The sequence below is a fragment of the Neobacillus vireti genome, assembly GCF_036962345.1.
In the GTDB taxonomy this organism is placed as follows: domain Bacteria; phylum Bacillota; class Bacilli; order Bacillales; family Cytobacillaceae; genus Neobacillus; species Neobacillus vireti_A.
Genome location: NZ_JBALNB010000029.1, coordinates 1 through 57,671 on the forward strand (window position 1 = coordinate 1; position 57,671 = coordinate 57,671).

Here is a 57,671-nt window from a genome sequence, read left to right on the forward strand (position 1 = left end):
CACTACTTCGGTTAACCCAACGGCAGTCTCAGAAGCAGCTATTTCAATTTCAGTATATGACTCTGGCTCTATTGCTTGGGTCCTTGAATCCAATTGGTATTCTATTTCATCATCAAAGAAATGGCTCAACTCATGTTCTACAACAGTCTCTGTTGCTTTAGCAGGTCTGTTAAACCCAAAAATAGGTGAAGGGATTTCTGTCAGCTGGAACGGTTTTTTCTGAACAGGAGGCAGAATTTTTTTAATTTCCGGCAAGTTCTTTTTCTCTGAACTTTTACTTTCAGGAGCTTGCTCTTGCCTAATTCGGCGGTCTGCCTTTTCAGATTTAACTATAGGTACCTCAGATTTCAGCTGGAATTTAAGGCTTCCTTTAGGATATTGATAAGAAATTTTAGTTTCTAGATAATGACGGCCCTCCAATATTTTATGAGACGAAATTCTATCCTGCTGCTTGTTATGTATGTCATATTCAGCATATTCATCATCCTTGTCCTTTATAAACTTTTGAAAAAAGTTTTGTATCCAGCTCAAAACAATCACTCTTTCTACTCTTTCTATCACTCTATTTTAACAGGTATTATTAATTTTTCGACAAAAAATCTAAGAATAAGCAAAAAAGACCACTTATCGTGATCCTTTTCCGTCCGTATTTCTTGTCTTCCCTAAGATAAATATTGGTTCTAGTTCTCCATCCTCATACAAGAAAGATAATGCCGTTATTGGCACACGGCCATTCGCAAAAAAGCTCATGGCCATTTGTGCTAATACATCATACCCTGTGTTATTTTGAATATCGGCGATAATTAAGACGTCCTGATGGGGAACAGCAAGTACCATGGTCCCAGTGATTTTTTTATTCATCTCATTTAAAAAGCCTTTATTTAATATCCGGCTTGCATCGTATCCATCATTTGAATTTAGAAAGTAAAATGTATTTCCAGCTACTTTGTCCTCTTTCAAAGCTGTCTTCAGGGATCTGACATTAAATAAGGCAATTTCTTTAATCCGGCTTGCCTGCCATCCCTCTTTTTCCATGATTCGTGAATCTATTAGACGGTATGTATTTCCCATATCATAAGCATAATATATTTTGGTTTCCGCTGTATGATCATCCGTTAAAAATGCAACACCTTCTTCGGCTTCAAGCGGAAAGGAGGTAGAGCGAATAACTGGAAAAATTTTTTTCTCATGGTCTGTTAACTGGACTGTATCCGTCATGGCCTTCAGACCTTCTTCTACATAATAAACCACTTCATCAATTGCCTTTTCTTTTTCTGTATACCACTTAGCAACAATACCTGCTAACGTTATCGTTATTCCTTTTCCAATACTTTTATTTTCAATCCGCAGCTGATCCTTTTCTCGATCATATGTGATTAACCGATCATCACCAGCTAAGCGTGATTCTAATTCTCTTTTCATTTTAATACTATCCATTTTCATTTTCATCCCTCCATAGCCCCTTCATTGTACATGAAAAAACCTCTATCGCAAAAGAAAGACGATGGAGGTTTTGGAATGGTTTATTTTAAACCATTAATAAATTCTTCTATTTCTTCTTGGGTTTTCCGATCTTTGCTTACAAATCGACCTAGTTCTTTCCCGTTTTCAAATGCGATAAAGCTTGGAATACCGTAGACCTCTAACTGTTGGCATAACTCAATATGCTGATCTCGATCAACATGAATAAAAGTGAATTCACTATACTTCGCCTCTACTTCTGGGAGTATCGGCTCAATAACCCGACAATCAGGACACCAGTTTGCTGAAAACATGAATATTGTTTTTTCTCCATCACGAAGCTGTTCAAATTGCTCTATAGAAGCTAAATTTTCCAAACCAAATCTCTCCTTTTAAAAAAATTCTCGTTATTTTCCATTTTCCACAGATTTAACGATTTGTGTCATCGCTGCCGCCTCATTTTTTAAGCTGCTTGTTTTAATCAGGGTAGTAATTTTTGTTCCACCTATCCCAATGGTCATTTCATTCATATCTTCTTCTAATTGGTTGATAATTAAGTAACCAAACTGATCGTTTTCCTTAAATTTCTCATTTATCTCAATGTCTTTATTTTGTGCAACTGTTGATTTATACACGACATCGCTTGCTTTATTTTCTTGAGGATTATTAAAAAGAATATATTTTTTTGATCCATTTTTTAAAAGTATATTATTCGGAGATTCATCTTCGATCTCATAACCAAATGGTAAGTAAAAATCAATATCTCCACTATTTTTATTTGTCTTTTTGTCCTTTTCATTAAGTGCTTCTTTTACTACTTTAATTGTTTCTTTACTTTCTGCTTTAAAGTTCGATTTTCCACAGGCACTTAGTAAAAAAATGGATACGAGTACAATCAAAATGGCATTAAAGAATCTCAGCTTCCTTCGCCTCCTATAACGACAATTATCCTATCTACATCATACATTCCATAAAGTAGAAATGACAAGTTTTTTGTCGATATTTAGCGACAAAACAGGATAGATATCACTATTATTTATTTTTCATGGCTGTTTGATAGTGATATTGTCCTACTAAAAGATTCGTAATATGTGAAAACATCTCTGAACGGTTTATCAAACCATTGGTAAAGATGCCAATCGCTCCTTCATTCTTACGGACATTTTCTTTTTTAGCATAATCGACCATTACTGGTCCTAGTTCTTCTCCAGCTCTTAATCTCCCTGCAATTTCTTCTGGGAGGAGTAACCTTGCACCGCCAGCAATAATCGGTTCCCTATTCTTTGAAGCTAAAGCACCCCAATTACACAGTAACAAACCATGAGCAGATTCCTGTACCCCTCCTTCAAGACCGATTCCAATATCGCCATTCCCCATTTGCATTGCACCAACTGCTCGATTAATAGCTCCTTTAATGGTCTCTTCATCTGAAAATGGCTGTTCACTTACTCCTGAGGGGATGTCTAACGAAAGAAACTCCGTTTGTTGATTATGAAAAGATCTTTTTACTGCAGCAACTTTTGCAGGATTATTTGACCCAATAATTACTTTCATATTTCAGTCTCCTTTTTTCCACATAAAAAGAAGGCATCATCCATGCCTCCTTCATCTCAATTAACTGTTTGCATTGATGGTATCTACCGTTGTTTGATCACAAGCCTTTACAAGCTTAACAAGTAATTCCTTCGCTGCAGCATAATCATCCGTATGAATCATAGAAGCATGTGTATGAATGTAGCGTGAACAAATACCGATTACACCGCTTGGGACACCTTCATTTGATTGATGTACGCGTCCTGCATCGGTTCCACCTTGCGAAACGAAATATTGGTACGGGATTTTGTTTGTTTCTGCCGTATCAAGAATAAATTCTCTTAATCCACGGTGTGTTACCATTGATCTATCTAGAATTCGGAGTAACGCTCCCTTCCCTAATTGACCAAATTCTGATTTACTTCCAGACATATCGTTTGCAGGGCTCGCATCTAATGCAAAAAAGATATCTGGTTTAATCATATTGGCTGCAGTTTGTGCACCACGGAGTCCTACTTCCTCTTGAACCGTTGCCCCAGAATAGAGGATATTCGGCAAGGTTTCGTCTTTTACCTCCTGAAGAAGTTCAATAGCAAGACCACAGCCGTAACGGTTGTCCCACGCTTTTGCGAGAATTTTCTTTTCATTTGCCATTGGTGTAAAAGGACAAATTGGCAAGATCGGCTGACCTGGTCTAATTCCGATGCGTTCTGCGTCTTCACGATCATCCGCACCAATATCAATGAGCATATTTTTAATATCCATTGGTTTGTTTTTCTTAGATTCATCTAATAAATGTGGAGGTATAGAGCCTATGACTCCAATTACTGGTCCGTTATTTGTCATAACCTGAACACGCTGCGCTAATAATACTTGACTCCACCAGCCTCCTAGTGGTTGAAACCTCAGCATCCCATTGTCCGTAATCTGCGTAACCATGAATCCTACTTCATCCATGTGACCAGCAACCATGATGGTTGGTCCCGTTTGAGTACCTTTTTTAACCCCAAATATACTTCCTAGTTTATCTTGGACAATTTCATCTGAATATTGGGCTAACTGTTCTCTCATGAAATTTCTGACTAAATGTTCATTGCCAGGTGCCCCTTGTAGTTCCGTTAATGTTTTAAAAAGATTCAATGTCTGTTGATTCAAAGATATTTCCCCCTCAATTGAGTATGTACAACAATATGTATATTTTTATATTACTGAAATTTTGCATCGCTTACCAATAATTAATTTGTCTAAAGGAATTATTATGTTCCTCTTACTAAATGAGATATACTGGAAATAAGCGCAATTTTATTTTGGAGGTGCTTTATGAACTGGAAATCATTTATCCTTGGGGCCGCAGTCGGAGTCATCAGCGGCTATGCTGTTAAGGAAATCATTTCACAAAAGACATATGTTTCCCCTGAAAAAGTATTGGAGAACGTCAAAAAACAATTTAATCAAAATGGACCGATTAGCGGCTCTTGGATACATATGGTCACAGAGCCTTTTGAAAAGCACCAAATCAAGTATCAGGTTTATAAGGGCGGTATCTCAAAAAGCCATAATGGAGTTAATGAGCAATTTGAATTTATAGCAGACGCTTCAACAGGTACCCTTTTAGACGTAAAAGCAGCCACAGAGCCAGCCCTATAAAAGACAGAAGCCGTATCCATAATGGGTACGGCAGTTTCGTTGTTATTTTGACCTTATTTTACTCTCATTATGCTTTCGAGAATTTGCCCATCTGGGCCCCATTTAACTGCTCGGTAAAAAGCATCATGATAAAAAGTGAACCAAGCATTTTTATCCTTCACATAGTTCCCCCATTTTTCCTTTGCCGCTATTGAATCCATCGGGTAATCGTCATAGGCCATAACCCATAAAGGATTTTTATGGGCATGTGTCGGCATTAAGTCTGCCATATGGATAGCCATTTCTCCTTCATCCTCAATCATAAGGATAGAATGTCCATTGCTGTGACCTCCCGTATGAAACATACTAATGGCTCCCAAACTCCATTTTTCATCAAATGGAATCACTTGTGATTGGATTGCTTCCCAATTTTCCTTCCAATATGCACTTTTTGAGCGTATATTTGGATTCCGCATTTCATCCCATTCAATGGTTGAGGTAATAATCTTGGCTCTAGGGAATGTTGATTGATACTCCCCATCTTCCAACTTGGTCAATCCACCCACATGATCATTATGCATATGTGTCATTAAAACATAATCAATATCTTCTGGATGTAACCCTAACTTTTGTAATGATCCCTCCACGTCAGATTTCGCAGTAACACCAAAATTCCGAAGTTGTTTTTCCGATAATTTTCCGCTTCCGATTCCTGCTTCCACTAAAATATTTTTGCCATCCATTTGGATTAAGATTGGATCTGTAGGAAGTTCAATTAGGTTTTTGTCATTAGGCGGATACTTTTTCGACCACAATACTTTGGGAACTACACCAAACATTGCACCGCCATCTAAATTTGTGACTCCTCCTGATAACCATGTAAGCTGAACCCTGCCGATTGTTAACGTTTCCATTTCCTTCCCCCTTTGTCCTGTTATTTCCATATTAACACATATAAAAAGGACAGTCCCTTTGAAAGACTGTCCTGCGATTAGTTTTGATATTTTACTTCACAACGATAGATACGATTTCCCATTTCAGAAAACTTTTGCTCATACTCTGTCATGATGTTTCCTTCAAATTCACTTTTATGAAGATCAAGGCTGAGGAAGGTTAATAATAACCCATATTCAGAAAAACTCTTTAAAGAATATTCAAATAATCCTTGATTATCCGTTTTAAAGTGGATTTCTCCTTTATCCACCAATATGGATTCATAAAGCTTTAAGAAATCCTTATAGGTTAATCTTCTTTTTTCATGACGAGTTTTTGGCCAAGGATCTGAGAAATTCAAATAGACCCTATCAACATCATTTTTTTCAAAATATTTATTTAAGTCACCCGCATTCACATTAAGCAGCCTTAGGTTTGGTAAATCTGCTTCAATTAGCCGATCTAACGCCTTCACAATAACCGAATCATAAATTTCAATTCCCATATAATTAATGTCGGGGTGGGCCTTAGCCATTTCTGTAATAAAACGTCCCTTGCCTGTCCCTACCTCGATATGAAGCGGCTGTTGATTGTTAAAAACCTCATGCCACTTTCCTTTATAAGTTTCTGGGTCGGCCACAATATACTGTGGATGTGCCTCAATATATTCCCTTGCCCATGGTTTATTCCTAAGTCTCATTTTGCCACTCCTAAAAATCATATTCATTTTATTATTGGTAATAATGGGGTGTACCATTAATGTATAAACAAAAAAAGAATTCACAACCTAACTGTGAATTCTTTTTATTTTCACTTGAAAGGGTGTTCGAACATGCCATTAAGTCATCAGGACCAAGTTTCATTACTAAAAGATATTTTAAATAATCATCAAACCGACTGCTGTGGATCTGTTTCCGAATGTGAACAATTGGAACGATTAGTAAAATCTTTAATGGTAAACACACAAATTGATCAAAATGTTAAAAGTGTTTTACAGGAGGTATATAATTACAGTCAGCATGGTGCCCAAACAGCTGATTTGGATGAACATATACTTTCTAACCAAGGTAATTTGTCTCAATGGGTATCAAATATTGACTCGTTTTCTTAATTATAAAAGACCATCTAAAAAAGTGATCCATTTTTCCATTTCCTGATTCCTATCTTTGTTCTTGTACCATTGAATGGAAGATAGGGTTTGCAGTGCCACATACCATTTCATTCGGAGCTTTAAATTTTCTGTTAACGGTTTACCATACATGGCTAACCAGCTATTCCAACTATCCTCAGGAATATACCAGTAAAGCAGCATGCCAAGGTCAATTGCCGGGTCAGCAATCATCGCACCATCCCAGTCAATTAAATACAACTGGTTGTCTTCTGTTAACAGCCAGTTGTTATGGTTGACATCGCCATGACACACTACCTGTTCATTAGAAAGAATATTTTTTTCCTCGTTTAGTAGAAAACTCAGTGTTTCTTTTACAACGGGTAATGATAGTACCTCTTCATCCAATTGGTCAATGATTGATTGAAAAATTGTGTCTGGCTGTAATGGCTCCATTTCAAGCCTGCTTAACATCGCAACCATTGGTTCTGAGCGGTGAATTTTCCTAAGCATCCTTGCAACAGCTTCATGATTCATATCGGCAGACTTTAATTCCCGCCCAGGCAGCCATTGCTGTGCTGTAATCACATCTCCGTTTTCCAATCGTCTTGTCCAAACAAGCTTTGGGACGATTCCTTCTGCAGATAATACGGCTAGAAATGGAGAGGAATTGCGTTTTAGAAAAAGCCTTTGGTCTTCAAAGCAAGCAAAAAAAGCCTCTCCCGTTTTACCCCCCGCAGGGACAATCTCCCATTCTTGTCCTAATATATGTTCCAATATTGTTCACCTTCAATGTATGCCGTTCTAAAAATAGGTCAAAAAACACCCATTTAGTAGTTTTAGTAGAAAATATTATTTAGAAAAATAAAAAAAGCTATTGGACAATAGCACACAATAGCCATCTTAATAAATTTTATCTCCAATTGGCTTTAGTAGTCAAGTATATATGAACAAACTATTTTTTTGCCAGTATAGTTACACAAACAGGCTCTAGAACGATTTCTTTACCTTCTACTCTTTGTTTGGAATAAATTTCCGCCTTTTTATCATTGGCAATTACGTTCCAAGCTCCGGTAGAAATTTCAATCGTTTGTTTTCTCCTCAAAGGGTTAATCAAAAGCAGCACTTCCCGAAAATCTTCGCTTTGATTTTGAAAGGAAAACCCAATAAGCGGCGTTGGCAGCGGTAAAATATGAGTATTTGTTCGTATTTCCTCCGCATTGTTCATTCGAAAGCACGGTAAGGCTTTACGGATTTGAATTAGACCTTTGATATATTCAACATTATCTTGATGGAGGTCCTTACGATCCCAATCAAGCTGGTTAATATGATTAGGGGATTTATAACTATTCCCATCGCCTCGTTTTGTTCGGAAGAACTCCTGTCCACTGTGAAGAAAAGGTATTCCTTGTGATAATAATACAATAGCAGTTGCAAGCCGGTGATATTTAATATGGAATAAAGGGTCTAAATCTGAAAGACAAGAACCAAGTTTATCCCACATAGTGTGATTATCATGACATTCTACATAATTCACCGATTGTGTGGGCTGATTGAAAAGACCACTGGCTGGTTCATCTAAACCAATGCTGCCAGTTATGGTTTCTAGTGCGCCTTTATGGTAATGCTCATTTCCAAGTACATACCCTTTGTCATACAAATTAAAGGTACTCCCCTTGATCGAATCACGAAATTTATCATTAAATTGACCAATTGCTGGAAGCTTAGATTGATTCCGAAGGATTGCCTTTTTCTCAATTGGAAGTGGAGTATTCAAGTTCCAGCCTTCTCCAATAATTAACGTTCCCTTTTGAATGCTATCACAGGTCTTTCTAACCTCCTGCATGGTATCAATATCTAAAATCCCCATTAAATCAAATCGAAACCCATCTATATGATATTCCTCCATCCAAAAACGAACAGAATCTACGATAAACTTTTTCATCATTTTTCTCTCAGAGGCAATATCATTTCCAACACCCGTTCCGTTTGCTGGGAACCCAAGCTCATTATGGCGGAAGTAATAACCCGGAACGATTTTTTCAAAAGAGGATGTTTCCCGAATATATACATGATTATAGACAACATCCATAATCACTCTTATTCCTTGACTGTGAATAGAATCAATTAATTTCTTAAGTTCAATGATTCTTGAATAGGGGTCTGAGGGATTTGTTGAATACGAGCCTTCAGGCACATTAAAGTGAATAGGGTTATACCCCCAATTATATTCTTTAGCAGGATCTAACTCATCTACTCCTGCAAAATCATTGAAAGGCAGGAATTCAATATGTGTGATGCCTAGATCCTTAACATAGGAGAGTCCAGTGAGTTCGCCATTTTTACTTTTTGTATTTAACTCTGCAGCACCAAGATAGAGTCCCTTTTGTTTAACGCCGCTATTGGGATGGATGGTGAAATCTCTGATATGCGTTTCATAAATGATCGCATCTACTGGATTTTCAAAAGGAGGCAGCGGTGGTTTTTCTCTCCGTGTTTTCTCTAACTTTACAATAACCCCTAACTCTCCATTCGCAGTGACTGCAACGGCGTATGGATCAACTGATTCCCGCCATTCCTGATTTACAAGGACTAGAAACGTATATTGATAAAGTTCTAAATCAGAGTGAACAACCGTTGACCATACCCCTTTTTCTTCCCGTCTCATCTTGATAATTTCTGAAAAAGTACTATTAGCTTTTCGTAATTTTACTTTTACTTGTGCAGCTGTTGGTGCCCAAATTTTAAACTGTGTTTGATTGGCCTCACATTTAACCCCTAGGTCATTTCCATCATAGAAAAAACGTTCATCAAATGCTCCTGTTCGAATGACAGCCCCAATTTGAAGATCGGTTTTTCCTCCATGCTCATCTAAAATCCAGTAGGGATGACCAAAAGAAATTTCCTCAGAAAGCCTGCATATATATTTATTATGGTTCTCAATTTGCTGTTTTTTGATCAATTGTATCGGTTTAACCTGCTGTGAATCATCGGTAATCGAGAAAGTGGAAGACAAACCATGATGATAGGAAAGTGGAAGAAGAATCGTAATGATATCCATCTCATCTAAATAGGCTTGGAAATTTCGTTCATTGGGATTCATTCACGTCCCTCTCTTTCAGATCAATATCTCGCAAACTTCGCACCCTCGTTAAGACTTTTAGCGTTTTGGTTTGAACATGAATGTTTAAGGGGGTAAATCCAATATCTTCACCATCTGCATGGACATATAAAGGTGATGAGGATTGAATTGTAACCATTTGTCCCTTAAATGTTTTTACTTCTTTAAAGTGGATATGCTTCCCCCAAAAAACACTGATAAAAACCAATAATAGCTTCAACCTAGATAAATGATGAACGACTGTAATGTCTAAGAGTCCGTCATTTGGGACTGCCCCAGGGGCAATTTTCATGCCTCCTCCGTAATAGGGTTGATTGGAAACAGTTACAAACCACGTTTGTTCAAGTATATGCCTGCTCCCGTCAATTGATAAATCAATTGTTGAGCATTTATAAGAAAAAAGCTTTTTTAGTAAAAAATACACATAAACCAGTCGGCCTAAAGATAGTTTATTTAGCCAAGCTTTCATTTTAGATCGGTTCACTTCATATGAAATTAGTGCATCGAACCCTGTACCCATATTATTAATAAAATAATGCTCACAATTATCTTTCATAGAAACCTTACCAATATCGATTAATGGTGCTTCTTTTTCCATCAGGCCAAGAATAAACTCTACTGCTTCTTTTGGATTTGCGGGTATATGATATCCTCTTGAAAAATCATTTCCTGAACCACCGGGTATGAAACCTAGAGTAATATTCTTATATTTTACAACTCCATTCATTACCTCGCTTATGGTTCCGTCGCCCCCAAGGGCAATAATGACTTTATGGTCATTATTTTCCTCCGCAATGTGTGCCGCTAGTTTAATCGCATGACCGTGATATTCTGAAAAAAAGGCCAAATAAGGAATATAATCATCCTTTAATTTGGATTCAACTTTTTTCCAGACGTTTAAACTGTATCCATTTCTAGCCTTCGGATTGATAATAAAATAGAGTTGTTTCATACAACCAACCTTCAACATTAATTTTCAGAAGAGATTCGTCCTTTACCGCCTCTTTGAGGACAAATCTATTTTATTCCTTTTGATGATTTGTCCTTAATGCCCCTACTTGAGGACAAATCTAATTGGTTCCTCATGAAGATTTGACCTTAATACCCGTTTATTCCAATAGGTATTTTTCTTTTACTTCGTATTTTGGTGTTTGATCAAGATGTGTTTGGTATAAAACTACTTCATTTGCTTGAAATAGGAGCGGATTGGGCTGTAACTCATCAAGGAGTCTTTTATGAAAGTGCTGATCCCCTGTCCACTTTCGTGCAAGGGTGATATGAGGTTTAAATGGTCTTGTTTCAAGTTGAAAACCAGCTTCTAAGCAGGATTTGAACACCTTTTCTCTAACTTCTCGCAGCTCATTGCTTTCTCTCGTATTCGCCCAGAAAATACGCGGTGAATCCACCTTTCCAAACGTACCAAGATTGTTTATTTCTAAAGGAAATCCCTTACATTCACGTAAAGCTTCGCGAACATTTTCTATAGCAATAGAAAGTTTCTCTGCAGGTGCATTGCCTAAAAAGGCTAATGTAATGTGTAAATCTTCATGGTGAACCCAGGTGCTGAATGGGAGAATTTCTTTAAACCTATCTCTATGCTTTTTCATGATCAGCTTTGTCTCTTGTGGAATTTTAATAGCGAAGAAATAATGTGTTTGCTTGTTCATATTTATCATTCCTTTTCTTATTTTAGACTATTTTTTCCTATGTTGAGTGTATTTAACAGCATTATTAGGGCTCTTATCTTATACTTTGTCAGTTTCCGCAGAAAAACAGCCTAACATAAAGAGAAACGTGCACCAGATGTTTTAATCCGCTGCACGCACATTCGCTACATATCTTTATCAACAAGTACACCACATTGTTTTTCAATTTCTTTTTCAAATAGTTTCTGCAATTTTTTGGTGATTGGCCCAGGAACTCCCGTTTTAACTTTCTGCCCGCTTATTTCAATCACCGGCGTTACTTCTGCTGTTGTACTTGATAAAAATACTTCGTCAGCTTCATCAAGTTCTGCTAACGAGACTGTCCGCTCTTTTACTGGGATATTGTTTTTTATACAAAGGTCCAAAATAACATCTTTCGTAATTCCTTTTAGGATTAAGTTGTTCGATTCATGGGTGATGACCGTCCCATCTTTAACGATAAAAATATTAGATGAACTGCCCTCTGTGACATCTTGGCCGCGGTGCTGAATGGCTTCAAAACACCCCTCTTCGCTGGCCTTTTGTTTAGCTAGTATATTCGCAAGTAAATTTAAGCTTTTAATATCACAGCGAAGCCAGCGAATGTCTTCCGTCAAGATGGTCTTTACACCTGTTTTCAGGTTGTCGAACGGTCTAACTCCCCGAATTGTATAGGCCACTAGTGTTGGAGGAACAGAGCCTGCTGGAAATACATGATTACGAGGTGCAATCCCTCGAGTAACCTGCATATAAATATTGCCTGTCACAAGATTATTTTTTATAACTAATTTTTCTAACAGGCCAGTTAATTGAGTACTCGTATATGCTAATGAAATCCCTATACTTTCAGCACTTTTTGCAAATCTGTTTAAATGTTCAGCTGCCGTAAACATCTTTCCATTATAAACACGTATTACCTCGTAAACACCATCACCAAACTGATAGCCTCGGTCTTCTACATCTATCATGGCTTCGGACCTCTCAATAATTTCCCCGTTCAATAATGCAAATTCCATTCTTACACTCCCCCTAATGTTCATTACTTAGCTAACTCATAAATGGCCTGTGCATAAATAGCAGTCGCTTTCAATAAGTCATCGATTTCGATATATTCATCTTTTTGATGGGCTATATCTGGTCTTCCTGGAAATAAGGGACCAAATGCTACACCTGCTTTTAAGGACCGTGCATATGTTCCTCCGCCAATCGAAATCAATTCAGCCTCTTCACCCGTTTGTTCTTCATAAACCTTTTTTAAGGTTTGAATTAAGAATTCATTTTCGTCGACATGGTGGGGTTTGGTGTCCTTAAATTTTGTAATCGCAAAACCTTCATTTAACAAAAGTTCATCTAGCTTTCCTTTGGCAGCCTCCATATTGTTCGTAACCGGATATCTGCAAGTTATCCCAATGCTGCCGCCAGACTCAGGGAAGTAAGAAAGCTTCCCAGGGTTGATGGTTAATTCACCAGAGATTTCATCTGAGAATGCTACTCCTAGGTTCACAGCACGGGAATCATTAAAGAAATAGTGAGAGACAAATTTAAAATAGTGTGCAGCCAAATCGTCTAATTCCAATTTCGAAAGGAATTCTGCTAGAAATAAACCAGCATTTATTCCCTTTTTCGGCTCCATTCCATGAGCAGATACACCCTTTACTTCAAGTATGAGGTCTCCTTTTTCAACATAAGAACTGTGTTCTAATTTATTTTGCTTCATAAACTCTGTATATCTTTGGATAACTTCCGTTTGACTCCCTTTAATGCATAAGGTTGCCGTTGCAAAATCCGGAACCATATTGTATCTTTGACCGGATGTAAAAGTAAGAACTTCAACATTCGCTGTTCCAGTATCTGTGATAGACTTTTGCTGCGTCATATCCAAATCTGCGATTCCTTTTTCGGCATTAATAATCGGGAAATCTGCGTCAGGTGCGAAGCCTAAGGTTGGCATTTCTTCTTCTTTAAAATAATGCTCCACACAACGCCAATCGCTTTCTTCATCCGTACCAATAATCATCCTGATTCGTTTATTTAGCGGCAGACCAAGTTCCTTTACTATTTTCATTGCATAATAAGAACCCATTGTAGGACCCTTATCATCAATCGCTCCTCGGGCATATATTTTCCCATCGCGAATTTCAGCGGCAAAGGGATCACTGCTCCAACCGTCACCTTCTGGAACAACATCAACATGGCAGAGGATACCGAGTAACTCATCTCCCTCGCCAAATTCCAAATGTCCAGCTACATTTCCAACATTCTTTGGAGTGAACCCGTCTTTTTCACCAAGAGTAAGCATGAAATCTAATGCTTCTTTCACACCTTTGCCAAGCGGGGCATCGGGAAAAGTATTTTCCTCGTCTAAAAGACTTTTAATATGTAATAATCTCTGGGTATCTCTCAAGAGATCATCTTTTCTCTTCTCTACTTCAGCCATCCAATTAATTATTGTCAATAGTGTTCCTCCTATTTCCTTAATTGGTTATTTACACCTACGCCAATATCTTACCAATTTTCCTTACAAAAACGAAATGATTTTCCCCTTCTTGTCCTATCATTAATTTACAAATAATTCAATCGATTTGTCATAATCTTAACATTTACACCCATAGACTATAGTAAGAATCAGGAAAGGGAGGGAAAAAAACGAACAATTATTGTTAATAAGATATGTTTTTTATGTAAATTATTCGCAATTGGTGGAAATTTTCAGAAATTGTGGGTACAATATATTTAAGTCATCAGGGTATCCACTGCAACTATCTATTAAAAAAAGGAGTTGTCTGCGGGGAAAAAATTACATACTAATCTTAGAGGCTGTCGGTAGAGGGATAGACAATAGGTTTTAAAAATGGATAGGGAGTGGTTCTTTGAAACCTTCGACTAACCGGATGTTAAACCGCATCAAATGTATCTACATGTTTATTCGTAATAAAGGCACAGTCACGACGCAAGAACTTGTAGAGGAATTTGGTATCACTCCTCGCACCATACAACGGGATTTAAATGTTTTAGCCTATAATGACTTGGTAATAAGCCCAAGCCGCGGAAAATGGACGACAACACAAAAGAAAGTTAAAATGTCATCTTAAAATATGAATAAACAGCTTTTGCAAACAAGCACGCGATAACCTCGCGTGCTTGTTTGCTTTTATTTTTAAAATAGTGTTGAATATCTAGTATAATATGATATATTAGTATAATATTTTAACGCGTAAAAGCGTTTAAGCGAAAAAGTGACAACTCCATAAATAAAGGTAGGATCATCATGGAAAATAATCAACATGATTTAAAAAAAGGATTACTGCCAAGGCACGTTCAATTTATTGCCTTAGCTGGAATGATTGGTACAGGAATTTTTAAAGGAAGCTCTGATACGTTAAGTATAGCAGGTCCTAGTGTTATCTTTACGTATTTAATAGGCGGGCTGCTATTATTCATCGTAATGGCTGCTTTGGGTGAGATGGCCATTGCTTTTCCCAACCATAATGTCCAGCTGCTTCTGTATCGAGCTTTTGGTTTTAAACTTTCATTTATAACCGGCTGGCTATACTGGATTAATTGGACCATTGTAATAACAGTTGAATTATTAGCAGCAGGAAGCTTTCTGCAATTTTGGTATCCTTCAATCCCACTATGGCTGCTTAGTCTGCTTTGTGCAGCTTTCATTATTGGCTTTAATTTATTCCCGGTAAAATATTACGGAGAACTAGAGTTTTGGTTTGCAGGAATAAAAATAGCTGCATTAGTTGCTTTCATCGTATTGGGTGCACTTATAATATTTGGTATATTCCCAAGTAATATTGAGGACCCTCTTTCAAACTATACGGCCCATGGCGGCTTTTTCCCTCATGGATGGAGTGGAATGCTGAGTGCCTTTCTTGTCGTTATGTTTTCATATGGCGGTGCTGAATTAATTGGGGTGGCAGTAACTGAAACAAAGGATGCCGAACGCGTCATGCCTAGTATTATTAAGGGTGCTGTTTGGCGGGTTATTATTTTTTATATCTTCCCTATTATCATTATTTGCGGTATTATTCCTTGGAATCAAGTAACCGGTCAAGATAGTCCATTTGTTCAAGTGTTCAATATTACAGGGTTGCCTGGTGCGGCACATGTAATGAATTTTATTCTTTTAACAGCGGTACTTTCAGCCGCAAATTCTGGGATTTACGCAACATCAAGAACACTTTTTTCAATGGCAAAAAGCGATGTTGCTCCGAAAGCATTGATGAAAACATCAAGAAACGGAATTCCCATTATAGGGCTTATGATTACAACAATCTGTTTATTAGTGGGCGTTTTCCTAGCTTATATCAGTCCTAGTAATATCATTAGTTATCTTATGACCATCCCTGGGTTCACGATTATGCTCGTTTGGATTGGTATTTGTGCAGCACATTTAAAACTCCGGCCGCAATATAAGATGAAACCTTCATTTCAAGTAAAATGGTTCCCATTTACTACGATTATTGCCATCTTAGCGTTGAGTTTGATTTTTATTGGATTTATTTTAAGCCCAAACAACCTTATTGGTTCGAGCGTGTCTCTACTCATTTTGGGACTTCTCATTTTCCTATCCTTTATAGCAAAAAAGAAGTGAGGCACTTTAGTGTGTCTCACTTTTTTTTTCCTTTATTCCTCTTTAAACAATTCATAAAGAAACCTTTTTCTATTTTCTAAAAAGTATTTTGTAATTGTGTAATGGTCTGTACTTTCATAGTCTATTTTCGAAATTTGACCGTGGTCGAAGCTATAAATTTCTGCATCTGGATATCCTAATAGGATAGGAGAATGTGTGGCGATGATGAATTGAGCATCTCCTTGTGTTTCAAGGTCATGGATAACTTTCAGAAGGGCTAATTGACGTGCAGGGGATAATGCAGCCTCAGGTTCATCTAATAGGTAAATGGCTTCTCCATTAAATCGATTTAGAAATAAAGACATAAAGGATTCTCCGTGGGATTGCTTTAATAAAGATTTCCCGCCATAATCCTTAAATCCATTCTCATCCACATCATCGATATGCGTCGCAAAATGATAAAACGATTCTGCCCGCAAAAAGAATCCATTCGTAATTTTAGGCATCCAAGAAAGTTTTATATAATTACCAAGCCCTGAATCTTTCTCATATACCTCATAAGTATTATTTCTCCCACCGCCAGCGGTATTAAAACCACATTAATCAGCAATTGCCTCTAATAAAGTTGATTTCCCGGATCCATTTTCACCTACAAAGAAGGTGACATTACTCTCAAACTTAATCTCGTCCAGGTTCGCTATTGAGGGGATGGAAAAAGGGTAATCGTTAAAAATGGGAATCTTTTCTTTTAATAAAGTAACTTTTTTTAAAAACATAACGCTCTCCCTATATAACATTTCTATATCATTCATTTTACACGATAGATGCAAAAAGCAGCTTTACTTTTTAATAAAGCTGCGCACTTTCCTTTTGGCTATGATTTTTCTCCATAAATATGTTAAGAAAAGAATTGTCATGTATTACACCATATTTTTCCCATGAAAAATTTCATCCATTTCCAGCTTAATTCTCTCGGTAATTTCAATTAACTCTTCTGGATGTAGGGTTTCTTTTTTATAGCCAAATAAATAGTTGTTTAAATCGAATTCCCGAAGTTTACATTTTGTATGGAAGATATTTTCTTGATACACATTTACATCAATCATATCAAACAGTTCGCCAACGTCCTCGGGAATATAATTTTGAATGGAGCTAATCTCATGGTCAATAAATAATTTATAACCATCCTTATCCCTAGTAAAACCACGAACCCGATAATCAATTGTCATGACGTCTGTTTCAAACGAACGTATGAGGTAATGCAGTGCTTTAAGCGGCGAGATTTCTCCACACGTTGATACATCTATGTCTGCCCTAAATGTGCTAATCCCCTCATCTGGGTGATATTCAGGGTATGTATGCACTGTGATATGACTTTTATCTAGCTGCAAGACTACTGAACCCGGTAACGGTCCTGGTGACTCCTCAAAGTGCTCTAAAGGTGCGTCTTCAACTGGTCCCTCTGAAACGAGAAGTGTGACACTTGCCCCCGCTGGTTCAAAGTCCTGACTTGCGACATTTAATACATGCGCGCCAATAATGTCTGATACGTGGGTTAATATTTTCTGCAATCTTTCGGCACTGTACTGTTCATCAATATACTTTACATATGCCTCGCGCTCTTCCCTCGATCGTGTATAACAAATATCATACATATTGAAACTTAGTGATTTCGTTAAGTTATTAAAGCCATGCAATTCAATGGTTTCTTTCGGTGTGAGTTTCATACAGCTTCCCCCTTTCGATTTTCAGGAAACGCGGGACAGTGTCGTAAATATTTTTAGATTACCCATTTTTAAGATTTGTTACTTATAAAAATTACATTTCTCCATCCTTATTTATAATAATTCTAATTTAATATTTACTTTTAATTAATATATGTTATAATTAGTATAGATAATAATTAGGAGGTATGAAATATGACACAAACATTAACCCTTGAACAAGTAATGAATCAACAACTCGCAAATTGGAATGTATTATACACAAAACTCCATCGTTTCCACTGGTATGTAAAAGGACCTCACTTTTTTACCTTACATGAAAAATTTGAAGAGCTATTTGAAGAGGCAGCTGGAACCATGGATGAATTAGCTGAACGATTATTAATTACGGGTGGAAAACCAGTTTCCACATTAAAAGAATACCTTCACTTTGCAACCATTGAAGAAACTTCCGAAGTTTTAACAGCTGAAGAAATGGTACAAAACGTTGTCAATGATTTCTCGCAGCTTATCTCTCAATTAAAGGAAGGTAAAAAGGCTGCAGAACAGGTAAACGATGAAGTAACCAGTGATATGTTTACTGAACTTATTGAAAAATTAAGCAAGCATAATTGGATGTTAACTTCATTTCTACAAGGATAAAAAATAGGACAAGGCATGCTGCCTTGTCCTATTTTTATATTACTTGGTATTCCTTTAGCAACTGCACTTCTTCATCCGTTAACTCCCGGTATTCCCCTAACTCAAGGGTTTCATCTAATGGCAGGGGTCCCATGGAAATACGCTTAAGGTACACCACTTTTCTTCCAACTGCCTCGAACATTCTTTTGACCTGATGGAATTTGCCTTCAGTTATCGTCAGTTCAATGTCCGAGCGAATGCCGGATTTTAATATTTTCAACTCACCTGGTTTAGTTTCATAGCCGTCATCAAGTGTTACACCTTCCGCAAAGGCTCTGATGTCTTCATCAGTGACTTCTCTATCAATTACAGCAAAATAGGTCTTAGGTACATGTTTTTTTGGAGATAACAGCCGGTGCGCTAATTGACCATCATTCGTAATCAGCAATAACCCCTCTGTATCCTTGTCCAGTCTTCCGACAGGAAAGGGCTCATAGACCTGATCTTCAAGTTCCAATAGGTCTATCACCGTTTCGCCAACACTGTCCTCGGTCGCAGATAAGACTCCTTGAGGTTTGTTCATCATTAAATAGATAAATTCTCGATATTCAATGACTTCCCCATTGAGCGTTACAATTTGTTTATTCGTGTCTACATGCTGTTTCGCGTCCTTCACAATCACATCATCAATCTTGACAGCACCGCTTTTCAACAGCTGTTTAACCTCTTTCCGGCTGCCATAGCCTAAATTAGCCAGCATTTTATCAATTCTCAATCGGTTTTCCTCCTTCCTCTTTCAGCTTTTAATTCATTCTTAATTTCCTTTTTATTCGGTCAACCCTATCACCAAATAGTCTGGAGACAAGACCAGATTTTAATCCAAGGTAAAAATAGATAACCACACCTACGGCTGCAGAAATCACGATCATCACGAGGGATTGGAACTTAGATTCTGGAGTCAGAAATAATAAAAGCAGCTGGTAAACGATTTCTGTCCCTGCCCACATAACCCCGGCAAAGATAACAATTAACAAGCTCCTTCTCCAAACAAATAAGAAAGGATAGCTTGCATATTTTTTTATAACAAGTATTTGAATCAATATGGCCCCGATATATCCTAGTGCCGTAGCGAACACCGCGCCTCTTGTTTCAAACATAGTAATAAGATAAATATTTAGCGATAACTTAATAAGCAATCCTACCAACAAACTTAATACTGTCCATCGTTGTTCATTGATTCCCTGCAGAATGGAACTCGTTACTAAAAATAAAGAAAAAAGAATTCCAACTGGGGCATAGGCTCGTAGTACTTCGAATCCAAGCTCCTTATGCTCATAAAATACAGTGTAGATAGGCTCAGCTAATAAAGAAAGTCCAATGGCTGCAGGCAATGTCAAAAATAACAACACTTGAAAGGATTGATTTAACTGCTGTTTTAGTTCTTTCCTGTCATTTTCGACAAATGCCTTTGTGATGCTTGGAACCAGAGCGAGCGAGAACCCTGTCGCAAGCGAAACTGGAATTATTACGATTTTATGGGATTCAAAATTCAGAATTGAGAATGCTGCTTCAGCTGCCTTATAACTGTGGCCGATACCCTCCATTGCCCGTGTAAAGGTAACTTGGTCAATTGCTTGAAATAATGGGTTGGCGATTCCAACAAACACAAAAGGAGCAGCATAAATAAGAATCTCTTTATAAATTTCTTTTAATGATACCTGTACGGTTGCTTTATCATGTTCTAGCAGCTGGTCTAAATGCGGTTTGCGTTTATACCAGTACCAAAATAAAACCACCAGGCTCCCAATTGCCCCTACAAAGGCTGCAAAGGTTGCTACACTAACCGCCGTTACAATACTTCCATTTAAAAAGTTTATGACTATATATGCACCTGCAAGTGTGAAAGTTATCCGAACAATCTGTTCAACTACTTGAGAAACAGCTGACGGACCCATTGATTGATGTCCTTGAAAAAATCCTCTAATTAAGCTCATAAACGGGATAACAATCAATGCAAAACTTACCGCTCGAATAACTGTTATAATATCCTCTACCCTTGATCCGACATTGTCTTTATCGGTAATAATCATGTCAGCTATAAGCGGTGCTGAAAAATACAAAATGAAAAATGAAGCAATTCCGGTCAACAGCATGAACACTAGCCCGGATTTAAACAATTTACGGCCAACCGCATATTCCTCGAGTGCATTATATTTTGAAATAAATTTTGAAACAGCCAGCGGCACCCCTGCTGTGGCAATACTAATAAAGATGGTGTAAGGTATGTAGGAATATTGGTATAATGCTGTTCCTTCTGAACCCACGATTTGATAAAAGGGGATAACATATAATAAGCCAAGAATCTTGGATATAATGGTACCCAATGTTAAAATAAACGTTCCTCTTATAAGCTTTGACGACATAAGATAAGAATCCCTTCCTAGTGAAGAAAAAGTTTGTGTGCATATGAGCAAACGTTCAGTACGCTTTTTTTGCACACTATTAGTAGTTTACATCTCTTTTAACAACGATGCTACTAACAACCTAAGGAATTTTCTTAAAATGTGTTGACTTATCGTTTCCTTTTCAAAAAGAGTGTTTATAATGAGATAATGCGAGGATACAATGAAATGAATATACATAAAGTTGGTGGAAGTATGCAATACGATGTTGTTGTTATTGGCGGCGGCCCTTCCGGTTTAATGGCTGCCATTGCCGCAGGGGAGAAAGGATTAAAGGTCCTATTAATCGATAAAGGAGATAAGCTGGGAAGAAAGCTGGCGATTTCTGGCGGCGGGCGGTGTAATGTCACGAATCGGCTGCCTGTTGAAGAAATCATTAAGCACCTGCCTGGTAACGGAAAATTTCTATACAGTGCTTTTTCTATCTTTAGCAATGAAGATATTATTAAATTCTTTGAAAAGTTAGGGATTGAACTAAAAGAAGAGGACCACGGGCGGATGTTCCCTGTTTCCAATAAAGCGCAATCCGTTGTAGAAGCACTGTTGAGTCAGTTGGAAAAGCTTAAGGTGAAGGTATACACCAACAGCCCTGTTGCTGACATCCATTACAGGGACGGTCATGTCTCAACACTGATACTAAAAAATGGGACAGAAATTGAAGCGAAATCTATCGTCATCGCTGTCGGCGGTAAATCCGTTCCCCACACTGGCTCAACAGGGGACGGATATGCTTGGGCACAAAAAGCCGGTCACACCATTACAGAGCTGTTTCCAACTGAGGTGCCTGTCACCTCAAATGAACCATTTATCAAAAATAAGTCTCTTCAAGGTTTGTCTTTAAGGGAGATTGAATTAAGTGTTTTAAATCCAAAGGGAAAACCACTCATAACTCACCGGATGGATATGATTTTCACCCATTTTGGGTTAAGCGGTCCTGCAGTGCTTCGCTGCAGTCAATTTGTTGTCAAGGCAATGAAAAAATGGAAGCTAAACGAGGTTGTGATGGGGTTAGATGCTCTGCCAGATAAAAAGGAAGAAGAAATTTTTCAAGAAATAATCAAGTTAGTAAAAAGCGAGCCGAAGAAAAGCATAAAAAATACGTTAAAAGGGTTTTTACCTGAACGTTATTTGTTGTTCCTCTTAGAAACGAGTGAGATTGACCCAACAGAACAAGGTGCCATGATTTCAAACGAGAAAATCCGTGCCTTTGCAAAAAGCTGTAAACAATTTTTGATAAAAGTGAATGGAACTCTGCCGCTTGAAAAAGCATTTGTTACCGGAGGCGGTGTTTCCGTAAAGGAAATTGAACCACAGACAATGGCTTCAAAATTAATGGGTGGTCTCTATTTTTGCGGGGAGATTCTTGATGTTCATGGGTACACCGGCGGTTATAACATCACTTCTGCTTTAGTAACAGGCAGACTCGCTGGAACCAATGCAGCCCTATCCGCTAAGAAACAATATCAGGCCTGATTCTACATCAGGCCTTGTAGATGATCATTGCTGAGAAACAGTAGATTTGCTCTTCCTCTTCTTCCTCAGGCAAGGCGGCAACATTATATTTAATATCTACTAATTTCTTTTCGTCGATGCCTTTTAAAAACCGATTCATTTCTTTTTCTAAATCCTTTTCATGCTCACGATCGAACAATTTTACTTGTATCATTCAACTCTCCCTTTCTACTTTTATTTTCATTATTTCCACTTTTTCTGAAAATTAAAAATAAAAGAGTATAAAAAAAAACGATTCCTCATTGGAATCGTTTATTTCGTTTCACCCGTCCACTCAAGCATGCCGCCAATCATATTACGAACCTTGTATCCTTGGTCCTTTAAATAATAGCAGACATTTTCGCTTCTACGGCTAGAGCGGCAAATGAAGATATATTCTTTTTCTTTATCAAAGTAATCAAGGTTAGCTGGAATTTCCCCCATGCGGATATGTTTAGCACCTGGTATCATTCCTTGTGCTACCTCTTCATGTTCCCTAACATCGACAAGCTCGAGTTTCACCCCTTCTTCGAGCTTTTTCTTTAATTCTTCTGGTGTAATAATTTGAATTTCTTCCATCTTTCCCACCCCTATTTTAGATTTCCCCCTGTTTGGCAGGGGGAAATCCAATTAATTAGCTACAATATTAACAAGTTTACCAGGAACGGTGATGACTTTGCGAATGGTTTTACCTTCGATTTGTTCTTTCACTCGATCATCATCCATCGCAATTCCTTCTAATGCTTCCTTGCTGGCAGCTGTTGGAACCTTTAGCTTCATCTTTACCTTCCCGTTCACTTGAATTACAATCTCAACTTCATCATCCACTAGTTTCGCTTCATCATATGCCGGCCAAGTTTCATAGGAAATTGTCGTTCCGCTATGGCCCAATTTCTCCCAAAGTTCTTCGGCAAGATGCGGTGCAACAGGAGCAAGCATTTTAACAAACCCTTCCATATACTGTTTTGGAAGAACCGTTGCTTTATAGGCTTCATTGATAAATACCATCATTTGTGATATTGCAGTATTAAATCTCAAGCCTTCGTAATCCTCTGTTACCTTTTTCACTGTTTGGTGATAAACTTTTTCTAAATTTGAGGCTTCTTCATTTTCTTGGATTTTTGGATTTAACTCTCCATTTTCCTCGACCATCAAACGCCAAATACGATCTAAGAAACGACGAGAACCGTCAAGGCCGTTTGTTGACCAAGCAATGGAAGCGTCTAATGGGCCCATAAACATTTCATATAAACGAAGTGTGTCGGCACCATGGCTGTCAACAATATCATCAGGATTGACTACATTTCCTTTTGATTTACTCATTTTTTCATTATTTTCTCCTAAAATCATTCCTTGGTTGAAAAGCTTTTGGAATGGTTCCTTCGTGTGGACCACACCAATATCATACAAGACTTTATGCCAGAAACGTGCGTATAACAAGTGAAGAACGGCATGCTCTGCACCGCCAATGTATACATCTACTGGAAGCCAGTGCTTTAATTTTTCCGGTGAAGCAAGTGCTTGATCATTATTAGGATCAATATACCGTAAATAATACCAGCAGCTTCCCGCCCATTGCGGCATGGTATTCGTTTCACGACGCCCCTTCTTGCCTGTTTCTGGATCAACGACATTTACCCAGTCCTCAATTACTGCAAGAGGTGATTCTCCTGTTCCGGAAGGTTTGATGTTCTTTGTTTTCGGTAAAGTTAATGGCAGCTGGTCCTCAGGAACTGCTGTCATTGTACCATCTTCCCAATGGATAATTGGAATTGGCTCACCCCAATAACGCTGACGGCTGAACAGCCAATCACGCAGACGGAACGTTACCTTTTTCGTTCCAATCCCCTTTTCTTCTAACCAAGAAATCATCCTTGTGATGGCTTCCTCTTTATTCAAACCATTTAAGAATTCAGAATTAATATGTTCACCGTCTCCTGTGTAGGCTTCTGTTTCAACGTCGCCGCCCGCAACAACAGGAATAATTTCTAGATCAAATTGTTTCGCGAACTCATAGTCGCGTTCATCATGTGCTGGTACGGCCATGATTGCTCCAGTACCATAACTGACCAATACATAATCCGCAATCCAGATTGGTATCTTTTTGCCGTTAGCCGGATTGATCGCATAAGCACCAGTAAATACGCCAGTCTTTTCCTTCGCTAAGTCAGTTCGCTCAAGATCACTCTTCGTCTTCACTTTGTCTAAATAAGCTTCTACCGCATCACGCTGCTGTGCTGTTGTAATTTTATCCACAAAAGAATGCTCTGGTGCAAGAACGGCATAAGTGGCACCAAATAGAGTATCAGGACGGGTGGTAAATACGGTAAACGTTTCATTATGTCCATCAATAGCAAACGTGACTTCAGCACCTTCGGAACGGCCGATCCAGTTACGCTGCATTTCTTTTAGACTCTCTGGCCAGTCAAGTTCTTCTAAGTCCTGAAGTAAACGATCTCCATAAGCCGTAATTTTTAACATCCACTGCTTCATAGGCCGGCGTTCAACCGGATGTCCGCCGCGCTCACTCTTGCCATCGATTACTTCTTCATTTGCTAAAACGGTACCTAAAGCAGGACACCAGTTCACAGCTACTTCATCAATATAGGCTAGACCCTTTTCCCATAACTTTAAGAAGATCCATTGAGTCCACTTATAGTATTCTGGGTCGGTTGTATTTACTTCGCGATCCCAATCGTATGAAAAACCTAATGATTTAATTTGTCTGCGGAACGTATTGATATTCTTCTCAGTGAACTCCGCAGGGTCGTTCCCAGTATCTAATGCATATTGCTCTGCCGGCAAACCAAAAGCATCCCAGCCCATTGGATGTAGCACATTGTATCCTTGCATTCTTTTTAATCGTGCAAGAATATCTGTAGCGGTATAGCCTTCAGGGTGTCCTACATGCAGTCCAGCACCTGATGGATATGGAAACATGTCTAATGCGTAAAATTTTTGTTTATCAAATTCTTCACTTGTCTTAAACGTTTTTTCTTCTTCCCATTTCTTTTGCCACTTCTTCTCGATATGCTGATGATCGAAACTCATAAGTGTTGCCTCCTAAAAAAAATTAAAAAACCCCCTCATCCCAAAAGGGACGAGAGGATTATCTATGTATCTTCCCGCGGTACCACCCACATTAGTGTTGTAAACACTCGCTTCATTCACCTTAACGCGGCAAACGGCAAACATTACTGGTTTCATGTTTGCAACTCATAGGCGAGTTCATGATGTACCGTGTTGACTTCCACCAGCCGTCAACTCTCTAGAAACGGATATGAATCATTACTACTCCTACTCACTGTCTTTTCATATATAAAAGTATTACGGTTATTGTATTAAATTTCCCGTTAGTATGCAAGTAACATTCACATAAAACAGTTTGACCATATGAATTATTTTTTAAACATAAGAAACCGGACTCGTCATGAGACCGGTAAATTTATGTTTGATAATTTTTTTTCTGATTTTAAAATCCTATCATATGTTAGAGTTGTAACAATAGCAATGAAGAATAAGCCTATTAAAATGAAGAATAGTGCTGACATGCTGTATAAATCAACAAGCACTCCACCAAGCAATGGTCCAACCATTCTTCCTCCAGTAGCAGTACTGTTAACGATCCCTTGATAGAATCCTTCTCGTCCCTTAGGTGCTAGTTCAAAGGCAATCGTCGGTACTGCCGGCCAAATAAACATTTCACCAATGGTTAAGATAATCATCGCTACAAGGAAGCCCGTAAAGACAGTTACTTTTCCTACAATTAAAAATGATATGATAAAAAAGCCTATTCCAATAAGAATTTGTACCTTGAGTGACTCAGAAAGATGCTTCAATACTTTATTTAAAATTGGCTGTCCAAGGACAATTAATGCCCCGTTTATCGTCCACAAAAAACTATATTGCGTTAGTGAAATATTGATTTCCTGTGTATAAGATGAAATGGTAGTCGTCCATTGAACATACGCAACCCAGCACAACGCATAACCTGAACATAAAATAAGCAAAGCCTGCAGATTGATTCGACTTTTTACTACTGACTGATCCTTTGTTTTTGCTTGCTTTACTGGTACTGCTGCGATATTTCTATAACCAAAAACAGCGATTATGAAAAAGATGACGTACATAATTGTATTCGCAAGGAAAATCAGCTGAAATGAATAGTCTGCAACAAAGCCACCCAGGGAAGCCCCAATGGCCACTCCAAGGTTTTGGGCTACATAAATAGCATTAAAGGCCTTCCGTCCGCCCTCTTTCCAGACACTTCCTGCCATTGCAAACATTGCAGGAAAAACAATGCCTGATCCAAAACCTATGATGGTTAAAAAGATGATATATGCTGGCCAGCCATGCCAGAACGTTAATCCAATTAGAGCTAAAAGCGAGATCCAGATTCCTAGAAGGATTGATTTATAGCCGCCGATTTTATCAAAAAGCGTGCCACCGAATAAGTTACCAATAACAGTCGCACCAGCGTTTAGCATTAGTACAACTCCAGCCACTGTTAACGATTTCCCTAAATGATCATGAATATAGATGGTATTTAACGGCCATAAAAAAGAAGAGCCCGTTACATTTACTGCCATCCCAATAATTAAAAGCCATAAGGCACGCGGCATGAAAAACGCTCCTAACATTAACTTATTTCGAGTTCCAAAAGAACATTGTATTCCCATTCCAGATTCCGCGCAATGCCTTTAGGAATTGTTGTAAAAATGAAAAAAAGCCTCGATTTAACGAGACTTTTTCGTGAATACTAAGTTAATAAATTTCATGGTTATCGCTAATTCGTTTTTCCTTGTTGAAGGCTCAATTATGATTACCGTTTTTTCTTTTTAGAAGTATCCACTACAGCTTTACCTTTATTAACTACCTTAAGTTTCTCAAAAAAGAGCTGCACATGAATATGGTTTTCGTCAATATTGGTAACGCTTGTTACCTTTCCTTTGCGCCCCTTTATTACAACATCATCACCTTCAGCAGGCACCTGTCTAAGAAGTTGGTTTAAAAGCTCATTTTTATTTTCAAAAAAATGGACAACAAACATATGCACGTCTCTCCATTCATATGAAATACACAGATTAGAATCTCCCTATAAAATATTTCATGAACGATTGATTTAGACCAACTCGGGCTTAAAAAAGCTTAGCAAATTAACACATCACCATAAATTTGCCACAATAAAAAAAAGAAAACAGCACTTCCATTGTGGAAGTGGTGTTTTCCCTCAACTTTATGGACTCTTTCTCAACTTTTCTTAATCCTTCTTAACGGGACGGTTAAGTTTGTTGATCAAAAGGGTCTATTTTTTTACTGCAGGGACTGCTGGCTGCTGTGCTGGAAAGTAGCTGTTTATAGCATGATCCTTTTTCTTTTCATTCACACTTTCAGCTTGTACAGCAGTTTTCGCTTTTTCAATTTCGGTATTAAGCTCTTCAATGCTGACACCTTTTTTCACTAACTCTTCTGTCGCAAGGCGTATTGCATTGTTAGATTGTACAACTGACTCTCTTAATGAATCCATTGAACCTTGTGGGTTATGGAATCCTGAAGAGTTCTCCGCTGCAATAATATCCCAGAACCATTGACCTTTCCGAACGAATTCCTGAGCCTGCTTAATCTTTTCTGGGCTGACTCCGGATGTAATCATCTTATTAATGTAATAGTGAGCTGTGGTAGAGATATCCTGTGCTTCATGTAAGGCACTTACGTTTGCATCTTGGATTTCAGTCACACGGTCTTTTAATTTATCTAGATCACGGTCACCGTGGCATTGGCCGCAAGATGTATCCATTGTTTTAAGCGGTGATGTCCAGTAGTGTGAAGTAATTTTCTTTTTACCATCTACACGCTCAAATGGCATATGGCAATCTGCACAGGAAACATTTGCTTTTCCATGGGTACCACTTGAATGTGTTTCATATTCAGGGTGCTGTGATTTCAACATTGGTGCACCTGATATGTTATGAACCCAGTCTTTTTCAAAGCCATTTTCTTTAGCAATGGTATTATAGTATTCATACATCTCTTCTGGTTTGAAGCCATTATCCCACGGGAAGGTTACTTCGCTATTATTTGCTGCAAAATGGTATTCTACATGGCACTGACCACACACATAGCTGCGCATATCATTTTTCGTTGGATTTGAAGTATCAACTCCCTGAGCCTCTAATGCTTTATAAAAGCTTGGACGAGTTACACGCAGGTCCATTGTCTCAGGGTCATGACAGTCAGAACAGCCGATTGGAGAATGACCCATCGCTTCCCCTTTTGGCCAAATTTCTTGATTGAAATTAGCTCCCCAATAATCATCGCCCATTTCTTCGATCATTTGCGGAACGGCAGTTGATTTACATGTATAACAGGAACCAACTGATTTATCGTTAATCCGTTTAACATCCCGAATATCCTCAAGTGCATAAACGTGACCGCGGTCTTCATTATATTCAGTAGCAAAACCATAGCCGTTAAAAAGAACTGGCAGTAACGGTTCTTTATCAGGATCATACTTACTGCGTTTTACAGAACCATTGTATTTGGTATCTTCCATTTTTTCATTTTTCTTGTAACTATTGTATTGTAGTGGAAATAGCTTTTTAAAAGCTTCATTACTTATTTCATCCTTTGATAGGCCAGTTGTTCCCTTCACTTCTTTAGCACTTGCTGTTTTCTCACTCGCAGTCTCATTGCTGCTGCAGCCAGTAATAATTAGAATCAATGCTATCAGAAGGAGGTATGCCCCGTTACGGAACCTAATCATACTTAAAATCCTCCCTTATTTTTTAATAATTCGCCAGACTTTGGTGCCTGGTCAAAGGTATCATCCTTAAAGTCTTTTCCATGCGGCACAGTCTTGTGACATGACATACAGTTTTCCTTTTGGTCATGTGAAACATTGCTGACCGTACTCTTATGACAATCTGCACAGTTTGCATTGATGACTCTTAACGTGCGTGTTGTGGCATAAATTCGATCAGGTATATCCTCCGTACCTAAGGTGTTGTAATAAATATGAGTCATCCCAGCACGGCCTTTAAAAAATAACTTCCCTGCCTCGCTTTCATGCGGTAAATGGCAATCATTACACTGCAAATCTGCATGAGTGGAATCGACAAATGAGGTATAAACTGACTTCATCGTGTGACAGTTCTGACAAAAGCCTGGTGAATCCAAGTAAGCCATTGTTTTCACTGTACCGAAGGAAAACAGTACGCCAGCTAATAATGCACCTAAGAGTAATACCCTCTTATCAATCGCCCACAATTTTTTAAAACCTCTCTTTACCATCCTTCCTTTCACCTCCCATTGTATTGGATCAATCTCTCTCTTTTTTATGAATAAAGTACGATTGTACTCTAAACCAAAGTATGGTTTTGCCTCTTTATTTCTTTGTTTTTTTTCTTTTAAGGATGAAGGTAAAAGCACCTGCACCTATTAATCCAACTCCGCTAATAGCCGCAATTGATAAGATCTCGGGGCTTTTTTTATTTTCATTGTCTGCAGTTTGTTCTGGCTGCTGCTCCATTAACTCAATGGATGGTTTTGTTTCACTGCGTTCATACGTAAGTATGATGCTCTTTTCGTCCCCCGCTTTCATACCTTGAACATTATAGGAGTACACTCCTTCCTCGTCTCCATGAGACTTATTCTTTTCAGGTGCCGGGCTTAGGTCTATTTTTGCAGCTCCAATGGGTGGTGTAAAAGTAAGATTAAAAAAACCAATATCCGTAAAGCTTTTAAATTGATAAGCTACTGATTTCCTATCTTCCTCAACGATTATGTTATTTGTATAAAACTCAACAACGAATTTATAAACTTCATTAGGTTGAATTTCCTCACTTGTTGTCCAGGAAATGGTCCCTTTTTCTTGGTCGATTATGTATTCAATTTCATACACCTTCGATAAGTCGCTGGAGTAATCAGCAACATAGCCAATTCGAAAGTTCTTATCCTCGATTGGAAGCGGCAGTTCTATCTGTCCTTTTTGCGGCTGAAGGGATTGATTAAGCAGTGTTCCTTGATATCCAATTAATAGAGGCGGATGATTTTTCTCAACATCATTCAGATGATACGCAAATTCCGGCATTACTTTTATGGAAAGCTCCTGCATACGTAGGATGTTCTGATTTTCATCAGCCATAGTCATCGAAGGGTTAACCAGGAAGAGCAGTATACTGAAAATAAATAGGTATTTTTTCATTGTTTTTACTTCCTTTCAATTTGTGAACAATTTGTGAATTCATTCACAATTAATTACAAAAAAATTTAATTTATATAAGTGAACTTTTATTTGGTGTAAGATTGCTGAATTTCATACTTTATTTATCCCATGGGAGCGAAACTCGTTCTGTGACCAAAATCACAAAAAATTATAGAGTTATTTCTAAAATGTGAACACGGGTTTTTACCTTATTTTCACTGTGTTTTCAGGGTTTTTGTAATAAAAAAACCTTCAACATATTGTTGAAGGTCTAAAGGACTTTATTAAGACGATTGATCTTTTTCTTGATGAAATTTCGATTTTACTGGCTGGCCGCCAGATTGCTCATATTGCTTTTTAGACTGTTTAACAAGATCAACATCTTGGCCAAGTTCAAGATCTTGATTGTTACTGCCGTTTCTTGTTTTTTGTTCAGGATTATTTTGTTTAGATCGTTTCTTCACGATAAGTTTCCTCCTGTATAAGTCTGTCCTTCTAAGATCATAGTATTTTGTAGCTGCTGAATTTGCAGTCTCATACGGTGGAGCTGATCACGCTGCTGCCCATTTGCGCTATGGGCCATCTTAGCAATATCCTGGTAGGTTTGTTCCAAATCCTGTAATGCCCTTGTATAATTATCAGTATTGTAATGCTCTTGAAGACTGCTTTCTTCAAATTGTTCTTTAGCAAATCGAATTGTATCCTCACACTGCTGTATTAATGCGTCCATTGAAGCACGTGTAGCCATCTAAGGACCCCCTTCTTTTTGGTGACACACTTCCATGATTGTCTAGCTCCAGCGCCTAGTGGCTCGGGGTCATAAGCCAATCCGTCAAAAAGGTTAAAGAGCAACCTTTCTGCCGGCTCGTCTTATGCCTGTCGCCCCTGGCAAGGCGCTTCCGCTTTTCCATGAAGCAAGGTGCTTCATGTCTTATTTTGTTCTCTCTCCCTTTTCCTATTACAATCAACGCTTGATAATTACTGGTAAACAATACAGTTGGATAAGCCTATATTTTCGTGTTAAAATTTAAGTTATGTTTAAAATTATAAAGGAGGTTTCTGAATTGACTCAGACCAACCCTTTTCCATATGCTACTGACGATAAACGTTACCATACTTGGAATTATCATTTACGCCAGCAATTTGGCCATAAAGTTTTTAAAGTTGCACTAGATGGCGGTTTTGACTGCCCGAACCGTGATGGTACGGTCGCACACGGCGGTTGTACGTTTTGCAGTGCTGCCGGTTCTGGCGATTTCGCTGGTGATCGAACAGATGATTTAGAGACACAATTCCTTGATATTAAGGAAAAAATGCATACGAAATGGAAAGACGGCAAATATATGGCCTATTTCCAAGCCTATACAAATACTCATGCACCTGTCGAGGTGCTCCGGGAAAAATTTGAGAAGGTGCTTAAACAAGAGGGTGTAGTCGGACTATCAATTGCTACACGTCCCGATTGCCTGCCTGATGACGTCGTTGAATATTTGGCGGAATTAAATCAGAGGACATATTTATGGGTTGAACTTGGCCTGCAAACTGTCCATGAACGCACCGCCTTATTAATCAATCGTGCCCATGATTTTCAATGTTACGTTGAAGGGGTAAATAAACTTAGAAAACACGGCATCCGGATCTGCTCGCATATTATCAATGGATTACCCCTTGAATCATATGAAATGATGATGGAGACAGCGAAGGAAGTGGCAAAACTCGACGTTCAAGGAATTAAAATTCATTTGCTTCACCTACTAAAAGGGACACCCATGGTGAAACAGTATGAAAAAGGAATGCTCGAATTTCTTTCTCAAGAGGACTATGTAAATTTAGTATGTGATCAATTAGAAATTTTACCTCCGGAAATGATTGTTCATCGAATTACAGGTGATGGACCGATTGACTTAATGGTTGGGCCGATGTGGAGTGTAAATAAGTGGGAAGTATTGAATGCGATAGACGCTGAGTTAAAAAGAAGAGATAGTTATCAAGGAAAATACTTTCAAAAAAGTATCGTGGAGGCTTAGGGATGAAGCTTGATCGGATACTCCCCTTTGCTAAAAAATTACTTGAAAATGCAGTTACCAGTGGTGATGTGGCCGTTGACGCTACCGTTGGGAATGGTCATGATACACTATTTATCGCCAATCTTGTCGGTCCCAGCGGCAAAGTTTATGGATTTGATGTCCAAGAGGATGCCATACGTACGAGTACAGAAAGACTGCAGCAACATGGAATAAAGGAGCGAGTGACCATCTTTCATGCAGGTCATGAAGTGCTATCTGAGTTAATCCCTGTAGAACATCATGGAAAAATAACTGCAGCAATCTTTAACTTAGGTTATTTACCAGGCAGTGATAAATCAATTGTTACAAAGCCCGAAACCACCATTTCTTCAATTGAGCAGCTACTTACGATTATGGCTCCAGAAGGAATTATTATCCTAGTCATTTACCATGGACATGAAGAGGGAGCTATTGAACGTGAGGCCTTATTAAGGTATTGTAAGGAAATTGACCAAAAAAGAGCGCATGTCCTGCAGTACCGATTTATGAACCAACAGAATAATCCCCCCTTTATTGTTGCAATTGAAAAAAGATAACCCAGGCCGCTGATGATAACGGGTTTACTTCAAAGGGGCAAACATAGTAAAACACATAGGAAAACGCACTTGAATTCACAATATAATTCACAGTGCGTTTTTTATTGATTTATAAACATTTCGATGTATTTCATTCGTCCGTTTCGCCCTAATTCACATAGTAAATCACAGGGTATGAATTAATTAATGGAGGGTGTGTGAATTCTTTGTGATTTAGTGAGTGAATGAATAGCATTCACGAAGGTTATTGGATATTTATGTTAAAATGAGTTAATTCTGAAAATGTTATAATTAAAATGTAAACTAATTGGAATTTAATAAAAAACCTTATTCAATTAAAGGTCCATTTTCTGTAATAAATATGACAAATCGAAGCCGAAATATTAAAACAATGGAAATGATTAACTTGACAAGAAATAAAAAGAAATGAATGAAATGATTCGTTAGTCATATTTCCCTGGACTTTGGACATCCTCTTAATATGTAGATTGCTAAGGAGGAAAGACGAAGACGAAAGAAAATGAAGAACAACCGAAAGTTAAAGATTTTGAAGTTGAACAAATACTTGGTGACTTCCAATACTAAGAGACACGCATTCTCATTTCCTGTTGAAGAGGATTGAGTTTAAAGGACATTTTCACGGAGGCGAAAAATGGAACGAATTTTGTTTATTTTCTTATCTGTATTTTGTATCTCCTTATTAACTGCTTGTAGTGAGCAAACAAATGAAACAGATAATAATACAGATCAAAAAAATGTTACACAGAATGGTAATGGTAAAACAACTAATATAAATTATTCCAAACAAATTCAAAATACACAAGAACAACAAAAAATGAAGTCACAAATGGGAAAATTGGATTTCAGTGAAATTGAATTAGAGGTATCTTACGGGGAACAAAAAGAGTATGAAGCTGGGATTAATTACGACAACTCAGGTTTAATTGGTGGGGAAGTTGATGATGATATAAACAATGAACACCTGAAGGGGAAAGTTGCATTCGACAGTATTTATCCAAAAGTTGAAAAACTGACTATTTCTAAAGACACGAACAAAAAGGATGCTATCGATCAAATATTAAAGTCATTTAACCTTCATGCAGACTATAACAAATTCGAGCTGGAAATCATCTTCAATGATGGCACTCAAATAGAATTTGTGGATTAAAAAAGAGACAGCCGAGGAAAGTTCCTTGGTTATTTTTTATCAGTCTTCAGACCTTCCCCAAACTCTAAATTAACGGGAACTTATCCTTAATATGATTTTAGCAAATTATCTTCCACAATTGGGCGCGATTGTGGAATAAGCGTCTTTTCTTTATTCAACTAACTGGGTGCTTTAGTGAAATACGATAATACAAAAAAAGGCTTAGAGTTGGAATAACTCTAAGCCTTTTTGACTGTGATTTGTGTTGTGAAAGTTATGCTATTTACTGCGTGATGAGGTCGGTAATTTGACGTTTTGCACCTCAAGTAAACCCGTTACGCTGATGTTGCCTGGTTTTTATTTTACAATAGGTCGAGTAAAAAGGGATGGGACCATCCTTTGTACGGAGCGATAGGCAATACAATTGATATAAAAGAAATAGCTGGTGATACCACCTGTCTTAATCATATCTTTTGCTAATTTCCGTATACTCTTCTGCTTGCGAACCTTACCATCCGATAAATAAATTCCTAATAAACCACGGTTGATCAGCTGATGGAACTTTTTATGCGGCAGGAACTCAGTATGTCGGTCTGCCTCATAAACAAAGTGTTTCAATCGATTAAAAAGGGTTTCTTGATTTTCGTAATAAAAGCAAAAGTTTAAGTCGCCGCCTTCACGGTCTTCCTCTTGATCGATAAAATAGTCCAATAAAATGTGGAGCCCTTGTATGTAGGGAAAATACCCTTTCCGGATATTTTCTGCATCCTCGGCTCGGAAATCCTCTCTCATCGCATAAGAAATTAGACAGAATATCCCTAATGTTGAGCCAGAACAAGCAGAAAATTCATACCATTCCATTTCAGGAAGATTGTGTTGGTGGTCTCCAAACCATTTTTCTAGCCGCGGCACACGCTCTTCTTGAATAACATGCTTGTGTATTTGCAACTTACAATAATATTCACAGAGTTCTATAAGGTAGTTTTGGATTAAAGGATAATGCTTCAACTCTCTTAAAACAGATCGACATGTTTCAGCAAGATCATTCAGATAATTTCCATCGTTTTGATCATCACGAAGCCGATAATAATTTTTAGGGCCTGCTCCTATTGTAAGAGCATCGTGCATGGATTCATGGAGGGCGGCAAAATCCATGGGATCGAGCGAGGTGCTTCGGTCACAGAGATTATCTAAGTAATCACTAATCGTTTGATAAGCAACAATAAATTTTACCGCTTTTTTATACTCATCCTTGGCTGAAAGAGCTAGAATCGCTCCTCCTTCACAATGAAACGTTTTATGTTCAATACTGGCAAGAGCCTGTGTTCGAAGCTCTTGATTAGGGATACTTTCTGCACGGTACCTCCAAAATCTCAGTTCTTGATGAACTGCTGGAATAATTTTACGATAAACCTTCGACATGAGTTTGATTGGCATCATGGAGAAATCTCCCCTTTCTTAAAGCTGTATTTGTAACGATTAAAACTTCTTAAACAATATATCCTATTGCTTTTAATTGGCTGGTGACAAAATCCTTGGCGTATTCAAATACGTCTTCCCGTTCTGGTTCATTAAAAATTTCATGATAAAGCTTTGGCCATTCCTTAAATCTCTTTTCTGATAAAGGTGCATGGTTGAACCAGTCCTTAACAGGACCCTTATGAACAATTTTATCATCACCCGCTTGCATGACGAGCATGGCTACATCCCTTGTGCCTTCAATCGATAAAAATGCCTCCTTCATAGCACTTACTAATTCGCGGTACCATCTAACCGAGACTTTCGTGATATAGAGAGTATCATTTTCATCTGCATCAATAACATCCTTATTCCTGGTTGCCATATCGACTGTTATCCCCGAATTCATTTTTAGTGATGGAAAAACAACATTGATCCCATGTGACAGCACATCTAAAAATTTGGACGGCTTATGAACTAGACCAAGGCACGGGGAGGAAAGTATCACTCCTGCTAGATTCAATTTTTCTTCCTGCAGCAATCGGATAGAAATTAAGCCTCCCATACTATGACCTAATAGAAAGACCGGAAGTTCATAACGATAGGCTGCTTTTATCCAATCCTTCACTTCTATTATGTACTCATCAAAAGAATCGATATGGCCTCTGCGGGATCTAGTTGTCATACCTTGTCCAGGAAGATCACCCATAATGACATGAAATCCAGACCTGCGCCACATTTCGATGAGCCAGCCGTAACGTCCATGATGTTCCATTGCCCCATGCACCATCACGATTACAGCCTTCGCTTCCCCTTCTGCTTCCCACTTCCACATCGTTTTTCCCCCTAGAAAATAATTCTATTTAGTATAATATTAGAATGAATATCTATTTCAGTCAAAAAGGAGTGACTCAGAATGATTTATCCGTATAAAGGAAAATACCCAAAAATTTCAGACTCAGCATTTATTGCAGATTTTACCACGATTACAGGGGATGTTGAAATTGGCGATGAATCAAGTGTTTGGTTTAATTCAGTTATCAGAGGCGATGTCGCCCCTACTATTATCGGCAAAAAAGTGAACATCCAAGACAACTCAGTTCTTCACCAAAGCCCGAACAATCCATTGATTATTGAAGATGATGTAACGGTCGGTCATCAGGTTATTCTACATAGCTGTATCATTCGTAAAAAGGCTTTAATCGGGATGGGGTCAATCATTCTAGATCAAGCTGAAATTGGGGAAGGTGCTTTTATTGGTGCAGGCAGTCTCGTGCCTCAAGGGAAAAAGATTCCTCCTAATACATTAGCATTTGGCAGACCAGCCAAAGTTATTAGAGAATTAAATGAGCACGATATTAAAGAAATGAATAGGATTTATACAGAATATGCAGAGAAAGCCCAGTATTATAAATCCCTGCAAAAATAAAAAGTGCAAAAGCACCCATAAATCTTTTATGGGTGCTAAAACGTTAATTTTTCATTGTCTGTAATTCTTTTTGGCCGAAAAAGGAGTATTTACCTTCTACATAAACCTGATGCCAAACCATAAAAATGAGCACTGTCCAGATTTTACGGCTGTTATCCGCTTTCCCTTGACAGTGGTCTTCAAGCAGATTTAACACATACGATTTATTGAACAAATGATCCGTGGAACTTTCACGAATAATGGTTTTTGCCCATTCATTCATTTCATTTTTCAACCAATGGCGAATCGGCACTGGAAAACCAAGTTTTTTACGGGTTAGAACATGCTCAGGAACGATTCCTTCTGCTGCTTTTCGTAAAATATACTTCGTTGTTCCATTAGCTGTTTTCAAGCTGGTTGGAATTTTAGAAGCTGTTTCGAATACCACTTTATCTAGGAATGGAACACGGAGTTCAAGTGAATGAGCCATTGTCATTTTATCTGCTTTTAATAAAATATCCCCGCGCATCCATGTATGAATATCAATGTATTGCATCCGGTCAACAGGATCATAACCTCTTGTTTCTGCATAGAGAGGTTTGGTGATATCCATGTGGTTTAAACCTTCACGGTATACAGAAAGCAGTTCTTTCTTTTCTGTTTCGGTAAACATTTTGGCATTGCCAATATACCGTTCTTCCATAGGCGTTACTCCACGTTCAATGAAGCTCTTCCCTTTCATTCCTTCCGGCATCATGTTGGCAATCCCTTTTAATAATACTTTTCCTACTCGAGGGATTTTATTAAACACCTCTAAATCTTGCGGTTCACGATAAATATTGTAGCCGCCGAACAATTCATCTGCACCTTCACCTGAAAGAACAACCGTAACATGCTTTCTAGCCTCCCGAGCCACAAAGTACAATGGGATAGCCGCTGGGTCTGCAAGTGGATCGTCCATATGCCAAATAATTTTCGGGAGTTCATTCATATATTCTTGTGGTGTTATCACATAGCTGATGTTTTCTACCCCAAGCTTATCTGCCGTTTCTTTCGCTACATCGATTTCACTGAATCCCTGATGCTCGAAACCAACAGAAAACGTCTTAATCGCTGGGTGAAATTGTTTGGCAATCGATGCAATGATCGAAGAATCAATTCCGCCAGAAAGAAACGACCCTACTGGCACATCACTTCTCATGTGCATTTTTACAGAATCAATTAACACATCTTGTATTTCTTTGATAAAATCTGATTCTGATTTTTGTACAGGGTTAAAATGTGCTTTCCAATACCTTTTAATTTCCATTGGAGAGCCAATCTTTTTCGTATAATAATGTCCTGGTTCTAACTTGTGAATGCCCTTAGACATCGTGCTAGGTTCCGGGACAAATTGATACGTTAGATAGTGCTGCAGGGAGTCATAGTCCAAGACATCATTTTCGAGAGCTAAAAGAATACTCTTTTTCTCTGAAGCAAAGAAAGTCCTCTCTCCATCAACGAAATAAAAGTACGGTTTAATTCCGAATGGGTCCCTGGCACCAAATAAAGTTTGTTCTTGTTTATCCCAAATCGTAAAGGCAAACATTCCCCGTAGTTTTTCTACGGCTTTTTCTTTCAAATGGCTGTAAAGCGCAATAATAACCTCTGTATCAGAGTGTGTCGCGAACTCTAAGCCTTCTTTGAGTAATTCTTCACGAAGTTCTACATAGTTATAAATCTCACCATTAAAAATGATCCAATAACGCTCATTTTCATATGTTAATGGCTGATGACCGCATTCAATATCAATAATACTTAAGCGGCGAAAACCAAATTGAACATGATCATCATAGAAGAAACCATCATCATCGGGTCCACGATGGGTTATTATATCGTTCATATTTTTGAATAGTTGTTTTTGATCATCACGATAGTTTTGTTCCTTGTCGTGTACACAACCAATAAAACCACACATTATGTACCTCACCTACTCCAATCTAAATAGCTAACTAAAAATATACCTTCTTATCCTACCACTATTTTTTCAAAAATGGCAGTGTGAAAGGTAGGAAAATTCCGGCATTCTATCAGTTTTCACTAAATTTCTTTGACTTAAACTTTGACGTTAAACGTACAAAAGGAGTTACATATAACATGCAACTCCCATACTTTTTCTAACTATTAGCTTGTTGACGTAAAGTGTCAGCTTTATCCGTACGCTCCCAGGGAAGATCCACATCTGTACGGCCAAAATGGCCATAAGCAGCTGTTTGTTTGTAGATGGGGCGACGAAGGTCTAACATTTTAATGATTCCTGCTGGGCGAAGGTCAAAGTTTTTATCAACAAGATTCACTAACACGTCTTCGCTCACAGTTCCAGTACCAAAAGTATCGATAGAAATGGAAACTGGTCTTGCAACCCCAATTGCATAAGCAAGTTGAACTTCAACCTTATCCGCAAGTCCTGCTGCTACAATATTCTTAGCAACATAACGCGCCGCGTATGCTGCAGAACGGTCAACTTTAGTTGGATCTTTACCAGAGAATGCACCGCCGCCATGACGCGCATAACCGCCGTAAGTATCTACAATAATTTTCCGTCCTGTTAAGCCGGCATCTCCTTGAGGACCGCCAATAACGAATCGCCCAGTTGGGTTAATGAAATACTTCGTATTGTCATCAATTAATTCTTTTGGAACCACTGGATTAATAACATATTCCTTCAAGTTTCGCTGGATTTGCTCTAAGGTGACTTCAGGATTATGCTGAGTTGAAATGACAATCGTATCAATTCGAACAGGTTTATCGTTTTCATCATATTCAACCGTTACTTGTGTTTTACCGTCCGGACGAAGGTAATCAAGTACAGAATCCTTACGTACCTCTGTTAGTTTGCGTGCAAGCTTGTGTGCCAGAGAAATAGGAAGAGGCATAAGCTCCTTTGTTTCATTACAAGCAAATCCGAACATTAATCCCTGGTCCCCTGCACCAATAGCCTCAATTTGTTCATCAGACATTAGACCTTCACGTGCTTCAAGTGCCTGGTCAACTCCCATGGCGATATCAGGACTTTGCTCACCAATGGAGGTTAGAACGGCACATGTTTCGGAGTCAAAGCCATATTTAGCACGATCATACCCAATACCTTTAACCGTTTCACGAACAATTTTTGGAATATCAACGTAAGTAGAGGTAGTGATTTCACCTGCAACTAAGACTAATCCAGTTGTTACAGAAGTTTCACAAGCAACTCGGGCATTTGCGTCCTTTGCTAGAATTGCATCCAATATCGAATCAGAAATTTGATCACAGATTTTATCCGGGTGACCCTCTGTAACTGATTCAGAAGTGAACAAACGAGCGTTTCTTGACATCTGATTTCCTCCTTATTATGAGATAAATCAAGATTCTATGAAGGTGACAGGAATACTTCTAGAACCTATGACATTGATACGGTACTCATTCCCTTAGTATGAAATAAACAAAGGATTTTTATTAATAGCACTTTTAATAAAAGGTCTTATACAAAACAAAAAACCTTACCACATGAGGAAAGGTTGTCTCGGGCCTTTCACTCTTATCGTTCAAGGCGGCAGCCTTGCGTCAGATTAGCACCTTCGCACTCCGAGAATAGAATCGCCTATAACGATCATTTCTCATGAAGCAGGTTGCTGGGTTTCATAGGGCCTGTCCCTCCACCAGCTCAGGATAAGAGAGTATCCGTTCAAATTACCATCTTACTTGAACTTAACGAATAAAGTCAATGAAATATTTAGTAAAATTAGGATATAGGTACAAACTTTTACCACTCTTAAAAATCCTGTGTTTATTAGCACCTAATTTCGTCAATTAGTATAGATTATTCACTTCATTGTGTTATACTATTTACGAATATATTGAATATTAAAAACACGAAAAGGAAGGGTTCCCTGAGATGAATTCTGTTCATATCCCAAATGATTTAAGCCAATTGTTGGAAGGAAGTAATGTACACATTCAATTGTCTGTACCACAATTAGTTGAAAAAATCTTATCCAGGAATGAAGGCGTTTTAACCTCTACTGGTGCTATAAGTGTGTCTACTGGTAAATATACAGGCAGATCTCCACAGGACAAATTTATTGTCCAAGAAGAATCAATTAAAGATAAAATTGATTGGGGTCATTCAAATCAGCCGATTTCAGCGGATGTTTTCAACAGTCTCCTTCAGAAAGTTTTGGATTATCTTAAACAAAAAAATGAGTTATTTGTTTTTAAAGGATTTGCCGGTGCGGATAAAAAGACTCAGCTGCCCATTCAAATTATTAATGAATATGCCTGGCATAATTTATTTGCTCATCAATTGTTCATCCGTCCTAGTGATGAAGAATTGATGACGCACACACCAGGTTTCACAATCATTTCAGCTCCTAATTTCAAAGCTGATCCTATGATTGACGGAACCAAATCAGAAACGTTCATTATTATCTCTTTCGAACAACGTACAATAATAATTGGCGGAACAGAATATGCAGGCGAAATAAAAAAGGCGATCTTTTCGATTATGAACTACCTGTTACCTGAAAATAATATTTTCTCGATGCATTGTTCTGCAAATGTTGGTGTAGAAGGTGATGTCGCACTATTTTTCGGTCTTTCTGGTACCGGTAAAACCACTTTATCTGCAGACCCAAAACGCCGTTTAATCGGCGATGATGAGCATGGGTGGTCATCCACTGGTGTCTTTAATATTGAAGGTGGCTGTTATGCCAAAACCATTAATCTTTCCAGGGAAAAAGAACCACAAATTTTCGACGCCATCCATTTTGGCTCTGTACTTGAAAATGTTGTACTTAATCCTGTAACTAGGATAGCAGATTACGATGATTCGTCTTTGACCGAAAATACACGGGCTGCTTATCCAATTTATGCCATTGATAATGTGATTCTGCCAAGTATTGCAGGTCACCCAAATACAATTGTTTTTTTAACAGCTGATGCATTCGGTGTATTGCCGCCAATTTCTAAATTAACAAGAGAGCAAGCGTTGTATCATTTCTTGAGCGGTTATACATCCAAGCTTGCAGGAACAGAGCGTGGCGTAACCTCTCCAGAGGCAACCTTCTCAACCTGCTTTGGCGCACCATTCCTTCCATTACCTGCAACAAGATACGCTGAAATGCTTGGTGAAAAGATACTTGAGCATAATGCAACGGTCTTTCTTGTTAACACTGGCTGGACTGGAGGAGAATATGGAGTCGGCAGCCGCATGAAGCTTTCCTATACAAGGGCGATGGTTCAGGCTGCAATTGAAGGAGAACTAAACCATGTAGAAACAGTGAAGGATGATATTTTTGGCCTTCATATTCCACTCCACATTGCCGGTGTTCCGGATGAGGTACTCCAGCCAAGCAAAACATGGGCAGACCCACAAGCATATGAAGAGAAAGCAAAAGAATTAGCAGGAAAATTCCGTGAAAACTTTAAAAAATTCACCAAGGTCCCCGCTGAAATTGAAGTAGAAGGTGGACCGGTCGCTTAAAAAGCAAAACCCTTATCTTTGTCGATAAGGGTTTTGTTATTTAATTCGTAGAATTTAATGAAATTAATTGATACGTTAACCAAGTGCTGTTATTTTGCCATTCGATCTTTTGAATAACTCCAGTTCCACACGGATCACTTTCAATTGTTTTTCTAACATCAATTGGGATATCAATTGGATAAAGACGATAGCCTTCTTTTTCTAGTACGAAAAGATTTTCTCCTACCCTTTTTTCACGGCCTTTTGTTACAATTATTGTATTCAACTCAAAAGGCATACCCATATGAATCCGCTCCTCTTTATTGGACTTACTATCATTTTATCATCTTTTGATTTGATATTTCATCCACTTCGCTAAATCCTTTACGATTTTTCTATTCATCACGGGAGGAAAGTAATGAGTAAAATCATTAAAATACCAGCATTCCACCGGCTTATTTAACATCTTAAGTCTTCTTTCGAGTCTGTAGGCATGCTCTACAGATACATTTTGGTCATTTACTCCATGAATAATTAAAACAGGCTGGGTAAGATTTTCAAGTTCATATAGCGGGGTACGTGCTTCATATCTTTCTGGATATTTACCAGGTGTACCGCCAATTACCCTTTTCATCATTTTCCTCAAGTCTTTTCTCTCTTCGTAAGTTAAGAACATGTCCGATACTCCACCCCAAGTGACAATCGAAGCAGCTTCCGGAAACTCGAGTCCTGTCATCAAAGCCATGACTCCGCCTCGGGAAAATCCAAATATATGGATAGGACCTACCCGGGATAAAGATTTTAAAAGCAGATAGGCACTAAAGGCGTCCTCTCTATCCTCTCCAGCAAAATCCTCATTCCCCTCTCCGCCTTGATTTCCCCGATAGTAAGGAGCAAATACAATAAATCCTTCAGAAGCAAACTGAGCGATTCTCGCTGGTCTCACCATTCCAACATTTTTAATTCCGCCTCGAAGATATAAAAATCCATCATAGTTCCCCTTTATTTTCGGTTCTGCCAGCATTCCCTTCACTTTCAATCCATTTGAAAGATAGGTAATCACCCTTAATTCCACATTCGGATTCGGTGAAGGGAAGCGATGAACCTCGATAATTACTCCATTTTGTTTGTTCACCTTTACATTTCACCTTTCAAATTTAATAAAAATAGGCATTCACACATTTCATTCTCCTTCATACGATACATTAGGCCAGCAGCCCAGATTTTTTATTGTAAAAAGGAGGTTTTGGTGTGAAAAAATGGTTGAAATTTAGTCTCTCCTCTCTTCTAATTGTGATTCTTATGTTTTCAATCGCCGCATGTAATACCACTGAAAAGACTGAAACGGAGAAAATAGAAAAGGTCCGTCTTGTAGAAGTTACCCGTTCCATCTTCTATGCTCCTGAATATGTTGCCATTGCCAAAGGATTCTTTAAGGAAGAGGGCTTAGACGTTGAATTATCAACAGCCTTTGGTGGAGACAAAACCATGACTGCTCTGCTCTCTAATGGTGCAGACATTGCACTTGTCGGCTCTGAAACTTCTATTTATGTGTATGCCCAAGGTTCAAATGACCCAGTTATTAACTTTGCCCAGCTTACACAAACAGATGGTACCTTCTTAGTATCGAGAGATAAAATTGAAAATTTCTCATGGGATCTATTAAAAGGGTCGACATTTTTAGGTCAGCGTACGGGCGGCATGCCGCAAATGGTCGGCGAATTCGTTCTTAAAAAACACGGAATTGATCCACATCAAGATTTAAATTTGATTCAAAACATTGACTTTGCAAACATCCCTAGTGCGTTCGCTTCAGGAACTGGAGATTTCGTCCAATTATTTGAACCACAGGCTAGTATTTTTGAAAAAGAAGGAAAGGGACATATTATTGCCTCCTTTGGAACAGAGTCCGGGCATGTACCGTATACAACCTTTATGGCTAAAGATAGTTATATGAAAGAAAACAAGGACATCGTAGAAAAATTCACTAGAGCGATCTTTAAAGCTCAGCAATGGGTCGATACACATACTTCAGATGAAGTGGCTAAGTCGATTGAGTCCTATTTCCCTGATACAGATATAGAACTTATTAGTACTGTAGTTGATCGATATAAAGAGCAAGGATCCTTCGCAACAGACCCAATCCTCGATGTTGAAGAATGGAATAATCTTCAGGATATTATGAACGAAGCAGGTGAACTCCCTCAAGAGGTAGAACACAAAACACTTGTAAATACAGAAATTGCAGAAAAGGTTAAAAATGAATAATTAAATTTGGAGGCCGTCCAAAATGAGTTTCTTAGCAATTAAGGATGTTCATCACACATATTTCACTAAAGCCTCTGCAACCACGGCCCTCTCCGATATAACAATTCAAGTGGAGGAAGGAGAGTTTGTCTCTTTCCTCGGCCCTAGCGGCTGTGGTAAAACAACTTTACTTTCAATCATTGCCGGGCTAATAAAACCAACCCAAGGAAGTATTATGCTTGAAAACAAACCACTCTCAGGAGAAAAAAATCAAATCGGTTATATGCTCCAGCAGGATTATTTATTCCCTTGGAAAACGATTGAAGAAAATATCCTCCTTGGCCTTAAATTATCAAATCAATTGAATGAAAAGACCAAATTGGCTGCCCTGGATCTTCTAAAGCAAATGGGTTTAAACGGCATTGAAAAACAGCTGCCTAAGCAGCTATCGGGCGGAATGAGACAGAGAGCTGCTCTGGTAAGAACACTGGCAACTGAACCCAAACTTCTTATGCTAGACGAACCTTTTTCGGCACTAGACTACCAAACAAAGTTAAAGCTGGAGGATTTAGTATCCAATACACTGGATACATTCGGGAAAACAGCCATCCTGGTAACACATGATATCGGTGAAGCCATTGCCATGAGTGATCGAGTTGTGCTCTTTTCACCAGGTCCAGGCAGAATTCATAAGGTATTTGATATGCCAGATGAACTTAAGAATTTGTCACCTTTCAACGCTAGAAATCATGAAGCATTCTCAAGTATCTTTCAGACAATATGGAAGGAGTTGGATTCACTTGAACCAAGAAAAAAATAATGTGAACCTTCTCCATAAAAAGTATTTACAAACATTAACGGTTGAAAAAAGATGGGTCCGTTTTTACCAACTGATGATATTTTTACTCTTTTTTTCCGGCTGGGAAATTTCAAGTCAACAGCGGTGGATCGATCCCCTTCTTTTCAGTTCACCATCTAAAATTTGGAGTTTATTTCTAGAAAAAATCCAAGACGGTTCCTTATTATCTAACCTTAGTGTAACCTTAACAGAAACAATTTTTGGTTTTATTCTGGGTACTTTACTCGGGACCATATTAGCTGCATTGCTTTGGTGGTCTCCGATATTTTCAAAAATTATTGACCCTTATCTTGTCGTTTTAAATGCAATGCCGAAGGTGGCCTTAGGACCAATCTTGATTGTTGCTCTTGGACCTGGTTATCCATCCATTATTGCAATGGGAGCGATTATCTCGGTTATTATTACCACCATTGTCGTTTATACCTCGTTTAAAGAGGTGGACCCGAACTATATTAAAGTACTGCAAACATTTGGCGCCACTCGTTTTCAGTGCTTTAAGGAAGCCATCCTGCCGGCCAGTTTTCCAACCATTATCTCCACCTTGAAGGTGAATGTTGGATTATCGTGGGTTGGTGTCATTGTCGGAGAATTTTTAGTTTCCTCTAAGGGACTAGGTTACTTCATTATTTACGGTTTCCAAGTATTTAATTTTACCTTAGTCTTTTTATCCTTAATGGTCATTGCCGTGGTTGCCACGATTATGTATCAGCTTGTGGACCTATTAGAGAAAAAACTTATCAAGGAATAGCGGCTTATTAAAATTTGTCGCTATTCTTTTCATTTTGAAGTTTATTAATTTGCTTAAAACACTCCTGAATTACTTCATCCTTCATAATAAAGCTGTATTCCTGACCAAACCGCAGCTGTAGAATATCTCCTTTTACTGCAACGGGTCCGTTGGTCTCATGATAGTTATTCGTTTTATCAACCGTTTTTATTTTTCCCCAAAAAACGGCCTTCACAAATGAATCTTTTTCATCTGTTACCCTATATTCTGCTATTTGTAACAGTTCGTCGATGATCCCGCCCGTTTCCTCATAAACTTCCCGGTGAGCAGCATCGCTTAGAGATTCATCTGTTTCTACTTTCCCCCCTGGAAATTCCAGTCCCCGAACTTTATGATTCGTTAAATACCAGTGATCTTTATACTGACAAATGACAAGCACATGCTTTGCCTTTTGCTGAAAAGTATTGGCTGCAAGAGACAGCTCCACCTTGTTTCCGAATGCATCTAAAAATTCTATCATTCTTGCCCTCCCCTTGACTCACTATTCCATTTATTATAATCGAAAAAACGGAAAACCCCCATAAACAGGATTTTCCGTTTAAATTAATTTTCTTTAGGTAAAATATTCATTGATTCAATATGATTTCTTGCCTCATTATCACCAAGTTGATAAATCATTCCATACACTTGCTCAATGGTTTTGTCGTATGCATCGTTTTCACGGTCATAATGATATTGAACATATGGAACATGGGCTCTAAAGAAGTTTTGCCATTCGGTTGAATAGTTTTGATCAAATAATTCTCTCAACTCGGTAATTTCCTCATCATTTGCCTGAATTTTAAAGCTCCACGTGGAGGCTGTGGCACTTTGGGAAATTTCGCCGGTCCCAACATCTATATAATAAGTCTTTTTTTGCTGATTCATTTTGTCATCCCCTTACTGGTAGTATTTAAAATTTCCCACAATCAAATAAAATTTATTCTTTTTCAAATTTCGACTAATTTTTTTGCGATGAATCAGGTATAATTGTCATAATATTAAGAAAATGATTTTTCATTTTTTACTATTCTTTTGCAGCAAGATAGAGGATATTTTTCATCATTAAGGGAATTGAATAAGTAAGGAAAAAATTTAAGTATTCTACGGAGGTGTACAAGATGAGACTGGTCGATGAATTATTTCAAATGTATCGAGACAAGCTGACAGGTGATGAAGAAGATATTGATATGTTAGCATTCGCCTTCTTAGAAGAAATGTCACATGAAGATCTACTGCACTTGATTCAGGAAATGGATAAACAAGAATTATACGATTTAATGGGGCTTTATTTAATTGAGAGTTTAAAAGGTAAATTTGCACAGGAAGAGTACGGACAGCAGCGCACCCATACTTACTATCCAAGAAATATTCACTGATTTGTACATACAAGGATAAAGGAACTGCTGACCGCAGTTTCTTTTTTTGTTAAAAAGGTATTAAACCGTGCTAAAATATAGTGAATAAGGGGAGGAGACAAAATGTATACGATATTTGTGGTAAGTATTATTATCATCATCGTGGTTCTATTGCTGGCCGTTATTACGACTTCAAAAGCATATTCCTATAAGCATACAGTGGATCCGATTAATGATAATCCTCATCTAGAAAACGATAAAATAGAAGATGAAGTGAAAAAGCTTTAAAAAAAATTCCTATTCATAACGAATAGGAATTTTCCTTTTAGTTTAAGCAAAAACCTGCTTTAAGTCCTCTTTGCTTTGTTCAAGCCAAAAACGCATTAAACGTTTTGCTCCATCTAAATCATGAAGTTTTGCTTGCCCGCATTGTCTTTCGTTTGCTGCCGGTATCTCCGTTATTTCAACGGCAGTCTTCATCGTATCTTCTAGAAGGTCGATGACTTCTTCAACTGTTGGCTCGCCGCTAACAACCAAATAGTAGCCAGTCTGACAACCCATTGGAGAAATATCAATAATATCGAAATGATCATATTTCTCTACATGTGCACGGAGATTAAAAGCCAGCAAATGTTCTAATGTATGAATAACATCCGGCTTCATAGCCTGTTTATTAGGCTGACAAAAGCGGATATCATATTTATTAACGATACCGTCACTACCTACCTTATGTACACCGCAATGTCTAACATAAGGGGCTTTAACCGCATTATGATCTAAATCAAAGCTTTCTACTGATGGCATTCTTTCTCCACTCCTTTTTATCATCTAAATAGTATCATACAATATATTCCGAGTTTTTTCATCAACATTGTAATATTTAACAATTTAGATGTTTTATTCTTTTTATGATATCTTTTAGTTGAAGGGAGTGTCCTTATGCTTAAAAAAGTTTTTATATCAATCATTCGTTTTTACCAGGTTGTTATTTCACCCATTAAACCACCTAGTTGTCGTTTCTATCCCACCTGTTCACATTATGGATTAGAAGCCGTACAACGGTTTGGCGCGCTGAAAGGAGGCTGGCTTACACTTAAGAGAATACTTAAATGTCATCCCTTTCATCCAGGTGGAATTGATCCGGTGCCAGAGAAGAAAGAGATTTAATCTTGATACCCATCAACAACAATGTCAAGTTTTCCTGTTTTTGGATCTATCACTAAACCATGTACCGGAACACCTTTTGGCATTAATGGATGGTTCCTTATTACACCAACGCTATGCTCCACGCTTTCTGTAACATTTTCGAATCCATGAAGCCATTTTTTAATATTAATGCCCGAATAAGTCAAAGTATCCATCGTTTCCTCTGTTACCCCTCGGCTCATCATGCTAGCAATTACTGGCTCAGCTTTTAAACCGCTCATCCCACAATCGTGGTGCGCAATGACAAGAACTTCCTCAGCTTGAAGCTGATAAACTGCGATAAGAATACTTCTCATGATACTTCCAAAAGGATGAGATACCAGTGCACCAGCATTTTTAATGGTCTTTACGTCCCCATTTCCTAAATTCATGGCCTTAGGCAGTAACTCTAACAGTCTTGTATCCATGCATGTTAGAATAACCATTCGTTTATTCGGGAATTTTGTTGTTTCGTATTTTTCATATTCATGACTTTCAACAAACTTTTCGTTATAATTCAGGATCTCATTCAATAATGAAGATTCTTTCACAATTATTCCACCTCTCTTTTTTCTATAATAAGAATACATAATAAGTTATAGATGCATCAATTTATTGCTTGCAATTTCAGATTTTTTTTTGTAAGATACATAAGGAAATCGTAATCGTTCCGTATTATACATTTTTTTATTTATCTTACTACTAAAAATTTTTCTAAATTAAATCGTAATAGCTCCGATTTGAGAAAAAACTAAGGAGAACCTATGAAAAAAATTATACTCTTGCCTATTTTTATCCTACTAAGTTTGTTTATGACTGCTTGCAGTGAAGAAAAAGATCAAACGCAAAAAGAAAAGGACCAGTTAACTATCTATACAACTGTTTTCCCTCTTAAATATTTTACAGAAAGAATTGGCGGCGAATTCGTGAGTGTCAATACAATCTATCCACCGGGTTCTGATGAGCATACGTTTGAGCCATCCCAAAAAGATATGATGAAGCTGGCGGATTCGGATTTATTTTTCTATATTGGTTTAGGATTAGAAGGCTTTGTGGAAAAATCGAAGGAAACCTTAAAAAATCAAAACGTTGCTCTGATTTCGACTGCAGAGAACTTGATTTTAGATCCGGTTGACGGACATGAGGGCGAGGAGAATGGAGACCATGAAGATCATGGTCATGGAGATTTTAATCCTCATGTGTGGCTCGACCCTATTTATTCAAAGGAAATGGCAGCCGTTATTAGAGATTCTTTAGTAGAAAAACTGCCTGAAAATAAAGAGGTTTTTGATCAAAATTATCAACAGCTTGCTAATGAATTAGATAATTTAGATTCTGAATTTAAAACAACCATTCAAAACGCTAAACATAAAAACTTCTTGGTTACACATGCAGCCTTTAGCTATTGGGAGCAACGGTATGGGATCGAAGAAATCAGTATTTCTGGTCTTTCCACAACAAATGAACCTTCACAGAGAGAACTGGAAAAAATCATTTCACAGGCTGATAAAGAAGGCCTCCATTATATCCTTTTTGAGCAAAATGTCCAATCAAAGTTAGCGGATATTGTAAAAAAGGAAATTGGAGCAAAGGCTTTACCCGTCCATAATTTAGGAGTCCTGACAAAGAAAAATCTTGAAGATAAAGAAACATACTTTTCCCTTATGGAGCAAAATTTAAAATCACTAAAAACGGCCTTAAACGACTAAAGCATTCATTACCTATTACTTACCAAGGATGATAGCAGGTAAAACATCAAATGCTAATTCTGTATTACGATTTAGACTAAGGAGTGATACGGATGGCACAGGATGTATTATGTGAAGTCAATAACTGCTCTTATTGGGCAAAGGGAAATAAATGCAGTGCTGAAAGCATTTATGTTGTAAGCCATAAAGGCAAAACGGCCGATAATAGTCAGGAAACCGATTGTAAAACTTTTGAACCTACGGATATATAGAAAACACAAACCAGACAACTTTTGTCTGGTTTAATTTTTTTAAAATGTAATTATTTTTTCAAATTGTGTCGTTTCTCTTAGTCTCTTTTCATTGATTCCATACCCAATCCCAGGACCTTTTGGTACGGTTACGAAGCCATTTTCCACGGTTACTTCTGGAGTAATGATATCTTCTTCCCAAAATCGATTGGAAGCAGAAATATCACCAGGTACGGTGAAGCCTGGCAGGGAGGCTAGTGCGACATTATGTGCACGGGATATCCCGAATTCGATCATTCCCCCACACCATACCTCAATGCCCCTGCCAACGCAATAATCATGAATTCTTTTCGCTTCATAAAGCCCGCCCACTCTTCCAGCTTTAATATTGATCACCTTACAGCTCCCAAGCTCAATTGCTTTTCTCGCGTCCTCAAAACTAACAATGCTTTCGTCTAAACAAATCGGCGTTCTTATTTCTTTTTGAAGCAGAGAATGCTCAATGATATCATCACTTGCAAGCGGCTGTTCAATCATTAAAAGATTAAAGTCATCCAATGCTTTTATGGAGTCAATGTCTTTAAGCGTATAAGCAGAATTAGCGTCGGCCATAATCGGAAGCTCAGGATATTGGCGGCGAATTTCAGCTATTAAGGAATAATCCTGCCTTGGGCTAATCTTGATTTTAAATCGCTGATATCCCGCTTCTAAATACTTTTCAATTTGAGTGAGCGAGTTTGAGAGAGAATCTGCTGCAATAACTACCCCAGAGGCAACTTCCCCTCTCGTACCGCCTAAAAGAGAAGAAAGCGATATTAAATTTTTCTTAGCATACAAATCCCATAAAGCCATCTCTAAACCAGCCTTGGCCATATGATTTCTTTTAATTTTCTTAAATAAACCAGCTGCATCTTCTGGATGGTTAATTTGCTTCTTCTTAAGTAATGGAATTAAGACATCACTTAGAATATGTAAACTAGTCTTCACGGTCTCTTCCGTGTACCAAGGAGTGGAAAAGGCCACACCCTCACCAAATCCTGAAACACCATCAGAATCCATTACCTCTACAATAATTCCTTCTCTCTCTGTCACCGTCCCTAAGTGTGTGTGAAAGGGTGACTTTAAAGGCATACAAATTACTCTAAGGCGAATTTGCGCAATGTTCATTCGCTATACCTGCCCTCATTAACCCATTCTCTCAGCTTCCTGCGCAGCAGCTTTTTAGCAGCGTTCCTCGGAAGGATATCAGCAAACTGAAACGATTTTGGTACTTTGTATTTAGCTAGATGTTCCAAACAAAACTGCTTAAGTTGTATCTCCGTTACACGTGCACCTTCTTTTCGTACAATAAAGGCAACGGGGACTTGTCCCCATGTTTCATCCTTAATGCCTGTAACACCTGCATCATCGATATCAGGATGTGATAAAAGTACAGATTCAATCTCAGCAGGATATATGTTTTCCCCGCCTGAAATGATCAGGTCAGAGCGACGATCAAGTACATATAGGAAGCCTTCTTCGTCTAAAAGACCAATATCTCCTGTATAAAACCATCCGTCATTAAATTTTTCCTTTGTGGCATCCGGACGAAATAAATAGCCTGTTGTTACATTTGGACCCTTAACAACAATTTCACCGGCCTTATTCGGAGGTGCAATCTCTCCATTATCCAAAAGAACCTTAAGTTGTGAAGGAAACAACGGCTTTCCTGCAGAGCCAAGTTTCGTGATGCTATATTCAGGAGCTAAGGTTACAATTTGAGAGGACGTCTCAGTCATACCATAGGATTGGAAAACAGGAAGTTTTTTAGCCAAACACGCCTCCAAAAGTGGTAATGGTGCCGGACCACCTCCTAGAAGGAAGCAGCGGAAATGATTTGGAAGCTGGGGATCCTTAAGTGTATTCACAATCCTAAAGAGCATGGTCCCTACCACTGACATAATGGTAGCCTGTTTCGATTTTATATCATTAATGGTTTTTTCCGCTTCAAAGCTTTCATGAAGAATTACCGGCATTCCATAAATGACACTTCGCATTAAGATGGAAAAACCACTTATATGAAAAAGCGGGACACTGCATAACCAGCGATCACTTTCATTATATCCTAAGTTTAATGCAGAGCCTGCCGCACTCCACCAATGGTTGCCATACGTTTGTAATACACCTTTTGGATTTCCGGTTGTGCCAGAGGTATACATAATGGTACAGACATCAGCCAAATTAATTTCTTTCTGAATGACTGGAATCTCTGGTGTCGTCACAAACAACTGGTCCTTTGTAATGACCGGAATTTCGACTTCCCGTTTGATTTCAAGAAATTCATCTTCCATAATTAATGAAGCAGCTTTTGAGTCATTTAGCTGCCAGCTCAATTCTGTTGTCGTCAAGCGTATATTTAGGATTACTGCTTTAACGCCAAGTAACTGAAGGGCAAATAAAATCACTACCGTATCAACATGATTTTTTAATAGTACCCCAACATATTGGCCATTTTGTATGCCTAACTTTTGCAGCCTGCCAGCGGTTTGATAAGACCGATCATAAAGCTCCTTAAATGATACCGTTTCCTCATTAAAAAAAATCGCAGTTCTTTCAGGTGTCAAAAATGCTCTCTTTTCTAGAAAGTTTGGCATGGTCTCTACTTGCATTCATACTCACCTGCTTTTTTATGGTTTATTGTCTTTTATATAGCTAAAGTATTGTACCGCATGTTTTCTAAATAGCCGAAATTTACGTTTTTCTAAAGAGTCTGGATTGAGCCTTTTTGGTCAATCGGGTGATTTGTCCTCAAGATATTGAATTGAGGACGAATCCTTCTGGAGACTTCTACGATTTGTCCTTAAGACCCTTGATTGAGGACAATTCCTTCTGACGACTCCTATGATTTGTCCTTAAGACCCTTGATTGAGGACAATTCCTTCTGACGACTCCTATGATTTGTCCTTAAGACCCTTGATTGAGGACAAATCCCTTCTGACGACTCCTATGATTTGTCCTTAAGACCCTTGATTGAGGATAAATCCCTTCTGATGACTTCTCAGATTTGTCCTCAAGTCCCTTGATTGAGGACAAATCCCTTCTGACGACTCCTATGATTTGTCCTCAAGACCCTTGATTGAGGACAAATCCTACTCGGGATTCCTACGATTTGTCCTCAAGACCCTTGATTGAGGACAAATCCCTTCTGACGACTCCTATGATTTGTCCTTAAGACACCGGATTGAGGACAAATCATTCTGACGAACACTACGATTTGTACTCAAGACACCGGATTGAGGACAAATCCCTTCTGATGACCCCCGCCAGACTCTTTCCTATATAAAAACAGCCTGATGGAGTCCACCAAGCTGCAACGTGATAACTTTTAAATCATGGAAAACGAGGGAATTGGCCGAAATCTGGCTTACGCTTTTCTTTAAATGCATCGCGGCCTTCTTTGGCTTCTTCTGTTGTATAGTAAAGCAAAGTTGCATCCCCAGCAAGCTGCTGAAGTCCTGCTAAACCGTCTGTATCTGCATTCATGGCTGCCTTTAAGAAACGAAGCGCTGTTGGACTTTTCTCCAAAATTTCATTACACCACTGAATCGTTTCCTCTTCAACTCTTTCAAGTGGAACAACCGTATTTACTAATCCCATGTCAAGAGCTTCCTGTGCATTATACTGACGGCAAAGGTACCAAATTTCACGTGCCTTTTTATGGCCGATGATTCTTGCTAGATAGCCTGAACCATAACCAGCATCAAAGCTTCCTACATTCGGACCTGTTTGACCAAATACAGCATTATCTGCAGCAATCGTCAAATCACACACGACGTGAAGGACATGACCGCCGCCGATAGCGTACCCCTTAACCATCGCAATAACTGGTTTTGGAATAACACGAATTAACCGTTGAAGATCAAGAACATTTAAACGGGGAATTTGGTCTTCACCTACATAACCGCCATGTCCGCGAACCTTTTGGTCACCGCCTGAACAAAATGCTTTATCTCCTGCACCAGTTAATACAATAACACCTACACTGGAATCGTCACGTGCATAAGCAAAGGCGTCTATTAATTCCGCAACAGTTCTCGGTGTAAATGCATTATGTACATGTGGACGGTTAATCGTGATTTTCGCAATTCCATTATACGTTTCATATAAAATTTCTTCATACTTGCGTCCTGCAATCCATTCTACTGTCAAAACAATCTTCCTCCTTAATTATGTATTTATAAAAAGTCACTTACTATTGTACCAAATTTTTCTTTTTGTTCCACATGAATTGCATGTCCACAGCCATTTATTACAATCCATGAAGCTTTTTTTAAATACTTTTGCATTTTTTCAGCTATTCTACAAAACTTTTCATCCTTTTCTCCCGTCACAAGTAACACTTCACAACTTAGCAGTTGTAACTTTTCCCACCAAGATGGCTGAGCTCCAGTCCCCATCCCTAATAAACTATTCATAAGGCCCTTTGAAGAATTGGATAACCGTTGTGCCCTAATCCTATCTTTCATTGGTTCCGGAAGTGCATCCATCGATGAAAATAGCGGAATGGCTTCCCAATAGTCAACAAATGCTTCTATTCCATGTTCATTAATAAAGTTTGCTAGTTCCCCGTCTTTCATTCGGCGCATAATTCTTTCTTCTTCCGTTACTAACCCGGGTGACGCACTTTCTAGAATAAGCTTTCGAATTCTATGTGGATAAAGAATGGCAATCGTTAGCGCTAGTCTTCCACCCATTGAATAGCCAAGGATGTCGAACTTTTCAATTTCCAGCCGGTCTAAAATAAAAATCAAATCTGCCGCAACCGCTTCCATTTTATACCGATTAATATCCTCTGATAATTCTGTTTGACCATGACCGACAATATCAGGAATGATTAATCTTGAATGCTTCCCCCAAACCGGACAAAAAGGTGTCCATGTAGAAGAATCTCCAGTAAATCCATGTAATGGAAGTAATGGAAATCCTTCTCCGCACACCTCGACATTATAAGTAAGGCCGTTACTATTTACCTGCATTAATGTAGACCTTTGACAAAATTTGATATTTCCTGGGAAACAATACGCCAAAATTCGCGATGTTCACTTAAATTGCTTTCTCTATTGGTGACAACTTCATATACATTTAATCCGTTGCTTTTAGATGATGTATTCATAAGCTCCCCTAGGTGGTCCCAGTCCTTTACTTTCGTATAATTCCCATTGAACATGGTAACTGCATGCTCGAATTCTAAATTTAACGGAGTGCCAAATAAAAGTTCAAAATTCTTTGGGTGCTGCGATTGTGGTAAGAAGGAAAAAATGCCGCCTCCATTATTGTTAACAACAATAATCCTAATATCAATACCATATAATTTTGCTGCAACCAAACCATTAAGATCATGGAAAAAAGTAAGATCTCCTAAAACCAAATATAAAGGCTGCGAGTATAAAGCAGCTCCTAATGCTGTGGATACCGTTCCGTCAATACCATTTGCACCCCTATTGGCCATTACTTTAATGGATTTATGATTGTTGAGAAAGAAACTATCTAGATCACGAATTGGCATGCTATTACCAACAAACAATGTAGCACCCTCTGGCAGCATTTCTGCTAATTGGTAGAATAACCGGCCTTCACTTAACTTCTGATAATCTCTTATAAGTGACATGTTTTCCTTTGTAAGATTATTAATTTTTTGCCATTTCTCTAAGAAGTTTGCTGACTGTCGTTTATCGATAGAAGCTACTAACCGCTCACAAAAATAAGTTTCATGACAGAATATCATTTCAGTAGATAATGAGGCAGGGTCTCGCCAGCCTCCGCCACCATCAATAACAAATTGTTCAGCATGGTGATTTTCCTTTAAGAAAATAGTCAACGCCTTTGAAACAGGCATTGCTCCAAATCGGAGAATAACATCCGGCTTTAAAAATGTCTTGGCATCTTCATTTCGCAAAAATGTGTCATAAGTCTCCACAATGTTCTCTAGTTGATGTTTCCCACTTCTAAGCTGTGACAAAGGGTCAGCTAGAATTGGGAAATTTAAGGCAGAAGATAACTCTGTGACGGCTTGAGCAAACTGTTCGTCTGTTATGTCTCCACATACAATAATACCGTTTTTGTATTCACTCAGCTTTGAAGCAATTTCTCTGAATTCATCCTCACTAATGGTCAATTCCCCGTTTCGAACCTTCACATACCCCATAGGCCGTTCTTCTAATTGAAAGATACCTTCCTCCAATTTTGGAATCAGTGGTTCCCTAAACGGAAAATTCAAATGAACCGGACCAGCAGGTGCCTGCATTGCAATAGCTGCCGCACGTGCACAAACAGTGCGTGCATAGCGGATGATTTCGTCACTATTCTCAGGTAAAGCCATATCGGCAAACCATTTTACATGCTGGCCATATAAATGTATTTGATTAATCGCCTGTGGAGCACCAACTTCTCTAAGTTCATGAGGACGGTCAGCTGTTAATACAAGTAATGGAACTCGTGAATAGTGCGCTTCCACAATTGCTGGAAAATAGTTCGCAGCAGCGGTTCCAGACGTACATAAAATCGCAACTGGCTTGTTTGTTGTTTTCGCAATCCCCAATGCAAAAAAAGCGGCAGAGCGTTCATCCACATGGATGTGAATATTTATTTCTGGATGTTCAGCCATTACCATCGCCATAGGGGTTGACCTTGA

Annotated in this window: 60 protein-coding genes, 2 pseudogenes, 1 riboswitch and 1 other annotated feature (1 of these 64 running past the window's edge); of the genes and pseudogenes, 19 read left to right on the top strand and 43 right to left on the bottom strand. The window is 38.3% G+C overall.

Features of this window, described 5'->3' with window-relative positions; all coding sequences use genetic code 11:
* The 6 genes and pseudogenes from V7108_RS26155 to V7108_RS26180 all read right to left on the bottom strand — a co-directional run.
* Positions 1–540 (bottom strand): annotated as a pseudogene (locus V7108_RS26155) (hypothetical protein); the annotation flags it as partial.
* A gap of 84 nt (positions 541–624) precedes the next feature.
* Positions 625–1,437 carry a DUF1444 domain-containing protein gene (locus V7108_RS26160; protein WP_335519975.1) on the bottom strand — a complete coding sequence of 271 codons (813 nt, stop codon included), beginning with the start codon at positions 1,435–1,437 and terminating at the stop codon, positions 625–627.
* 86 nt (positions 1,438–1,523) lie between these two features.
* A complete protein-coding gene (locus tag V7108_RS26165; RefSeq protein ID WP_335519973.1) occupies positions 1,524–1,838 on the bottom strand; it encodes a thioredoxin family protein in 315 nt (104 codons plus the stop codon).
* 30 nt (positions 1,839–1,868) lie between these two features.
* Entirely contained in the window at positions 1,869–2,360 is a 492-nt protein-coding gene (locus V7108_RS26170; RefSeq protein WP_335569815.1) for a hypothetical protein, read from the bottom strand.
* 133 nt (positions 2,361–2,493) lie between these two features.
* On the bottom strand, positions 2,494–3,015 hold the full coding sequence (locus V7108_RS26175) for a DUF84 family protein (protein ID WP_335569816.1): 522 nt from the start codon (positions 3,013–3,015) through the stop codon (positions 2,494–2,496).
* Positions 3,016–3,075: 60 nt separating this feature from the next.
* On the bottom strand, positions 3,076–4,149 hold the full coding sequence (locus V7108_RS26180) for a M42 family metallopeptidase (RefSeq protein WP_335569817.1): 1,074 nt from the start codon (positions 4,147–4,149) through the stop codon (positions 3,076–3,078).
* A gap of 165 nt (positions 4,150–4,314) precedes the next feature.
* Between V7108_RS26180 and V7108_RS26185 the strand changes: the two genes are divergently transcribed.
* Positions 4,315–4,641: a PepSY domain-containing protein gene (locus V7108_RS26185; protein ID WP_335516225.1), complete on the top strand. Its 327-nt coding sequence runs from the start codon at positions 4,315–4,317 to the stop codon at positions 4,639–4,641.
* A gap of 53 nt (positions 4,642–4,694) precedes the next feature.
* Here V7108_RS26185 and V7108_RS26190 read toward each other — a convergent pair whose 3' ends face one another.
* A complete protein-coding gene (locus V7108_RS26190; protein ID WP_335516227.1) occupies positions 4,695–5,534 on the bottom strand; it encodes a YtnP family quorum-quenching lactonase in 840 nt (279 codons plus the stop codon).
* Between the two features lie 77 nt (positions 5,535–5,611).
* Positions 5,612–6,253: a tRNA (guanosine(46)-N7)-methyltransferase TrmB gene (gene trmB / locus V7108_RS26195; protein ID WP_335516229.1), complete on the bottom strand. Its 642-nt coding sequence runs from the start codon at positions 6,251–6,253 to the stop codon at positions 5,612–5,614.
* Positions 6,254–6,385: 132 nt separating this feature from the next.
* On the opposite strand from trmB, the gene V7108_RS26200 reads away from it, so the two are divergent.
* Positions 6,386–6,664, top strand: a complete 279-nt coding sequence (locus tag V7108_RS26200) for a YtzH-like family protein (RefSeq protein WP_132093300.1) — start codon at positions 6,386–6,388, stop codon at positions 6,662–6,664.
* Here the strand turns inward: V7108_RS26200 and V7108_RS26205 are convergent, their stop codons facing one another.
* The 6 genes from V7108_RS26205 to pepV all read right to left on the bottom strand — a co-directional run bounded on the left by V7108_RS26205 (position 6,665) and on the right by pepV (position 13,922).
* Positions 6,665–7,438, bottom strand: a complete 774-nt coding sequence (locus V7108_RS26205) for a phosphotransferase family protein (protein ID WP_335569818.1) — start codon at positions 7,436–7,438, stop codon at positions 6,665–6,667.
* A 178-nt stretch (positions 7,439–7,616) separates the two neighbouring features.
* Positions 7,617–9,764 carry a type I pullulanase gene (gene pulA / locus V7108_RS26210; RefSeq protein WP_335569819.1) on the bottom strand — a complete coding sequence of 716 codons (2,148 nt, stop codon included), beginning with the start codon at positions 9,762–9,764 and terminating at the stop codon, positions 7,617–7,619.
* Positions 9,751–10,734, bottom strand: a complete 984-nt coding sequence (locus tag V7108_RS26215) for a diacylglycerol/lipid kinase family protein (RefSeq protein ID WP_335569820.1) — start codon at positions 10,732–10,734, stop codon at positions 9,751–9,753. Before V7108_RS26215 ends, pulA begins: the two co-directional genes overlap by 14 nt.
* A gap of 157 nt (positions 10,735–10,891) precedes the next feature.
* On the bottom strand, positions 10,892–11,449 hold the full coding sequence (gene thpR, locus V7108_RS26220) for an RNA 2',3'-cyclic phosphodiesterase (protein ID WP_335569821.1): 558 nt from the start codon (positions 11,447–11,449) through the stop codon (positions 10,892–10,894).
* Between the two features lie 164 nt (positions 11,450–11,613).
* Positions 11,614–12,483 (bottom strand): D-amino-acid transaminase, encoded by an 870-nt coding sequence (dat, locus tag V7108_RS26225; protein ID WP_335569822.1) that lies wholly within the window; start codon positions 12,481–12,483, stop codon positions 11,614–11,616.
* A 23-nt stretch (positions 12,484–12,506) separates the two neighbouring features.
* Positions 12,507–13,922, bottom strand: coding sequence for a dipeptidase PepV (gene pepV, locus V7108_RS26230; RefSeq protein ID WP_335569823.1), 1,416 nt, complete (start codon positions 13,920–13,922; stop codon positions 12,507–12,509).
* A 415-nt stretch (positions 13,923–14,337) separates the two neighbouring features.
* Here pepV and V7108_RS26235 point away from each other — a divergent pair, with 415 nt between their 5' ends.
* Both V7108_RS26235 and V7108_RS26240 read left to right on the top strand, forming a co-directional pair.
* Entirely contained in the window at positions 14,338–14,559 is a 222-nt protein-coding gene (locus tag V7108_RS26235) for a DeoR family transcriptional regulator (protein ID WP_063252171.1), read from the top strand.
* Positions 14,560–14,735: 176 nt separating this feature from the next.
* Positions 14,736–16,070, top strand: coding sequence for an amino acid permease (locus V7108_RS26240; RefSeq protein WP_335512730.1), 1,335 nt, complete (start codon positions 14,736–14,738; stop codon positions 16,068–16,070).
* A 32-nt stretch (positions 16,071–16,102) separates the two neighbouring features.
* Here the strand turns inward: V7108_RS26240 and V7108_RS26245 are convergent.
* Positions 16,103–16,825 (bottom strand): annotated as a pseudogene (locus V7108_RS26245) (AAA family ATPase).
* A gap of 144 nt (positions 16,826–16,969) precedes the next feature.
* Positions 16,970–17,776, bottom strand: coding sequence for an adenosylmethionine decarboxylase (gene speD, locus V7108_RS26250; protein ID WP_335512734.1), 807 nt, complete (start codon positions 17,774–17,776; stop codon positions 16,970–16,972).
* A 192-nt stretch (positions 17,777–17,968) separates the two neighbouring features.
* Here speD and V7108_RS26255 point away from each other — a divergent pair, with 192 nt between their 5' ends.
* A complete protein-coding gene (locus tag V7108_RS26255; protein WP_335569824.1) occupies positions 17,969–18,415 on the top strand; it encodes a Dps family protein in 447 nt (148 codons plus the stop codon).
* Positions 18,416–18,449: 34 nt separating this feature from the next.
* Here the strand turns inward: V7108_RS26255 and V7108_RS26260 are convergent, their stop codons facing one another.
* Both V7108_RS26260 and V7108_RS26265 read right to left on the bottom strand, forming a co-directional pair.
* Entirely contained in the window at positions 18,450–19,169 is a 720-nt protein-coding gene (locus tag V7108_RS26260) for a pseudouridine synthase (RefSeq protein WP_335569825.1), read from the bottom strand.
* 28 nt (positions 19,170–19,197) lie between these two features.
* Positions 19,198–20,817 carry a putative polysaccharide biosynthesis protein gene (locus V7108_RS26265; RefSeq protein WP_335512740.1) on the bottom strand — a complete coding sequence of 540 codons (1,620 nt, stop codon included), beginning with the start codon at positions 20,815–20,817 and terminating at the stop codon, positions 19,198–19,200.
* A gap of 234 nt (positions 20,818–21,051) precedes the next feature.
* Between V7108_RS26265 and V7108_RS26270 the strand changes: the two genes are divergently transcribed.
* Complete coding sequence (locus V7108_RS26270; protein ID WP_335569851.1) at positions 21,052–22,329, top strand: NAD(P)/FAD-dependent oxidoreductase; 1,278 nt, start codon at positions 21,052–21,054, stop codon at positions 22,327–22,329.
* 7 nt (positions 22,330–22,336) lie between these two features.
* Here V7108_RS26270 and V7108_RS26275 read toward each other — a convergent pair whose 3' ends face one another.
* The 10 genes from V7108_RS26275 to V7108_RS26320 all read right to left on the bottom strand — a co-directional run bounded on the left by V7108_RS26275 (position 22,337) and on the right by V7108_RS26320 (position 31,298).
* A complete protein-coding gene (locus tag V7108_RS26275) occupies positions 22,337–22,522 on the bottom strand; it encodes a sporulation protein Cse60 (RefSeq protein ID WP_335512741.1) in 186 nt (61 codons plus the stop codon).
* A gap of 98 nt (positions 22,523–22,620) precedes the next feature.
* Complete coding sequence (locus V7108_RS26280; protein ID WP_335512743.1) at positions 22,621–22,926, bottom strand: rhodanese-like domain-containing protein; 306 nt, start codon at positions 22,924–22,926, stop codon at positions 22,621–22,623.
* Between the two features lie 51 nt (positions 22,927–22,977).
* A complete protein-coding gene (leuS, locus tag V7108_RS26285) occupies positions 22,978–25,398 on the bottom strand; it encodes a leucine--tRNA ligase (protein ID WP_335569826.1) in 2,421 nt (806 codons plus the stop codon).
* 42 nt (positions 25,399–25,440) lie between these two features.
* Positions 25,441–25,661, bottom strand: a binding site (T-box leader).
* Between the two features lie 114 nt (positions 25,662–25,775).
* Positions 25,776–26,969, bottom strand: a complete 1,194-nt coding sequence (locus V7108_RS26290) for an MDR family MFS transporter (RefSeq protein ID WP_335569827.1) — start codon at positions 26,967–26,969, stop codon at positions 25,776–25,778.
* Positions 26,970–27,169: 200 nt separating this feature from the next.
* Entirely contained in the window at positions 27,170–27,397 is a 228-nt protein-coding gene (locus V7108_RS26295) for a hypothetical protein (protein WP_335512747.1), read from the bottom strand.
* A gap of 255 nt (positions 27,398–27,652) precedes the next feature.
* On the bottom strand, positions 27,653–29,110 hold the full coding sequence (locus V7108_RS26300; protein ID WP_335569828.1) for an ammonia-forming cytochrome c nitrite reductase subunit c552: 1,458 nt from the start codon (positions 29,108–29,110) through the stop codon (positions 27,653–27,655).
* 2 nt (positions 29,111–29,112) lie between these two features.
* Positions 29,113–29,637 (bottom strand): NapC/NirT family cytochrome c, encoded by a 525-nt coding sequence (locus tag V7108_RS26305; RefSeq protein ID WP_335569829.1) that lies wholly within the window; start codon positions 29,635–29,637, stop codon positions 29,113–29,115.
* 94 nt (positions 29,638–29,731) lie between these two features.
* A complete protein-coding gene (locus V7108_RS26310) occupies positions 29,732–30,550 on the bottom strand; it encodes a hypothetical protein (RefSeq protein WP_335569830.1) in 819 nt (272 codons plus the stop codon).
* 284 nt (positions 30,551–30,834) lie between these two features.
* Complete coding sequence (locus V7108_RS26315) at positions 30,835–31,014, bottom strand: glycogen biosynthesis protein GlgD (protein ID WP_335569831.1); 180 nt, start codon at positions 31,012–31,014, stop codon at positions 30,835–30,837.
* Complete coding sequence (locus V7108_RS26320) at positions 31,011–31,298, bottom strand: YtzC family protein (RefSeq protein ID WP_335569832.1); 288 nt, start codon at positions 31,296–31,298, stop codon at positions 31,011–31,013. Before V7108_RS26320 ends, V7108_RS26315 begins: the two co-directional genes overlap by 4 nt.
* A gap of 316 nt (positions 31,299–31,614) precedes the next feature.
* Here V7108_RS26320 and V7108_RS26325 point away from each other — a divergent pair, with 316 nt between their 5' ends.
* The 3 genes from V7108_RS26325 (at position 31,615) to V7108_RS26335 (ending at position 34,320) form a co-directional block, all read left to right on the top strand.
* Positions 31,615–32,577, top strand: coding sequence for a TIGR01212 family radical SAM protein (locus V7108_RS26325; protein WP_335512757.1), 963 nt, complete (start codon positions 31,615–31,617; stop codon positions 32,575–32,577).
* Between the two features lie 2 nt (positions 32,578–32,579).
* The gene (locus V7108_RS26330) at positions 32,580–33,152 is read left to right on the top strand and encodes a tRNA (mnm(5)s(2)U34)-methyltransferase (RefSeq protein WP_335569833.1); all 573 of its coding nucleotides are present in this window, start codon (positions 32,580–32,582) and stop codon (positions 33,150–33,152) included.
* A gap of 652 nt (positions 33,153–33,804) precedes the next feature.
* Complete coding sequence (locus V7108_RS26335) at positions 33,805–34,320, top strand: YusW family protein (protein ID WP_335512761.1); 516 nt, start codon at positions 33,805–33,807, stop codon at positions 34,318–34,320.
* 336 nt (positions 34,321–34,656) lie between these two features.
* Here V7108_RS26335 and V7108_RS26340 read toward each other — a convergent pair whose 3' ends face one another.
* Together V7108_RS26340 and V7108_RS26345 are read right to left on the bottom strand one after the other, a co-directional pair.
* Complete coding sequence (locus V7108_RS26340; RefSeq protein WP_335512763.1) at positions 34,657–35,739, bottom strand: tetraprenyl-beta-curcumene synthase family protein; 1,083 nt, start codon at positions 35,737–35,739, stop codon at positions 34,657–34,659.
* Positions 35,740–35,788: 49 nt separating this feature from the next.
* Complete coding sequence (locus V7108_RS26345) at positions 35,789–36,592, bottom strand: alpha/beta hydrolase (protein WP_335512766.1); 804 nt, start codon at positions 36,590–36,592, stop codon at positions 35,789–35,791.
* A gap of 81 nt (positions 36,593–36,673) precedes the next feature.
* Between V7108_RS26345 and V7108_RS26350 the strand changes: the two genes are divergently transcribed.
* Positions 36,674–37,186: a gamma carbonic anhydrase gene (locus tag V7108_RS26350; RefSeq protein WP_335512768.1), complete on the top strand. Its 513-nt coding sequence runs from the start codon at positions 36,674–36,676 to the stop codon at positions 37,184–37,186.
* Positions 37,187–37,229: 43 nt separating this feature from the next.
* Here the strand turns inward: V7108_RS26350 and asnB are convergent, their stop codons facing one another.
* Positions 37,230–39,122 carry an asparagine synthase (glutamine-hydrolyzing) gene (gene asnB / locus V7108_RS26355; protein WP_335569834.1) on the bottom strand — a complete coding sequence of 631 codons (1,893 nt, stop codon included), beginning with the start codon at positions 39,120–39,122 and terminating at the stop codon, positions 37,230–37,232.
* A 199-nt stretch (positions 39,123–39,321) separates the two neighbouring features.
* Positions 39,322–40,521 carry a methionine adenosyltransferase gene (gene metK, locus V7108_RS26360; RefSeq protein ID WP_335512772.1) on the bottom strand — a complete coding sequence of 400 codons (1,200 nt, stop codon included), beginning with the start codon at positions 40,519–40,521 and terminating at the stop codon, positions 39,322–39,324.
* Positions 40,522–40,721: 200 nt separating this feature from the next.
* A riboswitch (SAM riboswitch) is annotated at positions 40,722–40,862 on the bottom strand.
* 219 nt (positions 40,863–41,081) lie between these two features.
* Between metK and pckA the strand changes: the two genes are divergently transcribed.
* The gene (gene pckA, locus V7108_RS26365; protein WP_335569835.1) at positions 41,082–42,668 is read left to right on the top strand and encodes a phosphoenolpyruvate carboxykinase (ATP); all 1,587 of its coding nucleotides are present in this window, start codon (positions 41,082–41,084) and stop codon (positions 42,666–42,668) included.
* A gap of 40 nt (positions 42,669–42,708) precedes the next feature.
* On the opposite strand, the gene V7108_RS26370 is transcribed toward pckA, so the two are convergent.
* The gene (locus V7108_RS26370; protein ID WP_335512775.1) at positions 42,709–42,951 is read right to left on the bottom strand and encodes a DUF2584 domain-containing protein; all 243 of its coding nucleotides are present in this window, start codon (positions 42,949–42,951) and stop codon (positions 42,709–42,711) included.
* A gap of 39 nt (positions 42,952–42,990) precedes the next feature.
* Entirely contained in the window at positions 42,991–43,782 is a 792-nt protein-coding gene (locus V7108_RS26375; RefSeq protein WP_335512776.1) for an alpha/beta hydrolase family protein, read from the bottom strand.
* Between the two features lie 116 nt (positions 43,783–43,898).
* Here V7108_RS26375 and V7108_RS26380 point away from each other — a divergent pair, with 116 nt between their 5' ends.
* From V7108_RS26380 to V7108_RS26390, 3 genes are read left to right on the top strand one after another with little or no spacing between them, the layout of a single operon-like run.
* A complete protein-coding gene (locus V7108_RS26380; protein WP_335569836.1) occupies positions 43,899–44,915 on the top strand; it encodes an ABC transporter substrate-binding protein in 1,017 nt (338 codons plus the stop codon).
* A 22-nt stretch (positions 44,916–44,937) separates the two neighbouring features.
* Positions 44,938–45,714 carry an ABC transporter ATP-binding protein gene (locus tag V7108_RS26385; protein ID WP_335569837.1) on the top strand — a complete coding sequence of 259 codons (777 nt, stop codon included), beginning with the start codon at positions 44,938–44,940 and terminating at the stop codon, positions 45,712–45,714.
* Positions 45,695–46,501, top strand: a complete 807-nt coding sequence (locus tag V7108_RS26390) for an ABC transporter permease (protein ID WP_335569838.1) — start codon at positions 45,695–45,697, stop codon at positions 46,499–46,501. Before V7108_RS26385 ends, V7108_RS26390 begins: the two co-directional genes overlap by 20 nt.
* Positions 46,502–46,508: 7 nt before the next feature.
* Here the strand turns inward: V7108_RS26390 and ytkD are convergent, their stop codons facing one another.
* On the bottom strand, positions 46,509–47,000 hold the full coding sequence (gene ytkD, locus V7108_RS26395) for an RNA deprotection pyrophosphohydrolase (protein ID WP_335569839.1): 492 nt from the start codon (positions 46,998–47,000) through the stop codon (positions 46,509–46,511).
* 83 nt (positions 47,001–47,083) lie between these two features.
* Positions 47,084–47,407: a hydrolase gene (locus tag V7108_RS26400; protein ID WP_335512785.1), complete on the bottom strand. Its 324-nt coding sequence runs from the start codon at positions 47,405–47,407 to the stop codon at positions 47,084–47,086.
* Between the two features lie 233 nt (positions 47,408–47,640).
* Between V7108_RS26400 and V7108_RS26405 the strand changes: the two genes are divergently transcribed.
* Both V7108_RS26405 and ytzI read left to right on the top strand, forming a co-directional pair.
* Positions 47,641–47,898 carry a DUF6154 family protein gene (locus V7108_RS26405; protein WP_045523809.1) on the top strand — a complete coding sequence of 86 codons (258 nt, stop codon included), beginning with the start codon at positions 47,641–47,643 and terminating at the stop codon, positions 47,896–47,898.
* A gap of 102 nt (positions 47,899–48,000) precedes the next feature.
* The gene (gene ytzI / locus V7108_RS26410) at positions 48,001–48,165 is read left to right on the top strand and encodes a YtzI protein (RefSeq protein ID WP_335520711.1); all 165 of its coding nucleotides are present in this window, start codon (positions 48,001–48,003) and stop codon (positions 48,163–48,165) included.
* Between the two features lie 42 nt (positions 48,166–48,207).
* Here the strand turns inward: ytzI and V7108_RS26415 are convergent, their stop codons facing one another.
* On the bottom strand, positions 48,208–48,681 hold the full coding sequence (locus V7108_RS26415; protein WP_335569840.1) for an S-ribosylhomocysteine lyase: 474 nt from the start codon (positions 48,679–48,681) through the stop codon (positions 48,208–48,210).
* Between the two features lie 135 nt (positions 48,682–48,816).
* On the opposite strand from V7108_RS26415, the gene yidD reads away from it, so the two are divergent.
* Entirely contained in the window at positions 48,817–49,044 is a 228-nt protein-coding gene (gene yidD, locus V7108_RS26420; protein WP_335520706.1) for a membrane protein insertion efficiency factor YidD, read from the top strand.
* On the opposite strand, the gene V7108_RS26425 is transcribed toward yidD, so the two are convergent.
* On the bottom strand, positions 49,041–49,652 hold the full coding sequence (locus V7108_RS26425; RefSeq protein ID WP_335569841.1) for a beta-class carbonic anhydrase: 612 nt from the start codon (positions 49,650–49,652) through the stop codon (positions 49,041–49,043). The two genes, yidD and V7108_RS26425, sit on opposite strands and share 4 nt — an antisense overlap.
* Before the next feature lie 174 nt (positions 49,653–49,826).
* Here V7108_RS26425 and V7108_RS26430 point away from each other — a divergent pair, with 174 nt between their 5' ends.
* Together V7108_RS26430 and V7108_RS26435 are read left to right on the top strand one after the other, a co-directional pair.
* Positions 49,827–50,771, top strand: coding sequence for a metal ABC transporter solute-binding protein, Zn/Mn family (locus V7108_RS26430; protein WP_335569842.1), 945 nt, complete (start codon positions 49,827–49,829; stop codon positions 50,769–50,771).
* Positions 50,772–50,863: 92 nt separating this feature from the next.
* Positions 50,864–51,022: a DUF1540 domain-containing protein gene (locus tag V7108_RS26435; RefSeq protein ID WP_335509118.1), complete on the top strand. Its 159-nt coding sequence runs from the start codon at positions 50,864–50,866 to the stop codon at positions 51,020–51,022.
* Positions 51,023–51,061: 39 nt separating this feature from the next.
* Here V7108_RS26435 and menC read toward each other — a convergent pair whose 3' ends face one another.
* From menC to menD, 5 genes are all read right to left on the bottom strand, one after another.
* Positions 51,062–52,168 (bottom strand): o-succinylbenzoate synthase, encoded by a 1,107-nt coding sequence (gene menC, locus V7108_RS26440; protein ID WP_335569843.1) that lies wholly within the window; start codon positions 52,166–52,168, stop codon positions 51,062–51,064.
* Complete coding sequence (locus V7108_RS26445; protein WP_335569844.1) at positions 52,165–53,649, bottom strand: o-succinylbenzoate--CoA ligase; 1,485 nt, start codon at positions 53,647–53,649, stop codon at positions 52,165–52,167. Before V7108_RS26445 ends, menC begins: the two co-directional genes overlap by 4 nt.
* Positions 53,650–54,370: 721 nt before the next feature.
* Positions 54,371–55,189 carry a 1,4-dihydroxy-2-naphthoyl-CoA synthase gene (gene menB / locus V7108_RS26450; RefSeq protein ID WP_179601634.1) on the bottom strand — a complete coding sequence of 273 codons (819 nt, stop codon included), beginning with the start codon at positions 55,187–55,189 and terminating at the stop codon, positions 54,371–54,373.
* 26 nt (positions 55,190–55,215) lie between these two features.
* Complete coding sequence (menH, locus tag V7108_RS26455; protein ID WP_335569845.1) at positions 55,216–56,016, bottom strand: 2-succinyl-6-hydroxy-2,4-cyclohexadiene-1-carboxylate synthase; 801 nt, start codon at positions 56,014–56,016, stop codon at positions 55,216–55,218.
* Positions 56,016–57,671, bottom strand: the 3' portion of a protein-coding gene (gene menD / locus V7108_RS26460; RefSeq protein WP_335569846.1) for a 2-succinyl-5-enolpyruvyl-6-hydroxy-3-cyclohexene-1-carboxylic-acid synthase. It continues 93 nt past the right edge of the window; 1,656 of the gene's 1,749 nt are visible here — the last part of the coding sequence; the start codon falls outside the window, past its right edge — the gene reads right to left on this strand; the stop codon is at positions 56,016–56,018. The genes menH and menD overlap by 1 nt, the downstream gene beginning before the upstream one ends.

Coding starts and splice junctions, on each gene's coding strand:
- menH (WP_335569845.1), bottom strand. CDS start 56,016: ATGCAGGTAAATAGTAACGGCCTTACTTATAATGTCGAGGTGTGCGGA.
- V7108_RS26350 (WP_335512768.1), top strand. CDS start 36,674: ATGATTTATCCGTATAAAGGAAAATACCCAAAAATTTCAGACTCAGCA.
- yidD (WP_335520706.1), top strand. CDS start 48,817: ATGCTTAAAAAAGTTTTTATATCAATCATTCGTTTTTACCAGGTTGTT.
- V7108_RS26335 (WP_335512761.1), top strand. CDS start 33,805: ATGGAACGAATTTTGTTTATTTTCTTATCTGTATTTTGTATCTCCTTA.
- V7108_RS26430 (WP_335569842.1), top strand. CDS start 49,827: ATGAAAAAAATTATACTCTTGCCTATTTTTATCCTACTAAGTTTGTTT.
- V7108_RS26160 (WP_335519975.1), bottom strand. CDS start 1,437: ATGGATAGTATTAAAATGAAAAGAGAATTAGAATCACGCTTAGCTGGT.
- menC (WP_335569843.1), bottom strand. CDS start 52,168: ATGAACATTGCGCAAATTCGCCTTAGAGTAATTTGTATGCCTTTAAAG.
- V7108_RS26435 (WP_335509118.1), top strand. CDS start 50,864: ATGGCACAGGATGTATTATGTGAAGTCAATAACTGCTCTTATTGGGCA.
- V7108_RS26345 (WP_335512766.1), bottom strand. CDS start 36,592: ATGTGGAAGTGGGAAGCAGAAGGGGAAGCGAAGGCTGTAATCGTGATG.
- V7108_RS26320 (WP_335569832.1), bottom strand. CDS start 31,298: ATGGCTACACGTGCTTCAATGGACGCATTAATACAGCAGTGTGAGGAT.
- V7108_RS26415 (WP_335569840.1), bottom strand. CDS start 48,681: ATGCCATCAGTAGAAAGCTTTGATTTAGATCATAATGCGGTTAAAGCC.
- dat (WP_335569822.1), bottom strand. CDS start 12,483: ATGGAATTTGCATTATTGAACGGGGAAATTATTGAGAGGTCCGAAGCC.
- V7108_RS26200 (WP_132093300.1), top strand. CDS start 6,386: ATGCCATTAAGTCATCAGGACCAAGTTTCATTACTAAAAGATATTTTA.
- V7108_RS26295 (WP_335512747.1), bottom strand. CDS start 27,397: ATGTTTGTTGTCCATTTTTTTGAAAATAAAAATGAGCTTTTAAACCAA.
- V7108_RS26330 (WP_335569833.1), top strand. CDS start 32,580: ATGAAGCTTGATCGGATACTCCCCTTTGCTAAAAAATTACTTGAAAAT.
- pckA (WP_335569835.1), top strand. CDS start 41,082: ATGAATTCTGTTCATATCCCAAATGATTTAAGCCAATTGTTGGAAGGA.
- V7108_RS26270 (WP_335569851.1), top strand. CDS start 21,052: ATGCAATACGATGTTGTTGTTATTGGCGGCGGCCCTTCCGGTTTAATG.
- trmB (WP_335516229.1), bottom strand. CDS start 6,253: ATGAGACTTAGGAATAAACCATGGGCAAGGGAATATATTGAGGCACAT.
- V7108_RS26265 (WP_335512740.1), bottom strand. CDS start 20,817: ATGTCGTCAAAGCTTATAAGAGGAACGTTTATTTTAACATTGGGTACC.
- metK (WP_335512772.1), bottom strand. CDS start 40,521: ATGTCAAGAAACGCTCGTTTGTTCACTTCTGAATCAGTTACAGAGGGT.
- ytkD (WP_335569839.1), bottom strand. CDS start 47,000: ATGATAGAATTTTTAGATGCATTCGGAAACAAGGTGGAGCTGTCTCTT.
- ytzI (WP_335520711.1), top strand. CDS start 48,001: ATGTATACGATATTTGTGGTAAGTATTATTATCATCATCGTGGTTCTA.
- V7108_RS26175 (WP_335569816.1), bottom strand. CDS start 3,015: ATGAAAGTAATTATTGGGTCAAATAATCCTGCAAAAGTTGCTGCAGTA.
- V7108_RS26280 (WP_335512743.1), bottom strand. CDS start 22,926: ATGGAAGAAATTCAAATTATTACACCAGAAGAATTAAAGAAAAAGCTC.
- thpR (WP_335569821.1), bottom strand. CDS start 11,449: ATGAACAAGCAAACACATTATTTCTTCGCTATTAAAATTCCACAAGAG.
- V7108_RS26300 (WP_335569828.1), bottom strand. CDS start 29,110: ATGATTAGGTTCCGTAACGGGGCATACCTCCTTCTGATAGCATTGATT.
- V7108_RS26400 (WP_335512785.1), bottom strand. CDS start 47,407: ATGAATCAGCAAAAAAAGACTTATTATATAGATGTTGGGACCGGCGAA.
- V7108_RS26425 (WP_335569841.1), bottom strand. CDS start 49,652: ATGTATTCTTATTATAGAAAAAAGAGAGGTGGAATAATTGTGAAAGAA.
- pulA (WP_335569819.1), bottom strand. CDS start 9,764: ATGAATCCCAATGAACGAAATTTCCAAGCCTATTTAGATGAGATGGAT.
- V7108_RS26275 (WP_335512741.1), bottom strand. CDS start 22,522: ATGATACAAGTAAAATTGTTCGATCGTGAGCATGAAAAGGATTTAGAA.
- V7108_RS26240 (WP_335512730.1), top strand. CDS start 14,736: ATGGAAAATAATCAACATGATTTAAAAAAAGGATTACTGCCAAGGCAC.
- V7108_RS26405 (WP_045523809.1), top strand. CDS start 47,641: ATGAGACTGGTCGATGAATTATTTCAAATGTATCGAGACAAGCTGACA.
- V7108_RS26185 (WP_335516225.1), top strand. CDS start 4,315: ATGAACTGGAAATCATTTATCCTTGGGGCCGCAGTCGGAGTCATCAGC.
- speD (WP_335512734.1), bottom strand. CDS start 17,776: ATGAAACTCACACCGAAAGAAACCATTGAATTGCATGGCTTTAATAAC.
- V7108_RS26340 (WP_335512763.1), bottom strand. CDS start 35,739: ATGATGCCAATCAAACTCATGTCGAAGGTTTATCGTAAAATTATTCCA.
- V7108_RS26445 (WP_335569844.1), bottom strand. CDS start 53,649: ATGCAAGTAGAGACCATGCCAAACTTTCTAGAAAAGAGAGCATTTTTG.
- V7108_RS26310 (WP_335569830.1), bottom strand. CDS start 30,550: ATGAAAAAATACCTATTTATTTTCAGTATACTGCTCTTCCTGGTTAAC.
- asnB (WP_335569834.1), bottom strand. CDS start 39,122: ATGTGTGGTTTTATTGGTTGTGTACACGACAAGGAACAAAACTATCGT.
- V7108_RS26190 (WP_335516227.1), bottom strand. CDS start 5,534: ATGGAAACGTTAACAATCGGCAGGGTTCAGCTTACATGGTTATCAGGA.
- V7108_RS26370 (WP_335512775.1), bottom strand. CDS start 42,951: ATGGGTATGCCTTTTGAGTTGAATACAATAATTGTAACAAAAGGCCGT.
- V7108_RS26305 (WP_335569829.1), bottom strand. CDS start 29,637: ATGGTAAAGAGAGGTTTTAAAAAATTGTGGGCGATTGATAAGAGGGTA.
- V7108_RS26290 (WP_335569827.1), bottom strand. CDS start 26,969: ATGCCGCGTGCCTTATGGCTTTTAATTATTGGGATGGCAGTAAATGTA.
- leuS (WP_335569826.1), bottom strand. CDS start 25,398: ATGAGTTTCGATCATCAGCATATCGAGAAGAAGTGGCAAAAGAAATGG.
- V7108_RS26255 (WP_335569824.1), top strand. CDS start 17,969: ATGACACAAACATTAACCCTTGAACAAGTAATGAATCAACAACTCGCA.
- V7108_RS26215 (WP_335569820.1), bottom strand. CDS start 10,734: ATGAAACAACTCTATTTTATTATCAATCCGAAGGCTAGAAATGGATAC.
- V7108_RS26385 (WP_335569837.1), top strand. CDS start 44,938: ATGAGTTTCTTAGCAATTAAGGATGTTCATCACACATATTTCACTAAA.